The 48111-nt window shown below is 72.2% G+C and carries 42 protein-coding genes and 1 tRNA gene; 24 read left to right on the top strand and 19 right to left on the bottom strand.

Features of this window, described 5'->3' with window-relative positions; all coding sequences use genetic code 11:
* The first annotated feature begins 154 nt into the window (after nt 1–154).
* A complete protein-coding gene (locus ABZY57_RS03755; RefSeq protein ID WP_356507766.1) occupies nt 155–1453 on the top strand; it encodes a haloacid dehalogenase-like hydrolase in 1299 nt (432 codons plus the stop codon).
* A 40-nt stretch (nt 1454–1493) separates the two neighbouring features.
* On the opposite strand, the gene ABZY57_RS03760 is transcribed toward ABZY57_RS03755, so the two are convergent.
* Nucleotides 1494–2696, bottom strand: a complete 1203-nt coding sequence (locus ABZY57_RS03760; RefSeq protein ID WP_356507768.1) for an amino acid deaminase/aldolase — start codon at nt 2694–2696, stop codon at nt 1494–1496.
* A gap of 252 nt (nt 2697–2948) precedes the next feature.
* On the opposite strand from ABZY57_RS03760, the gene ABZY57_RS03765 reads away from it, so the two are divergent.
* From ABZY57_RS03765 to ABZY57_RS03775, 3 genes are read left to right on the top strand one after another with little or no spacing between them, the layout of a single operon-like run.
* The gene (locus tag ABZY57_RS03765; RefSeq protein ID WP_356507770.1) at nt 2949–3800 is read left to right on the top strand and encodes a hypothetical protein; all 852 of its coding nucleotides are present in this window, start codon (nt 2949–2951) and stop codon (nt 3798–3800) included.
* Nucleotides 3797–4981, top strand: a complete 1185-nt coding sequence (mycP, locus tag ABZY57_RS03770; protein ID WP_356507772.1) for a type VII secretion-associated serine protease mycosin — start codon at nt 3797–3799, stop codon at nt 4979–4981. Before ABZY57_RS03765 ends, mycP begins: the two co-directional genes overlap by 4 nt.
* 12 nt (nt 4982–4993) lie before the next feature.
* Nucleotides 4994–5734 carry an SseB family protein gene (locus tag ABZY57_RS03775; protein ID WP_356507774.1) on the top strand — a complete coding sequence of 247 codons (741 nt, stop codon included), beginning with the start codon at nt 4994–4996 and terminating at the stop codon, nt 5732–5734.
* A gap of 93 nt (nt 5735–5827) precedes the next feature.
* On the opposite strand, the gene ABZY57_RS03780 is transcribed toward ABZY57_RS03775, so the two are convergent.
* Complete coding sequence (locus tag ABZY57_RS03780) at nt 5828–6208, bottom strand: DUF1844 domain-containing protein (RefSeq protein WP_356507776.1); 381 nt, start codon at nt 6206–6208, stop codon at nt 5828–5830.
* A gap of 323 nt (nt 6209–6531) precedes the next feature.
* Here ABZY57_RS03780 and infC point away from each other — a divergent pair, with 323 nt between their 5' ends.
* From infC to ABZY57_RS03825, 9 genes are all read left to right on the top strand, one after another.
* The gene (gene infC / locus ABZY57_RS03785) at nt 6532–7311 is read left to right on the top strand and encodes a translation initiation factor IF-3 (protein ID WP_356507778.1); all 780 of its coding nucleotides are present in this window, start codon (nt 6532–6534) and stop codon (nt 7309–7311) included.
* A 105-nt stretch (nt 7312–7416) separates the two neighbouring features.
* Nucleotides 7417–7611: a 50S ribosomal protein L35 gene (gene rpmI, locus ABZY57_RS03790; RefSeq protein ID WP_030157249.1), complete on the top strand. Its 195-nt coding sequence runs from the start codon at nt 7417–7419 to the stop codon at nt 7609–7611.
* A gap of 103 nt (nt 7612–7714) precedes the next feature.
* Entirely contained in the window at nt 7715–8101 is a 387-nt protein-coding gene (gene rplT / locus ABZY57_RS03795; RefSeq protein ID WP_356507780.1) for a 50S ribosomal protein L20, read from the top strand.
* A gap of 117 nt (nt 8102–8218) precedes the next feature.
* Nucleotides 8219–9079, top strand: a complete 861-nt coding sequence (locus tag ABZY57_RS03800) for an RNA methyltransferase (RefSeq protein ID WP_356507782.1) — start codon at nt 8219–8221, stop codon at nt 9077–9079.
* 56 nt (nt 9080–9135) lie between these two features.
* Nucleotides 9136–10425 carry an ATP-binding protein gene (locus tag ABZY57_RS03805; protein WP_356507784.1) on the top strand — a complete coding sequence of 430 codons (1290 nt, stop codon included), beginning with the start codon at nt 9136–9138 and terminating at the stop codon, nt 10423–10425.
* Between the two features lie 151 nt (nt 10426–10576).
* Nucleotides 10577–11704, top strand: a complete 1128-nt coding sequence (pheS, locus tag ABZY57_RS03810; protein WP_356507786.1) for a phenylalanine--tRNA ligase subunit alpha — start codon at nt 10577–10579, stop codon at nt 11702–11704.
* On the top strand, nt 11704–14232 hold the full coding sequence (gene pheT, locus ABZY57_RS03815; RefSeq protein WP_356507788.1) for a phenylalanine--tRNA ligase subunit beta: 2529 nt from the start codon (nt 11704–11706) through the stop codon (nt 14230–14232). The genes pheS and pheT overlap by 1 nt, the downstream gene beginning before the upstream one ends.
* Before the next feature lie 690 nt (nt 14233–14922).
* Nucleotides 14923–16260, top strand: coding sequence for a transcriptional regulator (locus tag ABZY57_RS03820; RefSeq protein WP_356507790.1), 1338 nt, complete (start codon nt 14923–14925; stop codon nt 16258–16260).
* A 101-nt stretch (nt 16261–16361) separates the two neighbouring features.
* On the top strand, nt 16362–16892 hold the full coding sequence (locus ABZY57_RS03825; protein ID WP_356507792.1) for an NUDIX hydrolase: 531 nt from the start codon (nt 16362–16364) through the stop codon (nt 16890–16892).
* A 24-nt stretch (nt 16893–16916) separates the two neighbouring features.
* On the opposite strand, the gene ABZY57_RS03830 is transcribed toward ABZY57_RS03825, so the two are convergent.
* Nucleotides 16917–17810: a 3-hydroxybutyryl-CoA dehydrogenase gene (locus ABZY57_RS03830; RefSeq protein WP_356507794.1), complete on the bottom strand. Its 894-nt coding sequence runs from the start codon at nt 17808–17810 to the stop codon at nt 16917–16919.
* 232 nt (nt 17811–18042) lie between these two features.
* Here ABZY57_RS03830 and ABZY57_RS03835 point away from each other — a divergent pair, with 232 nt between their 5' ends.
* Together ABZY57_RS03835 and ABZY57_RS03840 are read left to right on the top strand one after the other, a co-directional pair.
* Nucleotides 18043–18474 carry a YwqJ-related putative deaminase gene (locus ABZY57_RS03835; protein WP_356507796.1) on the top strand — a complete coding sequence of 144 codons (432 nt, stop codon included), beginning with the start codon at nt 18043–18045 and terminating at the stop codon, nt 18472–18474.
* A gap of 5 nt (nt 18475–18479) precedes the next feature.
* Entirely contained in the window at nt 18480–19013 is a 534-nt protein-coding gene (locus ABZY57_RS03840) for an SUKH-3 domain-containing protein (protein WP_356507798.1), read from the top strand.
* A 67-nt stretch (nt 19014–19080) separates the two neighbouring features.
* Here the strand turns inward: ABZY57_RS03840 and ABZY57_RS03845 are convergent, their stop codons facing one another.
* Both ABZY57_RS03845 and ABZY57_RS03850 read right to left on the bottom strand, forming a co-directional pair.
* Complete coding sequence (locus tag ABZY57_RS03845) at nt 19081–19632, bottom strand: hypothetical protein (protein ID WP_356507800.1); 552 nt, start codon at nt 19630–19632, stop codon at nt 19081–19083.
* Nucleotides 19633–19637: 5 nt separating this feature from the next.
* Nucleotides 19638–20900, bottom strand: a complete 1263-nt coding sequence (locus ABZY57_RS03850; protein WP_356507802.1) for a histidine kinase — start codon at nt 20898–20900, stop codon at nt 19638–19640.
* Between the two features lie 154 nt (nt 20901–21054).
* On the opposite strand from ABZY57_RS03850, the gene ABZY57_RS03855 reads away from it, so the two are divergent.
* The 5 genes from ABZY57_RS03855 to pth all read left to right on the top strand — a co-directional run bounded on the left by ABZY57_RS03855 (nt 21055) and on the right by pth (nt 25250).
* Nucleotides 21055–21126, top strand: a tRNA-Gln gene (locus tag ABZY57_RS03855).
* 109 nt (nt 21127–21235) lie between these two features.
* Nucleotides 21236–22681: a bifunctional UDP-N-acetylglucosamine diphosphorylase/glucosamine-1-phosphate N-acetyltransferase GlmU gene (gene glmU, locus ABZY57_RS03860; protein ID WP_356507804.1), complete on the top strand. Its 1446-nt coding sequence runs from the start codon at nt 21236–21238 to the stop codon at nt 22679–22681.
* 133 nt (nt 22682–22814) lie between these two features.
* Nucleotides 22815–23792: a ribose-phosphate diphosphokinase gene (locus tag ABZY57_RS03865; RefSeq protein ID WP_356507806.1), complete on the top strand. Its 978-nt coding sequence runs from the start codon at nt 22815–22817 to the stop codon at nt 23790–23792.
* 194 nt (nt 23793–23986) lie between these two features.
* On the top strand, nt 23987–24568 hold the full coding sequence (locus tag ABZY57_RS03870; protein WP_356507808.1) for a 50S ribosomal protein L25/general stress protein Ctc: 582 nt from the start codon (nt 23987–23989) through the stop codon (nt 24566–24568).
* Between the two features lie 91 nt (nt 24569–24659).
* Nucleotides 24660–25250, top strand: a complete 591-nt coding sequence (pth, locus tag ABZY57_RS03875) for an aminoacyl-tRNA hydrolase (RefSeq protein ID WP_356507810.1) — start codon at nt 24660–24662, stop codon at nt 25248–25250.
* Between the two features lie 102 nt (nt 25251–25352).
* On the opposite strand, the gene ppc is transcribed toward pth, so the two are convergent.
* Nucleotides 25353–28046 (bottom strand): phosphoenolpyruvate carboxylase, encoded by a 2694-nt coding sequence (ppc, locus tag ABZY57_RS03880; RefSeq protein WP_356507845.1) that lies wholly within the window; start codon nt 28044–28046, stop codon nt 25353–25355.
* Between the two features lie 434 nt (nt 28047–28480).
* Between ppc and ABZY57_RS03885 the strand changes: the two genes are divergently transcribed.
* From ABZY57_RS03885 to ABZY57_RS03895, 3 genes are all read left to right on the top strand, one after another.
* On the top strand, nt 28481–29461 hold the full coding sequence (locus tag ABZY57_RS03885) for a fatty acid desaturase (protein WP_356507812.1): 981 nt from the start codon (nt 28481–28483) through the stop codon (nt 29459–29461).
* Nucleotides 29461–30132 carry a TetR/AcrR family transcriptional regulator gene (locus tag ABZY57_RS03890; RefSeq protein WP_254386077.1) on the top strand — a complete coding sequence of 224 codons (672 nt, stop codon included), beginning with the start codon at nt 29461–29463 and terminating at the stop codon, nt 30130–30132. The genes ABZY57_RS03885 and ABZY57_RS03890 overlap by 1 nt, the downstream gene beginning before the upstream one ends.
* 255 nt (nt 30133–30387) lie before the next feature.
* Complete coding sequence (locus ABZY57_RS03895; RefSeq protein ID WP_356507848.1) at nt 30388–32115, top strand: VCBS repeat-containing protein; 1728 nt, start codon at nt 30388–30390, stop codon at nt 32113–32115.
* Nucleotides 32116–32190: 75 nt separating this feature from the next.
* Here ABZY57_RS03895 and ABZY57_RS03900 read toward each other — a convergent pair whose 3' ends face one another.
* Both ABZY57_RS03900 and ABZY57_RS03905 read right to left on the bottom strand, forming a co-directional pair.
* Nucleotides 32191–32574 (bottom strand): glyoxalase, encoded by a 384-nt coding sequence (locus tag ABZY57_RS03900; protein ID WP_356507850.1) that lies wholly within the window; start codon nt 32572–32574, stop codon nt 32191–32193.
* A 2-nt stretch (nt 32575–32576) separates the two neighbouring features.
* Nucleotides 32577–33446 carry a trans-aconitate 2-methyltransferase gene (locus ABZY57_RS03905; protein WP_356507814.1) on the bottom strand — a complete coding sequence of 290 codons (870 nt, stop codon included), beginning with the start codon at nt 33444–33446 and terminating at the stop codon, nt 32577–32579.
* A 161-nt stretch (nt 33447–33607) separates the two neighbouring features.
* On the opposite strand from ABZY57_RS03905, the gene ABZY57_RS03910 reads away from it, so the two are divergent.
* Nucleotides 33608–34105, top strand: a complete 498-nt coding sequence (locus ABZY57_RS03910; RefSeq protein ID WP_243335294.1) for a MarR family transcriptional regulator — start codon at nt 33608–33610, stop codon at nt 34103–34105.
* On the opposite strand, the gene ABZY57_RS03915 is transcribed toward ABZY57_RS03910, so the two are convergent.
* From ABZY57_RS03915 to ABZY57_RS03965, 11 genes are all read right to left on the bottom strand, one after another.
* Entirely contained in the window at nt 34064–34852 is a 789-nt protein-coding gene (locus tag ABZY57_RS03915; protein WP_356507817.1) for a response regulator transcription factor, read from the bottom strand. The genes ABZY57_RS03910 and ABZY57_RS03915 overlap by 42 nt on opposite strands.
* A gap of 476 nt (nt 34853–35328) precedes the next feature.
* Nucleotides 35329–36303, bottom strand: coding sequence for a UDP-glucose 4-epimerase GalE (gene galE / locus ABZY57_RS03920; protein ID WP_356507819.1), 975 nt, complete (start codon nt 36301–36303; stop codon nt 35329–35331).
* 156 nt (nt 36304–36459) lie between these two features.
* Entirely contained in the window at nt 36460–37149 is a 690-nt protein-coding gene (locus ABZY57_RS03925) for a LuxR C-terminal-related transcriptional regulator (RefSeq protein WP_356507852.1), read from the bottom strand.
* A gap of 147 nt (nt 37150–37296) precedes the next feature.
* Nucleotides 37297–39036, bottom strand: a complete 1740-nt coding sequence (locus ABZY57_RS03930) for a PQQ-binding-like beta-propeller repeat protein (RefSeq protein ID WP_356507820.1) — start codon at nt 39034–39036, stop codon at nt 37297–37299.
* 58 nt (nt 39037–39094) lie between these two features.
* On the bottom strand, nt 39095–40765 hold the full coding sequence (locus ABZY57_RS03935; protein ID WP_356507822.1) for a PQQ-binding-like beta-propeller repeat protein: 1671 nt from the start codon (nt 40763–40765) through the stop codon (nt 39095–39097).
* Between the two features lie 152 nt (nt 40766–40917).
* Complete coding sequence (locus ABZY57_RS03940) at nt 40918–42717, bottom strand: ABC-F family ATP-binding cassette domain-containing protein (RefSeq protein ID WP_356507824.1); 1800 nt, start codon at nt 42715–42717, stop codon at nt 40918–40920.
* 28 nt (nt 42718–42745) lie between these two features.
* Nucleotides 42746–44089: an acyltransferase family protein gene (locus ABZY57_RS03945; protein ID WP_356507826.1), complete on the bottom strand. Its 1344-nt coding sequence runs from the start codon at nt 44087–44089 to the stop codon at nt 42746–42748.
* A gap of 201 nt (nt 44090–44290) precedes the next feature.
* A complete protein-coding gene (locus ABZY57_RS03950) occupies nt 44291–44686 on the bottom strand; it encodes a hypothetical protein (protein ID WP_356507828.1) in 396 nt (131 codons plus the stop codon).
* Nucleotides 44687–44941: 255 nt separating this feature from the next.
* Nucleotides 44942–45844 carry a 4-(cytidine 5'-diphospho)-2-C-methyl-D-erythritol kinase gene (locus ABZY57_RS03955; RefSeq protein WP_356507830.1) on the bottom strand — a complete coding sequence of 301 codons (903 nt, stop codon included), beginning with the start codon at nt 45842–45844 and terminating at the stop codon, nt 44942–44944.
* Nucleotides 45841–46707, bottom strand: coding sequence for a 16S rRNA (adenine(1518)-N(6)/adenine(1519)-N(6))-dimethyltransferase RsmA (rsmA, locus tag ABZY57_RS03960; RefSeq protein WP_356507854.1), 867 nt, complete (start codon nt 46705–46707; stop codon nt 45841–45843). Before rsmA ends, ABZY57_RS03955 begins: the two co-directional genes overlap by 4 nt.
* 83 nt (nt 46708–46790) lie before the next feature.
* On the bottom strand, nt 46791–48111 hold a 1321-nt coding region (locus tag ABZY57_RS03965; protein WP_356507832.1), incomplete at its 5' end, for a ubiquitin-like domain-containing protein.

Consider the following 48111-nt stretch of genomic DNA (forward strand, 5'->3'; position numbering starts at 1 on the left):
GGCGCAATCTCCGCCGCGTACTACACTCCTCTCTACACTACACCCCCCCACCCCCCCCCCGGCCGCCGGGCGACCCACGCCCCCCGGCTGCCGTGCTCCACCGTCCGCGACGATCCCGACCGTGATCGTGAGAGAACCAGGAGAGTCCACCTCAGTGACCCGACTCAGTTCCGTCCGACGGATCCAGGCCGTCGGCGCCGCCGCCGCGATAGCCGCCGGAACCCTCGTGGCCGCCGCACCCGCCGCCCAGGCGGACCGCCCCGGCGCACCCTGCACGACCCCCGAACTCAAGGCGGCCTGGTACGGGGACAACCGGGCCCGGCTCCAGCAGCTCATCGACGACTACGGGACGTGCAACCCGTACCGGCCGAACCGGACCAGGCCCGTCGCCGTCTTCGACTGGGACAACACCGTCGTCAAGAACGACGTGGGCGACGCGCAGATGTTCTGGCTGCTGCGCAACGGCAAGATCCGCCAGCCCGCCGCCGGCGACTGGAGCAGCACCAGCCGCCACCTCACCCCGGCCGCCGCCCAGGCCCTGGCCGAGGCCTGCGGCACCCTCGCGAAGCCCGGCGCCCCGCTGCCCACCGGCACCCCCGAGGGCGCCGGCTGCGCCGACGAGATCAACGCCGTCTACGGCACCGCCGCCACGCGCGCGGCCGCCCCCGCATTCGCAGGCTGGGACCGCCGTACGTTCGAGCCCGCATACGCCTGGCTGCCGCAGCTCATGCAGGGCTGGACCGCGCGCGAGGTCCGCGGCTTCACGGCCGCCGCGCGGGCCGAGAACCTGGCCGCCCCCGTCGGCGCCGGGCAGCAGGTCGGCAGCTCCACCGTCACGGGCTGGGTGCGCTACTACGACCAGCAGAAGGAGCTCATCGGCGCGCTGCGGAAGGCCGGCTTCGACGTCTGGATCAGCTCGGCCTCGCCGCAGCCGGTCGTCGAGGTGTGGGCGGAGGGCGTCGGCATCGACGCCGGGCACGTCATCGGCATCCGCAACACCACTACGTACGGCGGGAAGTTCACCTCCCACCTGCAGGGCTGCGGTTCCGTCGCGGACGGCGCCGACACGATGATCACGTACATCGACGGCAAGCGCTGCTGGATCAACAAGGAGATCTTCGGGGTCCGCGGCGCCGCGGCCGAGAAGGTCCGTCCGGCCGCCCGCCGTCAGGTGTTCGCCGCGGGCGACTCCGACACCGACATCTCGTTCCTGCGGGACGCGACCGCGCTGCGGCTCGTCGTCAACCGCAACAAGAACGAGCTGATGTGCCGCGCCTACGACAACAGCGACGGCAAGTGGATCGTGAACCCGATGTTCATCCAGCCCAAGAAGCAGAAGGCCACGCCGTACCCGTGCGCGACCACCGGCTTCACCGGCCGCGACGGCACCCCGGGGCCCGTGCTCCGGGATGACGCCGGCGTCATCCCGGACCAGACGGACACCGTCTTCTGACCGGCTTCCCGCCGGCCCCGGGGCCGACAGGCCCAGACGCCTACAGGAAGGTGCGGCCCTCGCCCCGGTAGGTCGGGGCGGTGGCCGTCACCCGGTCGCCCTGGACCAGGTGCAACGCGTCGAAGCGCTCGCACAGTTCACCGGCCTTCGCGTGCCGGAACCAGACCCGGTCGCCGATCAGCAGATCGTCGGCCGGGCTGCCGAGCAGCGGGGTCTGCACCTCGCCGGCCCCCTCCTGCGGGTCGTAGCGCAGCCCCTCGGGGAGGTACGGCACCGGCAGCCGGTCCGCGCCGGGCGCGCCGGAAGCCGGGTACCCGCCGCCGAGCACCGTGACGACCCCGACGCCGGGCCGGCGGACCACCGGCTGGGCGAAGAGCGCCGCCGGACGGCCGCTGAACGAGGTGTAGTTGTCGAACAGCCGCGGTACGTACAGCCCCGACCCGGCGGCGATCTCGGTGACGGCGTCCTCGGCGGCGGTCTGCTGGACGCTGCCGGTGCCGCCGCCGTTGACGAACTCGAGGTCCGGGACCACCGCGCGCACGGCCCGTACGGCCTCTGCCCGGCGGCCGGCCAGCTCCTTGCGGGCCGCGCTCTGCATCAGCCGGATGGCGCGCGACCTCAGCGGACGCCCCGCGAGCGCGTCGCCGACCCCGGCCACGTGGCCCTCGTAGCCCATCAGCCCGACCACCCGGAACCCGGGCCGGGCGCTCACCGCGCGGGCCAGCTCGGCGAGCTGGGCGGGCTCGCGCAGCGGGGAGCGGAGGGCGCCGACGCGCATCCTGCCGCCGAAGAGGTGCAGGGCGGTGTCCAGTTCCAGGCACACCCGGATCTCCTGGCCGCCGCCGTCGCGGGCCCGGTCCACGAGTTCCAGTTGTGCGAGGTCGTCGACCATCACGGTGACCGCGCCGGCCAGCTTCGGATCGGCGGCGAGCTCGGCGAAGCCGGCCCGGTCGGCGGACGGGTAGGCGAGCAGCACGTCGTCGAAGCCCGAACGGGCCAGCCAGATCGACTCGGCGAGGGTGTAGGACATGATCCCGGCGAACCCGGGCCGCGCCAGGACCCGTTCGAGCAGCGCACGGCACCGTACGGACTTGCTCGCCACCCGGACCGGCTTCCCGCCGGCGCGACGCACGAGATCGTCGGCGTTGGCGTCGAACGCGTCGAGATCCACGAGGGCGAGCGGAGCGTCGAGATGGGCGGTGGCCCGGTCGTAACGGGCCCGGTCGGCGGCGGGGGAGTTCATGGGCGGCAGCCTGCCAGATGGGTGTACTCGTGGGTAGGGGGTTCACGGAGGCCGGCGGACGCCCTGCCAGGTCAGAGGTCTGGGCGGCCGCTCCGGTCACACCGGGGCCCCGGCCTCCGGATGCCCCATTTGGGCAGGGAGGCGTCAGTTCGCATCGGTTGGGTGCCGCTCCTCCCCGGCCGACGTCCAGGCGCTGGCGGGCGCGTAAAGTAGGGGCAGGCAGCCGACGGGAACGGGGGGCTGAGCCGCCGGATGACTACGTCCACACCGCACGGCGGGGTCCTGACCACGCCCGACCGGGTCCCGGTACCGCCACGGCGACGCCCGGGAACGGTCCTCGCCGCCGCCCTGTGCGGCCTCCTCGGCCTCGGTCTCACCGGCGCGGCCGGCTACCAGGCCGTCTCCGACCACCAGGCCGCGCACCGGCCCGTGGACCCCGCCGAGGCCTACCGCAAGGCCGCCTCCCTCTGGCACAGCACCCCCGTCGACACCCTGTTCCCGCCCGTGCTCGACGGCCAGGACGCCGGGCCGGGCGGCGCCGACCGCACGTGGACCCGCATCACCCCCGCCGCCGACGCCGGCTGCCCGGAGGCGCTCGGCGCCGACTGGCAGACCCTGTTCTCCGCGACCGGGTGCACCCGCGTGCTCCGCGCCACCTACACCGACGCCACCCGCAGTTCCCTGGTCACCGTCGGCATGGTCTTCACCCCCGCCGAGCCCGCGGCCATGGACTCGCTGCGCGGCCGGCTGACCGCCCCGACCGGCTACGGATTCCCCGACAACCGCCGCGGCGCCTGGACCGCCTCCGTGCTGGCCGAAGCCCCGGTCGTCGTCTACACCGTCTCCGCCTTCGCCGACGGCCGCCGCCTCAACGCCCCCAGCCCCGCGGAGGACAAGATGGCCGAGGACGCCCGCGGACGCGTGGCCCAGGCGGGCCTCGGCCACGAGGCCAAGGCCGTCGCCGATCTGGTGGAAGGCACCCTGCGCACCCTCGCGACCTCCCCGCCGGGCAAGCCGGTGCGGCCGGCCGCGGAGCCCTCGCCCACCCCGCCGGCCCCGCAGCCGTCACAGGCCCCGGCCGGGACCCCGGAGGCCGCCCGATGACCCGCCGCGCCCTGTTCCCGGCGGCCCTCGCCCTCGGGGCCCTGTTCGCCGTCACCGCCGCGCCGCCGGCCGCGGCCGACGCCATCCGCGACCGGCAGTGGGGGCTGATGGCCCTGCGCGCCGAGGAGGCCTGGGGCACCACCAAGGGCGACGGGGTCACCGTGGCCGTCCTCGACACCGGGGTCGACCCGACCCACCCCGACCTGACCGGCCAGGTCCTGGAGGGCGTCGACCTCGTCGGCATCGGCGCCGTACGCGGCGACCGCGCCTGGGCCCGCCACGGCACCGCCATGGCCGGGATCATCGCCGGGCACGGCCACGGCTCCCTCGGCCTGGGCGGCGTCCTCGGCATCGCCCCGGAAGCCAAGATCCTCCCGGTCCGGGTGATCCTGGAAGAGGGCGACCCCGGCCGCGACAAGGCCCGCGACACCAAGGGCGGCGCCCTCGCCGAGGGCATCCGCTGGGCCGCCGACCACGGAGCCGACGTGATCAACCTCTCGCTCGGCGACGACAGCAGCTCCGCCCACCACGAGGCCGCCGAGGACGAGGCCGTCCAGTACGCCCTGGCCAAGGGCGTGGTCGTCGTCGCCTCCGCGGGCAACGGCGGCAAGGCGGGGGACCGCATCTCCTACCCGGCCGCCTACCCCGGGGTCATCGCGGTCACGGCCGTCGACCGGAAGAACAAGAAGGCGTCCTTCTCCACCCGCAGCTGGTACGCGACCGTCAGCGCCCCGGGCGTCGGCGTGGTCATCGCCGACCCCGACCGCTCCTACTACGAGGGCTGGGGCACCAGCGCCGCCTCCGCCTTCGTCTCCGGCGCCGTCGCCCTGGTCAAGGCCGCCCACCCCGACCTGTCCCCGGCGCAGATCAAGAACCTGCTGGAGGACACGGCCTCCAGTTCCCCGCCCGGCGGCCGCGACGACTCCCGCGGCTTCGGCCTGGTGGACCCCGTCGCCGCCCTCCAGGCCGCCGACGAGATGTCCCCCGAGCCGGTGCTGCCCGCACCCGTCGCAGCCGCCGACCCCTACTTCGGCCCCGGTCCCGACCCGGCGGCGGGCCCCGGGCTCCGGGCCCGCTTCGGAGCTCCGGCGGGCGTGGCCGCGGGGCTGGCACTGCTCGCCGCGGCCTGCGTACTGGCCCGGCGGGCCCGGACCGGACGGCAGGATCCCGACGCGGGATAGGCTCGGGGAACTGTGGCAGACAAAAACATCCCCGACCCCGGTTTCTCCGACGACGACGGCTCCGCCGACCCCCGGCTGAGCGCGGCCCTGGCCGCCTGGGCCGAGGACAGAGCCGAGGAGCCCCGGGTGCTGGCGGCCCTCAAGGACGCCCGCCTGCTGGTTCCCGTCGTCGCGGTCCTCGGCGAGGTCGAGACCGACCCCGAGACCGGGCTCAAGCGCGAGAAGACCAGCGACATGGCCGTCCCCACCCTGCGGGCGGGGGACCGGCGGGCGCTGCCCGCCTTCACCTCCATCGCCTCGCTGGCCCTGTGGGACCCGGCCGCCCGTCCGGTGGCGGTGCCGCTGCACCAGGCGCTGGCCGCCGCCGCGCACGAGAAGGCCGACACCATCGTGCTGGACCTGTCCGGGCCGGTCCCGTACCAGCTCGCGGGCTCCGCGCTGCTCGCGCTCGCCGAGGGCCGCACGGACGCCGGCCCGCTCGCCGACCCCGCCGTGCGCGAGGCCGTACGGGCCGTCGTGACCGCCGAGCCGGCCGTACTCGGCGCGTACCTGGGCCCGGGCGGCGCGGACGCCGACGGGACCCTGGCGATCGTGCTGGCGGCCGGCCCGCAGGCCGCTGCGGCGGCCCGCCGGGTGGCCGAGGCGCTGGCGGCCGACGAGACCCTGCGCGCACGCCTCGTAGGCGGACTGGACCTGGCGCTGCTCCCGGAGGGGGCCCCGGTCCCGCCGGGCGAACCGCTCTTCACGCGCTGACCCCTGGTACGGCGAAAGGGCGCCTCCCCGGTACCGGGAGGCGCCCTTTCGCGTTCTGTTTCCGACCGTTTCCGGCTGTTTGCGCTTCCGCGCTTACGCGTAGACGGGACCCGTAAACTTCTCGCCCGGACCCTGGCCCGGCTCGTCCTGCACCAGGGAGGCCTCGCGGAAGGCCAGCTGGAGGGACTTCAGGCCGTCGCGCAGCGGGGCGGCGTGGAAGGAGCTGATCTCGGTGGCGCTCGCGGTGACCAGGCCGGCCAGGGCGGTGATCAGCTTGCGGGCCTCGTCGAGGTCCTTGTACTCGGAGTCCGGCTTGTCCAGGCCGAGGTTGACCGCCGCCGCGCTGAGCAGGTGGACGGCCACCGTGGTGATGACCTCGACGGCCGGCACGTCCGCGATGTCGCGGGTCAGGTCGTCGTAGTCGGGAGCGGCCGCGGATGCGGAGGGGGAAGCGGAGGGCGTCGCGTCAGTCATGTGCCCCACGATATGCCGTGCGGCGGGCTTGCAACGCGGGTGCTAGTATGTACTTCGACCGGCCGGACACGTATGTGCCCGGCCCACAAGTGGAGGCTCCGATTCTCCCACCCAGCCACCCTCACGGGAGGCGGGTCACCGGTCAGGTGGTATCCATCGTTCCGTACGGACGATGGAAAGCTGCCCGATTTTGCGCCCCGCGGTTCGCACGCGACGGTGCTCCGGTTGTATTGGAGCCCTCGTCTGTGCCCGGCGGGGCTTTTTGTATTTCCCGCCGCGGTCGGTCTGACGGAAAAACGTCAGCGGCTGTCCTCCAGGCAGCCGTGTGGTGCTACCGAGGAGGATCCATCAGCACCGAGCCCCGCATCAACGACCGGATTCGCGTTCCCGAGGTACGACTCGTCGGCCCGAGTGGCGAGCAGGTCGGCATCGTGCCGCTTGCCAAGGCGCTTGAGCTCGCGCAGGAGTACGACCTCGACCTGGTCGAGGTCGCGGCGTCCGCACGCCCGCCGGTCTGCAAGCTCATGGACTACGGCAAGTTCAAGTACGAATCGGCCATGAAGGCCCGTGAGGCGCGCAAGAACCAGGCGCACACGGTCATCAAGGAAATGAAGCTCCGGCCGAAGATCGACCCGCACGACTATGACACCAAGAAGGGTCACGTCGTTCGGTTCCTCAAGCAGGGCGACAAGGTCAAGATCACGATCATGTTCCGCGGTCGCGAGCAGTCCAGGCCGGAACTCGGCTACCGACTGCTGCAGCGTCTGGCTTCGGACGTCGAGGACCTCGGGTTCATCGAGTCGAACCCGAAGCAGGACGGCCGAAACATGATCATGGTTCTCGGTCCGCACAAGAAGAAGACCGAGGCGATGGCCGAAGCCCGCGAGGCGCAGGCCGCCCGCAAGGCCGAGCGCCAGGGTGTTGCGGTCAGCGACGAGAGCGGTGACGAGGCCCAGGCCGACGATGCCGCGCTCGAGGCGGAGAACGCGGCACTCGAAGCCGATGACGTCGACGCCGAGGACGCCTCCGACGAGGCGACCGACGCAGCCGAGGCAGGCACCGACGAGGCAGCCGCCTCCGACGAGACGTCTGCCCAGGCCTGATTCCGAGGCAGCCCGTCTCGGATCACCGATACAACATGACGCTCCCGTGAGCCGGCCCCCCACCAGGGCCGGTGGGGGCGCCACCGACGAGGAGATAACGGCGCCATGCCGAAGAACAAGACGCACTCCGGTACCAAGAAGCGCTTCAAGATCACCGGCTCCGGCAAGGTGCTCCGCGAGCGCGCCGGCAAGCGCCACCTGCTCGAGCACAAGTCGTCCCGTGTCACCCGCCGCCTGACCGGCACCGCGGAGATGGCCCCCGGCGACGCCGCGAAGATCAAGAAGCTTCTCGGCAAGTGACGTCCTCCGCTCCCCTTCCGGGAGCGGGAGCACGTCAAGACCGGGACCCCATCGAATTCGGGCCGTGTGAAGACTTCCACGGCCCCGCTACAAGGAGTACAAAGTGGCACGCGTCAAGCGGGCAGTAAACGCGCACAAGAAGCGCCGGGCAATCCTCGAGGCGGCCAAGGGCTACCGCGGTCAGCGTTCGCGCCTGTACCGCAAGGCCAAGGAGCAGGTCACCCACTCCCTGGTCTACAACTTCAACGACCGCAAGAAGCGCAAGGGCGACTTCCGTCGGCTGTGGATCCAGCGCATCAACGCCGCTGCCCGTCAGAACGGCATGACGTACAACCGCCTCATCCAGGGTCTGAACGCCGCCAACATCGAGGTGGACCGCAAGATCCTCGCCGAGCTGGCCGTCAACGACGCCAACGCGTTCGCCGCGCTGGTCGAGGTCGCGCAGAAGGCCCTCCCGGCCGACATCAACGCCCCGAAGGTCGCTGCCTAGGCAGCACGCCGTCAAGGCTGCAGTAACTTGCCCGGACCCGCAGGCCTCGCGCCTGCGGGTCCGGTGCGTTGACCCACCAGTTCCACGCGCTGTACGTACGGAAGCGAGCCGACCGCCATGGGCACCCCCGCCGAGCTGATCTCCCCCCGGTCCACCCGGGTGGCCGCCGCCAGGCGACTGGCGCGACGCAATTTCCGTACCAAGGAGCGCCGCTTCATCGCCGAGGGCCCGCAGGCCGTGCGCGAGGCGGCGGAGCACCGCGGCGCCGGCGGCGAGTCCACGCTGATCGAGCTGTTCGCGACCGTGGAGGCCGCCGAGCGCTACGCCGACATCGTCGACGCCGCGCACGCCGCCGGAGCACGCGTCCACTACGCCTCCGACGAAGTGCTCGCGGAGGTCTCCCAGACCGTCACCCCGCAAGGGCTGGTCGGCGTCTGCCACTTCCTCGACTCCCCGTTCGAGGAGATCCTGAAGGCCCGGCCCAAGCTCGTCGCCGTCCTCGCGCACGTCCGCGACCCCGGCAACGCCGGTACGGTGCTGCGCTGCGCGGACGCAGCCGGAGCCGACGCCGTCGTGCTGACCGACGCCTCCGTGGACCTGTACAACCCCAAGTCGGTACGCGCCTCCGTGGGCTCCCTCTTCCACCTCCCGGTGGCCGTCGGCGTGCCCGTGGAGCAGGCCGTCGAGGGGCTGCGCGCGGCCGGCGCGCGGATCCTCGCCGCCGACGGGGCCGGCACCGACGACCTCGACGCCGAGCTCGACGCGGGCACCATGGGCACCCCGTCGGCCTGGATCTTCGGCAACGAGGCCTGGGGCCTGCCCGAGGAGACCAGGGCGCTCGCGGACGCCGTCGTACGGGTCCCGATCCACGGAAAGGCCGAGAGTCTGAACCTCGCCACGGCCGCCGCCGTGTGCCTGTACGCCTCCGCGCGTGCACAGCGGGCGCCCGGAGGGTGCCGCTCCGTGACCCCCAGCTAGTAATGTGGCGGCCCGGGGGGCCCACTGTGGTACTCGGAGATGTGGGGTACGGGGACATGACCGTCGGTACGAACAGCTCGCCAGGTGCCGCCAGGGCGGCCGGCGCACCGGCCCTGGCGACCGTGTCCCAGATGGCCGCCCCCGCCGCCCGGCTGCCCGTGCAGCAGCCCCAGGGAGCCCCGGCCCCGCCCCCGCAGGCCCGGCCCGCGCCCGCGAGCCCCGCAGGCCCCGCCGCAGCGGGTCCGCCGGAGGACCCGGACGGGCCCGACGAGTACGCCGCGCTCGGGATCGACCCCGACGACCTGCCCGACGGGCTGGTCGTCGCCGACGCCACCGGCCGGGTCATCTGCTTCAACTCCGCCGCCGCCCGGATCACCGCCCTCGTGGCGGGCGAGGCCCTGGGCCTGGGGATCGAGCACGCACTCCCGCTGGAGGACCTCGAAGGCCGCCGCTGGTGGACGCTGACCGACCCCTACGGAGGCCTCGCCACCCGGCGCGGACAGCCCGAGCGCAACCTGCTGCTCCCCGGCGGCCGCGAGGTGCTCGTCTCCGCCCGGTACGTGCGCACCCACCCCAAGGGCCCGGTGCGCCGGCTCGTGGTCACCCTGCGCGGCACCGAGGCCAGGCGGCGCACCGAGCGCAGCCACGCCGAACTGATCGCCACCGTCGCGCACGAACTGCGCTCCCCGCTCACCTCCGTGAAGGGGTTCACGGCGACCCTGCTCGCCAAGTGGGAGCGGTTCACCGACGACCAGAAGCGATTGATGCTGGAGACCGTCGACGCCGACGCGAACCGTGTCACCCGGCTCATCGCCGAGCTCCTGGACATCTCACGCATCGACTCCGGCCGCCTGGAGGTGCGCCGCCAGCCGGTCGACATCTCCACGGCCGTGGGCCGCCACGTCCAGGCTCTCACCGCGAACGGGCAGGCCCCGGAGCGGTTCCTGGTCAGTGTGAGCAGGCCACTGCCCGACTTGTGGGCGGACCCGGACAAAATCGACCAGATCCTCGGCAACCTGCTCGAAAATGCGGTGCGGCACGGCGAGGGAACCGTCACCATCGACGTGACGCCGACCAGCTTCGCGAACGCCGCGGGGAAGACCGAGAAGGGAACCGCCGTCACCGTGACCGACGAGGGCCCCGGAATCCCCGAAGAGTCGATGAAGCGCGTCTTCACCCGCTTCTGGCGGGGCAGCAAGCGCGGTGGCACGGGCCTGGGCCTCTACATCGTCAAAGGCATCGTCGAAGCCCACGGCGGCACCATCACGGTCGGCCGCGGCCCCGGCGGCGGCGCCGAGTTCCGATTTATCCTGCCCGTCGGCGCCCCGGCGTACCTCACGCAGTAGACCTGCGGAGCGTCTCGCCAGGCGGCCCACGGGCTCCTTCACCCCCGGCGACCTTTAGACTCGACCTTTGGCACCTTTGTGTCCTAGTGCCGAGCGCGTCCTGCGCGTCGCGCGGGGGACCACCAGCCAGCCATCGGAAGTACGGGAAGAGATGTCGGCACCGAACAAGTCGTACGACCCTGTCGAGGTCGAGGCACTGAAACCGGAAGAGATCGAGCGCATGCGGGACGAGGCGCTCGCCGCCTTCGCCGCCGCCGGTGACCTCGACGAACTTCGGGAGGCGAAGACCGCGCACATGGGCGACCGCTCGCCCCTGGCGCTCGCCAACCGAGAGATCGGCGCGCTGCCCCCGCAGGCCAAGGCCACGGCGGGCAAGCTCGTGGGCCAGGCCCGAGGCGCCGTGAACAAGGCCTTCGGGGCCCGCACGGTCGCGCTCGAAGCCGAGCGCGACGAGCGGGTGCTGGTCGAGGAGGCGGTGGACGTCACGCTGCCCTACGACCGCGTGCCCGCCGGCGCCCGGCACCCCCTGACCACGCTGATGGACCGCATCGCGGACATCTTCGTGGGCATGGGGTACGAGGTCGCGGAGGGCCCCGAGGTCGAGGCGGAGTGGTTCAACTTCGACGCCCTCAACTTCACGCCCGACCACCCGGCGCGCCAGATGCAGGACACCTTCTTCGTCCGGGGGCCGGAAGGCACCGAGGGCGACGAGTCCGGCGTCGTGCTGCGCACCCACACCTCCCCGGTGCAGGCGCGCTCGCTGCTGGAGCGCAAGCCCCCCGTCTACATCGTGTGTCCGGGGCGGGTGTACCGCACCGACGAGCTCGACGCGACGCACACCCCGGTCTTCCACCAGGTCGAGCTGCTCGCCGTGGACGAGGGCCTGACCATGGCGGACCTCAAGGGCACCATGGACCACATGGTCCAGGAGCTGTTCGGCGAGGGCACCACCACGCGCCTGCGCCCGCACTTCTTCCCCTTCACCGAGCCGTCCGCCGAGATGGACATGCAGTGCTACGTGTGCCGCGGCGCGTCGGTGGGCAACCCCGACCGTCCGTGCCGCACCTGCTCCAGCGAGGGCTGGATCGAGCTCGGCGGCTGCGGCATGGTCAACCCGAAGGTGCTCACCGCCTGCGGTGTGGACCCGGAGAAGTACAGCGGGTTCGCCTTCGGCTTCGGCATCGAGCGGATGCTGATGTTCCGCCACAACGTAGAAGACATGCGAGACATGGTCGAGGGTGACATCCGTTTCACCCGGCCGTTCGGGATGGAGATCTGATGCGGGTCCCGCTTTCTTGGCTGCGGGAGTACGTCGACCTCCCCGCGGGTGAAACCGGTCGCGACGTCGCGGCCAAGCTCGTCGACGCCGGCCTCGAGGTCGAGACCGTCGAGCAGCTCGGCGGCGGGCTCAAGGGCCCGCTCGTCGTCGGCCAGGTGCTGACCATCGAGGAGCTCGAAGGCTTCCGCAAGCCGATCCGCTTCTGCACGGTCGACGTCGGCGCCGCCAACGGCACCGGCGAGCCGCAGGAGATCGTCTGCGGCGCCCGGAACTTCTCCGTCGGCGACAAGGTCGTCGTGGTCCTGCCGGGCGCGGTGCTGCCCGGCGACTTCGCGATCGCCGCGCGCGAGACGTACGGCCGCACCTCGCACGGCATGATCTGCTCCGGCGACGAGCTGGGCATGGGCGACGACGGCACGCACGGCATCATCGTGCTGCCGCACGAGCACGAGGTCGGCACCGACGCGATCAAGCTCCTGGAGCTCGTCGACGAGGTCCTCGACATCGACATCACCCCGGACCGCGGGTACTGCATGTCCATGCGCGGTGTGGCCCGCGAGGCCGCCACCGCGTACGGCCTGCCGCTGCGCGACCCGGCGCTGCTCGACGTGCCCGCGCCGAACTCGTACGGCTACGCCGTCAAGATCGACGACCCGCAGGGCTGCGACCGCTTCACCGCGCGCACCGTGACCGGTCTCGACCCCGAGGCGCGCTCCCCGATCTGGCTCACGCGCCGCCTCCAGAAGGCGGGCATGCGCCCGATCTCGCTCGCCGTCGACGTCACCAACTACGTGATGCTGGAACTCGGCCAGCCGCTCCACGCCTACGACCGCTCGCGGATCGACGGCGCCATCGGCGTCCGCCGGGCCGAGCAGGGCGAGAAGTTCACCACCCTGGACGGGGTCAAGCGCACGCTCGACGCCGAGGACCTGGTGATCACGGACAACAGCGGCCCGATCGGGCTCGCCGGTGTCATGGGCGGCGCCAACACCGAGATCGCCGACTCCGTCACGGACCCCGAGACGGGCGCCGTCACCGGCACCACCGACGTGATCGTGGAGGCCGCGCACTTCGACTCCGTGTCGATCTCGCGCACCGCCCGCCGCCTCAAGCTGTCCTCCGAGGCCTCCAAGCGCTTCGAGCGCGGCGTCGACCCGCAGGCCGCCGCCGCTGCCGCGCAGCGCACCGTCGACCTGCTCGTGCTGCTCGCGGGCGGCACGGCCGAGGCCGGCGTCACCGAGCTCACCGCCCCGGGCGCCCCGCGCACCATCGCGATGAGCGCGGACCACCCCGACAAGGTCGCGGGCATGGAGTACGGCCGGGAGACCGTCGTACGCCGCCTGCAGGAGGTCGGCTGCGACGTCTACGGCCAGGACGAGCTCGTCGTCACGGCGCCCTCGTGGCGGCCCGACCTCGCCGAGCCCAACGACCTCGCCGAGGAAGTCATCCGGCTGGAGGGCTACGGGAACCTCCCCTCCACCCTCCCGCAGGTGCCCTCCGGCCGCGGTCTGACCGCCCGGCAGCAGCTGCACCGCCGGGTGGGCCGCGCGCTGGCCGGCGCGGGCTACGTCGAGGCGCTCAGCTACCCGTTCCTGGGCGAGGCCGTCTTCGACCAGCTCCAGCTGCCCGCGCACGACGCCTCCCGCCAGGTCGTCAAGCTGGTCAACCCGATCTCCGACGAGGAGCCGGCGCTGCGCACCACGCTGCTGCCGGGTCTGCTCGGCGCGCTGCGCCGCAACGACAGCCGGGGCAGCCACGACCTCGCCCTCTTCGAGACCGGCTCGGTCTTCCGGGCCGCCGCGCAGCCGGGCGTCGCCGTACGCCTCGGCGTCGACCGGCGTCCCACCGACGAGGAGATCGCCACCCTGAACGCGGCCCTGCCTGCGCAGCCGCGCTACGCCGCGGTCGTGCTGGCCGGGGCCCGCGAGCAGGCCGGCTGGTGGGGCAAGGGCCGTCCGGCCGACTGGGCCGACGCGGTCCAGGCGGCGCGCTCGCTGGCCGTCGAGGCCGGTGCGGAGCTCGTCGTGCGCCAGGGCCAGTACGGTCCCTGGCACCCGGGCCGCTGCGCCGAGCTGCTCGTCACCCTGGACGGGGTGGAGACGGTCATCGGCCACGCCGGCGAACTGCACCCGCGCGTGGTCAAGGCGATGGGCCTGCCGGCCCGCACCAGCGCCATGGAGCTCGACCTGGACCGCCTCGCGGCGGCCGGCGGCGAGGCCCTCCAGGCGCCCCGGATCTCCTCCTTCCCGGTGGCGACCCAGGACGTCGCGCTGATCGTCGACGCGTCGGTGCCGGCTTCGGCCGTCGAGGACGCGCTGCACAAGGGCGCCGGTGAACTGCTGGAGTCCCTGCGGCTGTTCGACGTGTACGAGGGCGAGCAGGTGGGCGAGGGCAAGAAGTCCCTCGCGTACGCGCTGCGCTTCCGTGCGACCGACCGGACGCTGACCGCCGAGGAGTCCACGGCGGCGCGTGACGCGGCGGTCGCGCTGGCGGGCGAGCGGACCGGGGCGGTCCTGCGCGGCGCGTAGCCGCAGCCGTCGCTCCTTGCGGCACCGAGGGGGTGCATCCCGATCACGGGGTGCACCCCCTCACCCGTTCCACCCGGCTGCACGAGGCGCGGGTCCGCCCTGCGGGGGCTGTCCCCTGCCCGCCCGTCGCCCGTTCCCTGGGGCTCCGCCCCCGACCCCGCGCCTCGAACGCGGGCGAGGCTGGATGTGCCGCTGCGCAGCCCACGTGCGGGTCCGGACGGAGCCCGGGGAACGGTGGAAGGGCGGGTAGGGGACTTCACCCCACAGGACCCGGGGCCGAGGGCGCGGACGTCCGGGCGGCTGGGGCGCGGACGTCCGGGCCGGTATCGGCGGCCATGCGGGCCGGTGGCGGGACCACGCGGGCCGGGCCCGGTGGGAGGACCCGGCCCGCGTTCGGTCCGGCCCGGCCGGGACCCGGCGACCAACCAGGACCCGGCGGAGCCGAAGCGCGCCGCCCGCCTGCCGTGGAGTGTCGGGCAGACAACAGGACGGGCGGCGCGGTTGGCGGGTCGTCGCACTGTACGAGGGGGAGCCGACGACCCGGGCTACCTCTTGGCGAGGCCCTTAAGTGAAGCGCTCGGACGGGCCTCCGCGGCAGGGTGCGTATCGCATTTATGCGCGTACGGCATTCACACCCCGTGTGAACCGCGCACCCACTAGCCTGGGTCCGACGAGCCCTTGGAGGGGCCCATGCAGCCCAATGCCCTGCTCGACGCCCTCCTCGCCGAGGCGGGCATGTCCCACGCCGGACTCGCCGCGTACGTGAACCAGGCTGGCCGCTCACGCGGACTGGCCCTGCGCTACGAACACACCGCCGTGGCACGGTGGTTGAAGGGCCAGCGCCCCCGCGGCCAGGTGCCGGACCTGATCTGCGAGGTCATCGGGGGCCGACTGCGGCGCCCGCTCTCCCTCGACGACGTGGGCTTCGGCGTGCCCGGTCAGCCCGCCGACCCCAACGGGTCCCCGCTCAGCGGCTTCGTCGACCGCGCCGCCGCCCTGTGGCGCTCCGACGGCAACGGCCGCCAGCCCCTCGACGCCGGGGCCCTCACCGGTACCCCCGCGGTGATGCCCGTGTGGGAGTGGGAGAACCCGCCGGAGGACGCCGACGTGTCCCGCGAGGGGCCGATCCGCGTCGGACCCGAGCACGTGGAGATCCTGAAGGCAGCCCGCGCGCACTACGAGCTGATGTACCGCCGGGCCGGTGGCGTGGCCACCCGCGACCGGGTCGTCCGCTTCCTCGGTACCGAGACCGCCCCCATGCTGCGCGGCAGCTACTCCGACGGACTCGGCCGCAGCCTGCTCCGGGCCGGTGGTTCCCTCGTGGCCGTGGCGGGGATCTGCGCGTACGACTCGGACGCGCACGGGCTGGCCCAGCGCTACTTCCACCAGGCCCTGCGCCTCGCCAAGGCGAGCGGGGACCGGGGGCTCGGGGCGTACGTGATCGCGCTGATCGTCAACCAGTGCCTGCACCTGCGGGAGTTCCGCCAGGCCGTGGCCTTCGCCGAGGCCGCCCTGCGCGCGGCTGGCCGGCACACCACCCCGGCCCTGGCCGCTGACCTGTACGCCATGCAGGCCAAGGCCTACGCCCAACTGGGCGATACGACGGCCGCGTTGGCCTGCATCCGCAAGGCCGAGGCGGCGGCGGAGCGGATCCGCCCCGGCACGGAGCCGGACGAGACGGGGTACGTACAGCCCGGGCTGGTCAACGTACAGGTGGCGGAGGCGCTGCTCGGTCTGGGGGACCTGCGGGCGGCCCGGGAACAGGCTTCGGCCGCCGTCGGGACCCCCGCGCACGACCGGGGCCGGGTGCACCGGCTCGCGATGCTGTGCGAGATCCAGCTGCGCCAGGGCGAGGCCGATCAGGCGGTCGCCTCGGCGGCCGAAATGGCCGAGCGGGCCAAGGGGATGGAGTCGTTGCGCCTGCGTGACCGGCTGCGCGTCGTCCGGGAGCACCTGCTGACCAGCGGTTGCTCGGGGGCCGAGGAGACGGCCGAGCTCATCGACGGGGCGCTGCGCGTTCCGCTGTGACATCCCCCGTGGCGTTCTCTGCGCCGCCCTTTGCGCGTTCCCCTGGGCGGGGGTGAACTGCTGCCATGTTGCCACCTACTCGATCGGAAGGTGGCAGAACCGTGCAGTGGATGAACCTGAGTGAGCAAACCGTGTACACGAACCGCTGGTTCGACGTGAATCTCGCCGATGTGGAGCTCCCCGACGGCCGGCACCTGGACCACTTCGTCATCCGGCTGCGCCCGGTCGCCGTCGCCACGGCCGTCAACGAGGCCAACGAGGTGCTGCTGCTGTGGCGCCACCGCTTCATCACCGACAGCTGGGGCTGGGAACTGCCCGCCGGGGTCGTCGAGGACGGGGAGTCCGTGGAGCGGGCGGCCGCGCGCGAGATGGAGGAGGAGTCGGGCTGGCGGCCCGGCCCCCTGCACCACCTGATGACCGTCGAACCGTCCAACGGGCTGACCGACGCCCGTCACCACCTCTACTGGGCGGACGGGGCCACGTACACCGGTCACCCCGAGGACGACTTCGAGTCCTCGCGCCGCGAGTGGGTACCGCTCAAGCTGGTCCCGGACATGATCGCGCGCGGCGAGGTCCCGGCCGCCAACATGGCGGCCGGGCTGCTGTTGCTGCACCACTTGCGGCTCGGCTGAGCCGCGGGTGGCGGGCCGTACGGGTCAGCTGTACGGGTAGAAGCCCGAGCCCGTCTTGCGGCCGAGGCGGCCGGCGTCGACCATGCGCTGGAGCAGCGGGGGAGCCGCGTACAGGGGCTCCTTGAACTCCGCGTACATCGAGTCGGCCACCGAGGCCACCGTGTCCAGACCGATGAGGTCCGCGAGCTTCAGCGGGCCCATCGGGTGGGCACAGCCCAGCTCCATGCCGTTGTCGATGTCCTCGCGGCTCGCGATGCCGGACTCGAACATCCGGATCGCGGACAGCAGGTACGGGATGAGGAGCGCGTTGACGACGAAGCCGGAACGGTCCTGGGCGCGGATCGCGTGCTTGCCCAGCGCGCCGCCGACCAGTGCCTCGGCGCGCTTGATCGTCTCGTCGCTCGTGGTCAGCGCCGGGATCAGCTCGACGAGCTGCTGCACGGGGGCCGGGTTGAAGAAGTGGATGCCGATGACCTGGTCGGGACGCGACGTCGCGACGGCCAGCTTGACCAGCGGGATCGAGGAGGTGTTGGAGGCGAGGATCGCGTCCGGACGGGTGACCACCTGGTCGAGGACCTGGAAGATCTCCGTCTTGACCTGCTCGTTCTCGACGACCGCCTCGATGACGAGGTCGCGGTCGGCGAACTCGCCGAGGTCGGTGGTGAACGACAGGCGGGCCAGGGTCGCGTCCCGCTCCTCCTCGCTGATCTTGCCGCGTTCGGCGGCCCTGGTCAGAGAGGTGTGCAGCCGGGTCCGCCCGAGTTCGAGTGCCTCGCCGGTGGTTTCGGCGACCATCACCTCGAGCCCGCTCCGGGCGAACACCTCCGCGATGCCCGCGCCCATCTGGCCACAGCCCACTACGCCGACGCGTGCGATGTCGTCTGGGAGGTCCGTCACATCGTGCCTTTCGCTGCTCATCCATCGCGGGTCCCCCGTACTCGTGCAGTGGTAACTGCGTTCCGGCGCCCGCCACGCCCCCCGACGTTACCCCCGTCGTTGCCCGGCGTGGCGGGCCGGGGCGGGCATGCTGGGCGGACACCAGGCAATGTCACGCAGCGGAACGGAGTCGTCACATGGCGTCCATCGGAAGGCGGGGAATGCTGGCCGCGGCAGCGGGGGTGCGGGCGGCGGCGGCGACGGCCGCCCCACCGTGCCCACCCTCCGCTTCCGCCGCGACGGAATCCTGCCCACCGTGGCCGCCGCCCTGTCCGTGCGCGGCGAAACCCTCACCGGGACCGCCGGCAAGGCCGACCTGCCCCCCGTACTGCACGCCCTCGTACAGGATTTCCTCGACACCCTCACGAGCGGCCAGCGCGAACGTTTCACCGGCCGATGTCCGGAGGCGATCCTGCTCTCCCGCCACCTCACCACCGTGGAGGGCGCCCGCAGCAAACGCGCCTCGCGCAAGCCCCTGACACCCAGCGAGGCACGCCGCTCGCTCAAGCACTCCAAGATCACCGCCCGCCACATCCGCGAGGACGGCGACCCGCTCCACGGCAGCTACGCACCTCCCTGCCGCTCCTGCGAGGCCCTCCTCGCCCACTTCGGCGTCCGCCCCGTCGACCTCACCCACCCCGAGTAGCCGCCATGACCACGACCTCCGCTTCGTACGCCCGCTCCTCGGCGACCCGCTTCCCCGTCGCCGTGGACGCCGCCCTGCGCACCGCCGGCTGGGAGCCCGGCCGCTGGGACATCAAGCAGGCCGAGTACTGGGCCGACGCCCTGCGCGACCACACCACCCCCGCCGGACACCGGCACACCGTGTTCCCCGCCGCCGTCGAAGCCTGGGCGGAGTTCGGGAACCTCACCGTCACCGCCCCGGGCCCCGGCCGCCAGATCGCGCCCGCCGCGATACGCCTGGACCCGCTCACGGGCCTGCACCTCGCCCGTACCTTCGCGGACCTCGGCCGCGCCCTCTCCACCCAGCTCTGCCCGCTCGGCGTCGAGGCCGGCACGGACCCGGCCGGGGGCGGCTCCCACCTCGCCCTCGACCGCGAGGGCCGCGTCTACTGCGTGGACCACACCGGCGACTGGTACCTCGGCGCGAGCCTCGACGAGGCCCTCACCCTCCTCCTCACCGGCCTCCAGCCGACCCGCCTGACGACGGGCCAGACGGGCTGACGGCCTCGGCGGCCCGCAGCGCCCGGACGGCCCGGACACCCCCGGACGGCCCGGGCCACCGCACTCCCTAACCGCCCAGCTCCGGAAGCCGCTCCCCCTCCCCGGGGTAGCGGCCCTCCTCCAGCCGGAAGAGGTACGCCCGCAGATCGGCGGCGAGCCCGCCCTCCAGGTACGCCCGGAACTCCCGCGCCCCCTCGGCGGCGTCCCGGTCCGCGGGATGGACGCTGTCCCCGTACTCGGCCAGCGAGAGCACCAGGTGCTCCACGACCCGGGCCCGCCCGGCCCACCACCGGCGCACCGTCTCCGGGGTCCACCAGCGGTCCCCGTCGTACGCGTACTCCTGGAAGGGCTCCTCGTCCGCCGCGTCCACCACCCGGCGGACCTCGGCCCGGCTCCGGGGCTGCCGGAACACGTACTCGAGGCTGCCCTCGGTGCTCGCCGCGTACATCACGTTGCCGGGCGCGTTCAGCCGCCCGGTCCAGCACGTGTCCGTCTCGCCCGTGTAGAACGGCCCCGGCACGTTCAGCCAGAGCCGCTTCTCCCACCGCCCCTGGAACAGCTTCCGGTCATCCTCCGTCAGCTCCGCCACCGGATCCCAGCCCACCCTCATCCCGGCCATCCCGGCTATCCCCTCTCCCACTCGCTCGGCAGGACCGCCGAGACCTTGAAGCCGCCCACGTCCGTCGGGCCGGACACGAACACCCCGCCCAGTCCGAGCACCCGCTCACGCATCCCGACCAGGCCGTTCCCGCCGCTCGGCAGCCCCGGCTCGGCCGCCTTGCCGTCACAGGGGCCGTTCTCCACCTGCATGGCCACCTCACCCTCCCGGTGCGCCAGCCGTACCACCACCCGTGCGCCCGGAGCATGCTTGTGGCAGTTGGTCAGCGCCTCCTGCACCACCCGGTAGGCGGTCTGCTCCACCTCCGCCACGTACGCCGAGTACTCCCCCCGCACATCCAGGTCCACGACCATCCCGGCCGCCCGCGACTGCCCGACCAGCGCCTCCAGCTCCCCCAGCGTCGGCCCGTCGTCGAAGCTCCCCACCAGCGCCACCGGCGCCGCCACCGCCGCCGGCTTCGGAGCCTGCGCACGCAGCACGCCGAGCATCTCGCGCAGCTCGGTCAGCGCCTGCCGACCCATGTCCCCGACCAGCGCCGCGTTCTTCGCCGCCTTCACCGGGTCCTTGGCGGCGATGGCCTGGAGCGCCGCCGCGTGCACCACCATGAGCGACACCCGGTGCGCCACCACGTCGTGCATCTCCCGCGCGATCCGGGTCCGCTCCTCCGTACGGGCCCACTCGGCCCGCTCCTCCGCCCGGTCCGCGAGCAGCGACAGCTCCCGCTCCAGCGAGTCCGCGCGCTCCTGCAGGCTCTCCATCAGCCGTCGGCGGGCCGCCGTGTACAGCCCGAACAGCACCGGCGGCACGGTCAGCGCCACCGCCACGAAGACGGACAGGGTGATGACGATGGTGAGGGTGACATCGGGGTCTTCCCGGGTCCGCAGGTACATCACCACGAAGGTCGCGGCCAGCGACATCGACGCCAGGGTCGCGGTGATCCGCCGGGGCACCTCGGAGGCGGCCAGCGTGTACAGCCCGACCACGCCGAGCAGGAAGCCCATGGCGGCCGGCGACACCGCGATGCCGACCAGCACCACCACGATCGGCCAGCGCTGCCGCAGGACGAGCACCGACCCCACCAGCAGCCCGAACAGCACTCCGGCGTAGACCGGGATCCCGGCCTCGCGGGCGAACCCGACGCCCTCCACCCCGCACTCGACGGCGGACACCGCGCCGAGTCCCACGTCCAGCACCGCCGACCTGCGCCGCTCCCACCACAGGGGCCCGTCCCGCCCGGCCCCGTCCCACTCTTCCCCCGTACCGGTCATGCCGACCAGCGTACGCAGCCGTCCCTGCACGGCGGCGACCGAAAATCCCGCTGAAGGGCTCGGATTTGAACCGTCGCATTCAGGGCGCCCGGTGCGGCATAGTAGGTCCCGTCGGCGCGACCACTAGGATGCAATGTCCGGTTAAGTCGATTAATCCCCTGTGGTGTAATTGGCAGCACTGAGGCTTTTGGTGCCTTATGTTCGGGTTCGAGTCCTGACAGGGGAGCTTCGCCATCCGGGTCCTGACGTCCGCAGTCGGGACCCGCGCTCGTTTGGCGCCCTAAACCCACCGGTATCCTTCACGGGTCCACCACCCGAAGCCGAAGGGCACACCCGTGAGCGCCAACCGCCCGGCAGCCGTCGTCGTACTCGCAGCGGGTGAAGGCACCCGCATGAAGTCGGCCACACCCAAGGTTCTGCACGAGATCAGCGGGCGCTCGCTCGTCGGTCACGTCGTCGCCGCCTCCCGCGAGCTGGACCCCACCCATCTCGTCGTCGTCGTCGGGCACGCCCGCGAGCAGGTCACCGCGCACCTCGCCGCGATCGACGCCGACGTCCGCACGGCAGTCCAGTACGAGCAGAACGGCACCGGGCACGCCGTCCGGATGGCCCTCGAAGAGCTGGGCGACCGGCCCGCCGGCACCGTGGTCGTCGTCTGCGGCGACACCCCGCTGCTGACCGGCGAGACCCTGGCCGCGCTGACGGCCACGCACGAGGCCGACGGCAACGCCGTCACCGTGCTGACCGCCGAGGTCCCCGACTCCACCGGGTACGGCCGGATCATCCGCGGCGCCGACGGGGCGGTCACCGCCATCGTCGAGCACAAGGACGCCACCGACGCCCAGCGCGCCATCCGCGAGATCAACTCCGGGGTCTTCGCCTTCGACGGGGCCCTCCTCGCGGACGCGCTCGGCAAGGTCCGCACCGACAACAGCCAGGGCGAGGAGTACCTCACCGACGTGCTCGGCATCCTGCGCGAGGCCGGCCACCGCGTCGGCGCGGCCGTGGGCGCGGACCACCGGCAGATCCTCGGGATCAACAACCGGGTCCAGCTCGCCGAGGCCCGCGCACTGCTGAACGCCCGCCTGCTGGAGCGCGCCATGCTCGCCGGTGTGACGATCGTCGACCCGGCGAGCACGCTCGTCGACGTGACGGTGACTTTCGGCCAGGACGCGATCGTGCACCCGGGCACCCAGCTGCTCGGCACCACGCACATCGCCGAGCAGGCCGAGGTCGGCCCCAACACCCGCCTCAAGGACACGCACGTCGGTGCGGGCGCCCGTGTGGACAACACGGTGGCGGACACCGCCGTCGTCGGCCCGTCGGCGAGCGTCGGCCCCTTCGCGTACCTGCGTCCGGGCACGAACCTGGGTGCGAAGGCCAAGGCCGGCACGTACGTGGAGATGAAGAACGCCACGATCGGCGAGGGCACGAAGGTCCCGCACCTGTCCTACGTCGGCGACGCGACGATCGGCGAGTACACGAACATCGGCGCCGCCAGCGTGTTCGTGAACTACGACGGTGAGCACAAGCACCACACGACCGTCGGCTCACACTGCAAGACGGGTTCGGACAACATGTTTGTGGCTCCCGTCACCATCGGGGACGGCGCCTACACGGCCGCCGGCTCGGTGATCACGAAGGACGTGCCGCCCGGCGCCCTGGCCGTGGCCCGTGGCCAGCAGCGGAATATCGAGGGCTGGGTGGCCCGCAAGCGTCCGGGAAGTGCCGCCGCGACGGCGGCTCAGTCGGCGGTCCACGAGGACTCCGACGAACGCTGAGGTGAACTGACCGGAAACGGCTACGCCCGAGACGGCGTACCGTGATAGGTGCACGCAATTCGGCTGGCTCACCGTGTGCGGGACGGACGCACATGGGGGCGAGCAGCTTTCCCACGTCTGAGGAGACAGTGCTGTGACCGGGATCAAGACGACCGGCGAGAAGAAGCTGATGCTCTTCTCCGGCCGCGCCCACCCCGAGCTGGCCGAGGAGGTCGCGCACCAGCTGGGTGTCGGCCTCGTGCCGACCAAGGCTTTCGACTTCGCGAACGGCGAGATCTACGTCCGCTTCCAGGAGTCTGCTCGTGGCGCGGACTGCTTCCTGATCCAGAGCCACACGGCTCCGATCAACAAGTGGATCATGGAGCAGCTGATCATGATCGACGCGCTCAAGCGCGCGTCGGCACGCTCCATCACCGTGATCGTCCCGTCCTACGGGTACGCCCGTCAGGACAAGAAGCACAAGGGCCGCGAGCCGATCTCGGCCCGTCTGGTCGCGGACCTGCTGAAGACCGCGGGTGCGGACCGCATCCTCACGGTCGATCTGCACACCGACCAGATCCAGGGCTTCTTCGACGGCCCGGTCGACCACCTTTCGGCCCTGTCGGTCCTCGCGGACTACGTCGGTGCCAAGGTCGACCGCTCCAAGCTGACGGTCGTCTCCCCGGATGCCGGCCGCGTTCGCGTCGCCGACCGCTGGTGCGACCGTCTGGACGCGCCTCTGGCGATCGTGCACAAGCGCCGTGACAAGGACGTCGCCAACCAGGTGACCGTCCACGAGGTCGTCGGTGAGGTCAAGGGCCGCGTGTGCGTCCTGGTCGACGACATGATCGACACGGGCGGCACCATCTGCGCCGCCGCGGACGCGCTGTTCGCGCACGGCGCGGAGGACGTCATCGTGACGGCCACGCACGGCATCCTGTCGGGCCCGGCCGCCGACCGTCTGAAGAACTCGAAGGTCAGCGAGTTCGTGTTCACGAACACGCTGCCGGACCCGTCCGACCTGGAGCTGGACAAGATCACGGTGCTCTCCATCGCCCCGATGATCGCCCGCGCCGTGCGCGAGGTCTTCGAGGACGGCTCGGTCACCAGCCTGTTCGAAGAGCAGCAGTGAGCACGTCCGCACCGCGCTAGATCCTTTTTGGGTACGGCCTCCCCGCCGGGTACACTCCTCGAGTTGCTCGGCGAGGGAGGCCGTACCTGTTCGCGAACAGGTTCCGGTGCTCCGTTATCGACGCGCTCTTCGTAGCAGGCCGTGTTCCGGCCGGGTGACTGTCGTCCATTTCCGTCACCCCACGAGGAGTGAGCATGTCCGAGATCAAGCTTTCCGCGAAGGTCCGCGAGAACTTCGGCAAGGGTTCCGCCCGTCAGGCGCGTCGTGACGCCCTGACCCCCGCGGTCATCTACGGCCACGGCACCGACCCGAAGCACGTCAACGTGGACGCCCACGCCCTTCAGCTCGCGCTGCGCACCCCGAACGTCCTGATCTCCCTGGACATCGCGGGCGCCGGCACCGAGCTGGTCATCCCGAAGGCCGTTCAGAAGCACCCGCTGAAGCGTTCGATCTCCCACGTCGACTTCCTGATCGTCAAGAAGGGCGAGAAGGTCACCGTCGACGTCGCGATCGTCACCGAGGGCGAGCTGGCCCCGGGCGGCAACATGCTGGAGACCCTCCAGAACACCATCTCCGTCGAGGCCGAGGCCACGCACATCCCGACCGAGGTCACCGTCTCGATCGCGGGCCTGGAGGCCGGTGCGACCATCACCGCCAAGGACCTGGTCCTCCCGGCGGGCACCACCCTGGCCGTCGACGGCGACATCGCCGTCCTGCAGGTCATCGGCGCGCAGGCCGAGGAGCCGGCCGCCGAGGGTGCGGGCACCGAGGCCTGAGCCTCGCCCCTCCCCTTCAGCACTTGCTGAACGACCGCCGTCCGGCTCCACTGGAGCGGGACGGCGGTCGTCTTCGTATAAGGAGCTTTTGATGTCGGACGAAGCGGCGCCCTGGCTGATCGTGGGGCTCGGGAACCCGGGTGCGGAGTACGCGGGCAACCGCCACAACATCGGTTTCATGGTGGCCGACCTGTTGGCGGAGCGGATGCGCGGCAAGTTCAAGGCGCACAAGGCCCGTGCTCAGGTGGTCGAGGGCCGGATGGGTCCGCCGGGACCGGCGAACCGGCGCGTGGTGCTGGCCAAGCCCATGTCGTTCATGAACCTGTCCGGTGGTCCGGTGACGGCGCTGCGGGACTTCTACAAGGTGCCGCTGGAGCGGATCGTCGCGGTCCACGACGAGCTGGACATCGACTATCCGACGTTGCGGCTGAAGCTGGGCGGCGGGGACAACGGGCACAACGGCCTGAAGTCGATGACGAAGTCGATGGGGCCCGACTACCACCGCGTCCGTTGCGGCATCGGACGGCCGCCGGGCCGGATGCAGGTCGCCGACTTCGTGCTGAAGGACTTCTCCTCGACGGAGCGCAAGGAGCTGGACTGGTTCGTCGACCGTTCGGCGGACGCCGTGGAGTGCCTGATCCAGGAGGGCCTGGAGCGCGCGCAGTCCACGTACAACAGTTAGGGGGCCGGCTCCTGACCGCGCGCAGCGGGTGGGAGGAAGCCCTGCACGGGGAAGCCCCCGCACCGTCGTCCGGTGCGGGGGCTTCCTGGCCGTCGGGGGTGGTCAGCCGGTGTTGCGCAGGCCGGCGGCGACGCCGTTGACCGTCAGGAGCAGGGCCCGGGACAGGGTCGGGTCCGCTTCCTCGCCGCGCTCGGCGGCGGCGCGCTGGCGGGCCAGCAGGGAGACCTGGAGGTAGGAGATCGGGTCCAGGTAGGCGTCGCGGACCGAGAAGGTCTGCTGGAGGACCGGGTTGGAGTCGAGGAGCTTCTCGCCTCCGGTGATCCGCAGGACCTCGCGGACGGTGAGTTCGTGCTCGGCTTCGATGCGGGCGAAGACGTGCTTGAGTTCGTCGGGCACCAGGGTGTCGACGTAGTGGCGGGCGATCCGCAGGTCCGTCTTGGCCAGTGTCATCTCGACGTTGGACAGGAAGTTGCGGAAGAAGTGCCAGCGCTCGCCCATCTCGGCCAGTGCGTCGCCCTGGCCGGCTTCGCGCAGGGCCTTGAGGCCCGAGCCGACGCCGTACCAGCCGGGGACGATCTGGCGGGACTGGGTCCAGCCGAAGACCCACGGGATGGCGCGCAGGCCGTCGAGGCCGGCGCCGGAGTCGGGGCGGCGCGAGGGGCGGGAGCCCAGGTGCAGGTCGGCGAGCTGGTCCACGGGGGTGGCGGCGAAGAAGTACGCCGGCAGGTCCGGGTCCTCGACGAGTGCGCGGTACGCGTCGTGGGCGGCGTCGGAGACGGTGTCCATGGCGGCGTCCCAGCGGGCCAGGTCCTCGTCGGACTGGCGCGGGGCGGTGTGCAGGGCCGAGGCCTGGAGGGTGGCCGCGACGGTCAGCTCCAGGTTCTCGCGGGCCAGCGAGGGGACGAGGTACTTGTCGGAGATGACCTCGCCCTGCTCGGTGACCTTGATCTCGCCTTCCAGGGTGCCCCAGGGCTGGGCGAGGATCGCGTCGTGCGAGGGGCCGCCGCCGCGGCCGACGGTGCCGCCGCGGCCGTGGAAGAGGCGCAGGCGGACGCCGTAGCGGTGGGCGACGTCGCGCAGTCGGCGCTGGGCGCGGTGGATCTCCCACTGGGAGGTGGTGATGCCGCCGAACTTCGAGGAGTCGGAGTAGCCGAGCATGACCTCCTGGACGTCGCCGCGGAGCGAGACGAGGCGTCGGTAGGAGGGGTCGGCGAGCATCTCGTCGAGGATGACGTCGGCTGCCTTGAGCTCGTCGGTGGTCTCCAGGAGCGGGACGATGCCGATCTTGGCCCAGCCGCCGTGCAGGTCGATGAGGCCGGCCTCGCGGGCGAGGACGGCGGCGGCGAAGACGTCGTCGGCGCCCTGGCACATCGAGATGATGTAGGACTCGATGACCTCGGGGCCGAACTTCTCGAAGGCGTCCTTGATGGCGCCGAACACGCCGAGCGTCTTCTGTCCGGCGGCGTCGAGCGGGGCCGGGGTGGGTGCCAGGGGGCGGCGGGAGCGCAGCTCCTTGGCCAGGAGGCGGCCGCGGTAGTCGCGGGGCATGTCCGCGTAGCGCCAGGACTCCTCGCCGAGCCGGTCGAAGAGCTGGCCCAGCGCGTGGTGGTGGGCGTCCGCGTGCTCGCGTACGTCCATCGTGGCGAGCTGGAGGCCGAAGGCGGCCAGGGTGCGGATGGTGCGGTCCATGCGGCCGTCGGCGAAGAGGGCGCCGCGGTGCTCGCGCAGGGAGGTCTGGATGAGGGTGAGGTCGGTGAGCAGCTCGGCGGTGCCGAGGTAGTCGCGGCCTTCCTCGTGCGGGATGCCCTTGGCGAGGCGTTCGCGGGTGTTGAGGAGCTTCTGCCGGATGCAGGTGGCCTTGAGGCGGTACGGCTCCTCGGCGTTCAGCCGCTTGTAGCGCGGGCTGATCTCCGGGAGGCGTTCCAGGTCGGCCTGGAGGGAGGTGAGGAGTTCTTCGGTGACACCGGTGTAGCGGATGGAGTTGGACAGCAGTCCGCGCAGGAAGTCGATCAGTTCCAGGGCGTCGGTGATGCCGTGCTCGTGCTGGAGGATCAGCACGTCCCGGGTCACTTCGGGGGTGACGTTGGGGTTGCCGTCGCGGTCGCCGCCGATCCAGGTGCCGAAGGTGAGGGGGCGGGTGCCGGGCGGGATCTCGATGCCGACGCGCTGGAGCTCGGCGGCGAGGTCTTCCAGGACGTCGCCGACGGCGCCGGCGTGCAGTTCGTCGAGGTAGTAGATCGCGTTGCGTGCCTCGTCGGCGGGTTCCGGGCGGACCACGCGCAGTTCGTCGGTCTGCCAGACGAGGTCGATGTTCTCCGCGAGGCGCAGGTCGTGGCGGCGGCGCTCGCCGGCGCCCGCGACGGGCTCTTCGAGGAGGGCCGCGATGCGGCGCAGCTTGTTCAGGACGCTGCGGCGGGCCGCCTCGGTGGGGTGTGCGGTGAAGACGGGGCGGACGTTGAGGTGCTTGACCGTCTCGCGCAGGTGCTCGGGGTCCGCGTCCTTGAGCATGTCGGCGGTGCGGGCCAGCAGGCCGCCCTCGGCGGCGCGGTGGGCGCGCAGTTCCTTGCCGCGGTGCACCTGTTCGGTGACGTTGGCGAGGTGGAAGTAGGTGGAGAAGGCGCGCACCAGCTTGGCGGCGGTCTCCAGGTCGGTGTCGCCGAGCAGCTCGGCGGCCGCGATGCCGTCGGTGCGGGTGAGAGCCCGGACGCGTTCGACCAGGTCGAGGAGGTCCTGGCCCTCCTGGCGTACGAGGGTCTCGCCGAGGAGGTCGCCGAGGCGGCGGATGTCCGCGCGCAGCTCGGCGTTGGCGGCGCCGGCGGGGGACGTCGCGGAGGCGGTGGTCGAGTGGGCCTGGTCGGCACTGCTCACAGGTGCGGCTCCTTGCAGTGTTTCGAGCGCTACTGGGAGGTGGGCCCCGGGTGCGCGCGGTGGTGCCGTCCCGGATCTGGGTCCGGCGGTGCCACCGCTCCTGATGCGCAGCTCGGGCTGCCCGTGCGGACCGCGCTGTCCGACGACACCAGGATAGGTGGCCCGTACCGGTGACCAGCCCCGTGTGTCAGCAGGCGGGACGGCGGCCTTGCGGCTCGGGCCTCTGGGCCCGGTCGCGGGCGCGCTCCTCTTGCCCCGCGGGGGACCTTTGCCATACTTACGTTGCCGTAGGTTACGCACCCGTAGGGATGTGTGGCCGGGCGGCGCGCCTGCCGACTCCCTCACCCTCAGGGGACACATATATGACCATCAGTCCCGACGTGATCGAGGACGCCCCGGCGTCTTCCGGCGCGTCCGTGCCGTCCGCGACCCTCGGCGGTGAGAACAAGCGGTCCGTGGAGCAGGTCGCGCTGCTGCTGTTCATCACCGTCCCCTTCCTCGCCCTGCTGGTGGCGGTTCCGCTCGCCTGGGGCTGGGGGGTGAGCTGGCTGGACGTGGGCCTGATGGTCTTCATGTACTTCCTGGCCTGCCACGGCATCACGATCGGTTTCCACCGGTACTTCACGCACGGTTCCTTCAAGGCGAAGCGGCCGCTGCGCATCGCCTTGGCGATCATGGGCTCGATGGCGGTGGAGGGACCCCTGGTGCGCTGGGTGGCCGACCACCGCAAGCACCACAAGTACTCCGACCACGAGGGCGACCCGCATTCGCCGTGGCGTTTCGGCGAGACGGTGCCGGCGCTGATGAAGGGCCTGTGGTGGGCGCACATCGGGTGGCTCTTCGACGAGGAGCAGACCGACCAGCAGAAGTACGCCCCGGACCTGATCAAGGATCCGGCGATCCGGCGCATCTCGCGCGACTTCGTCTTCTGGACGATGTTCTCGCTGGCGCTGCCGCCTCTGGTGGGCGGCCTGGTGACGATGTCGTGGTGGGGCGCCTTCACGGCGTTCTTCTGGGGCTCCCTGGTCCGGGTCGCGCTGCTGCACCACGTGACGTGGTCGATCAACTCGATCTGCCACGCGGTGGGCAAGCGCCCCTTCAAGTCGCGCGACCGCTCCGGCAACGTGTGGTGGCTGGCGGTGCTGTCCTGTGGTGAGTCCTGGCACAACCTGCACCACGCCGACCCGACCTCCGCCCGGCACGGTGTGCTGCGCGGCCAGGTCGACTCCAGCGCGCGGCTGATCCGGTGGTTCGAACAGCTGGGCTGGGCGTCCGACGTCCGCTGGCCGTCCGAGGCCCGCATCGACGCCCGGCGCAAGGAAGAAGTGTCGAACGCGGCATGATGGGGGGCGTGGGAAACGACGGCAGCAGTTCCAGCAGCGAGAAGCCCAGGCGCAGCCGCCGGGTCCGGATGACGGGCGCCGAGCGGCGTCAGCAACTGCTGGACATCGGCCGCACCCTGTTCGCCGAGAAGGGGTTCGAGGGCACGTCGGTGGAGGAGATCGCGGCGAAGGCCGGAGTCTCCAAGCCGGTGGTGTACGAGCACTTCGGTGGCAAGGAGGGCCTCTACGCGGTCGTCGTGGACCGCGAGATGCGCCAGCTGCTGGACGGGGTGACGGGCGCGCTGACGGCCGGGCACCCGCGGGAGCTGCTGGAGCAGGCGGCGTTCGCGCTGCTGGACTACATCGAGAGCTACACGGACGGTTTCCGGATCCTGGTCCGGGACTCCCCCGTGGCTCAGTCGACGGGTACCTTCGCCTCGCTGATCAGTGATATCGCCACGCAGGTCGAGGACATCCTCGGCCTCGAGTTCAAGGCCCGCGGCTTCGATCCGAAGCTGGCCCCGCTGTACGCGCAGGCGCTGGTGGGGATGGTCGCACTGACCGGCCAGTGGTGGCTGGAGACGCGCCAGCCGAAGAAGGCGGAGGTGGCGGCGCACCTGGTGAACCTGTCCTGGCACGGGCTGGAGAACCTGGAGGCGAAGCCGCGTCTGGTGGGGCACCGCAAGAAGTGAGCGTGCTCCGCGTTCGCGGTGCGTGAGCGGGGCGCTGCGCCCGGTGCCCGGGGTCGGGAGGCCCCGGGCACCACTGCGTTCTGAACGTGATCAAAAAAGCCCACTTAATGTCTGGACAATGCGCGCCACGCAGGTAGTGTTCGGGTACTCCCGGGGGGGAATGCCGTCTCACGTGCAGCGCAGCACTGCCGCGCGCCGTGGACGAGATCGTTCAGCCCGGTTTCGCCTGACTACCAGGGAGACCTCTTGTCTTTCATGCGCTCCACGCGCTCCGGCCGCATCGCGGCCTGCACCGCCCTCGCCCTCGCGGCGGGGATGCTCCTTTCCGGCACGTCGGCCTCGGCCGCCGAGAAGCCGGTCCCCGCACCGAGGGTCGACCGGTCCCAGGCCGACGTGCGCCCCACGGGCACCAAGCCCCAGGCCCCGTCGACGAAGGCCGCGGCCCGTACGACCGCCGCCACCCCGCTCGCGCCGCTGTTCGACGTGAGCGGCGACGGCTGGTCCGACATGGTGTACCGCGGGCTCAGCGGCCGGTCGTACCTGAAGGACTTCACCGGCGACGACCCCGAGTACTTCGTGGACGGCGCCGCTGCGGGCTCCGGCTACGGCGAGGACTTCAAGGACGTCATCACGGCCGGTGACCTCAACCGTGACGGGCAGCCCGAGCTGCTGACGCTCTCCGTCCACGGCAAGCTGTCCCTCCTGGCTGCGAACAGCGCCGGCACCTACCGCACCGGCTGGTCCGGCAACGGCTGGAACATCTACAACAAGGTCGTCGGTGTCGGCGACCTGACCGGCGACGGCAAGGCGGACCTGCTGGCCCGCACGTACGCGGGCGGTCTCTACCTGTACCCGGGCAACGGCACGGCCGACTCGGGCAGCCCGTTCGGTGCCCGGATCTCCCTCGGCGCGGGCTGGAACGCCTTCTCCCAGATCGTCGGCGGCGGTGACTTCAACGCCGACGGCAAGGCCGACCTCCTGGTGGCCACGCCGGGCGGCGTGCTCTACGTCTACCCGGGCAACGGCGCCGGCGGCTTCGGCAACCGGATCAAGAGCGGCACCGGCTGGAACGTGTACAACCAGCTCCAGACGCTGGTCACCAACGCCGACGGCGGCGGCACCTGGGTCGCGGCCCGTGACTCCGCCGGCATCATCTGGAGCTACAAGGCCAACGCCGACGGCAGCCTCGGCGACCGGGTGAAGATGGGCACCAGCTGGGAGTACACCGACCTGTTCGCCGGCCAGGGCGGCGTCCCCGCGCACGGCCGCTCCGAGCTGGTCGGCCGCACTTCCGGCGGCGCCGTCTACTACTACGGCGGCAAGATGAACGGCGGCTTCTACGACCGCCAGGAGGCCCTGGGCAGCGGCGAGGCGCCGATCAACCAGGTCGGCATGACCGTCACCTCCTCGTTCGGCTCGCTGAACCAGGCCGCGTGGCTCTTCTGGGGCGGCGGCAAGCTCTACATCAACGGTGCCTACGCGGGCGCCGGCTGGGACGTCTTCAACTCCCTCTCCGGTGTCGGCGACATCAACGGTGACGGCTTCGGCGACCTGCTGGCCCGCGACAAGTCCAACGTGATGTGGTTCTACCCGGGCAACGGCAGCGGCACCTCGTTCGGCAACCGCGTCCGCCTCGGCGCCGGCTGGGGCATCTACAACAAGCTGTTCGGCGCCGGTGACGTGACCGGTGACGGCCGCGCCGACCTGCTCGCCCGCGGCACCGACGGCTCGCTGTGGGCCTACCCGGGCAACGGCACCACCAGCTTCGGCGACCGCGTCAAGATCGGCGACGCCGGCTGGAACGGCTTCAAGAAGCTGACCGCGGTCGGCGACATCACCGGTGACGGCCGCACCGACCTCGTCGGCGTCAACTCCGCCGGCACCGCGTTCGTCTACAAGGCGTCGGGCCTCAAGGGCCTGAACACCTTCCAAGGCAACACCAACATCGGTGGCGGCTGGAACGCGTACGCCGAACTGCACTGATCGGCCCCGCTCGTACGAAGGCGCCCCGTCACCGGATCTCCGGTGGCGGGGCGCCTTCGCGGGTACCGCGGCGGTTCAGTGGCCGGCGTGCGGCTCCAGGTCGTGCCGTTCCAGGAACTCGAGCCGGTTGCCCACGGGGTCCTCGGAATAGAACCGGTGGTGGCCCGGCAGGTTGTCGTCCCAGACGACGAGGGCGCCGCGCCGCTCCAGGGCGGCCGCGAAGGCCTTGATGCCCTCGACCCTGAGCCCCGGGTGCGCCTTGCGGGCCGGGCGGAAGTCCTCCTCGATGCCGAGGTGGAGCTGGACCGGCCCGGCGGCGAACCAGCATCCGCCGCGCGCCGCGAGCACCGGCGGCTTGGGGATCTCGGTCATGCCGAGCACCTCGGTGTAATAGGTGCGCAGCCGGTCCTCCGAGCCGGGCGGGGCGGCGAGCTGGACGTGGTCGACTCCGGCGAGCACCTTCATGCCTCCTTGCGGGCTACGGCGAAGATCCGGCGGAACGGGAAGGCGGTGCCGCGGGGGCCCGTGGGGTAGGCCGCGCGGAGCAGGGTGCGGTACTCGGCGAGGAAGGACTCGACGGCCTCCTCGTCGTCGGCCAGCGCGGTGAGCACGGGGCGCAGGGCCGTGCCCTTGACCCAGTCCAGTACCGGGTCGGGTCCTTCGAGCAGCTGGTGGTAGGTGGTCTCCCAGACATCGGCGGCGCAGCCCAGTTCGGTGAACCGCTCCAGGTATCCGGAGGGTTCGAGAATGTGGATGTAGCGGGCTCCGTGTCCGGCGAGCCGGGCCCTCCAGCGCGGGGTGTCGCACAGTTCGGCGAGGATCCGGTGGCTGGGGGCGGTGAAGTTCCCGGGGATCTGGAAGGCGAAGGTGCCGCCGGGGCGCAGTCCGTTGATCCAGGGGGCGAAGGATCCGGCGTGGCCGGGGACCCACTGGAAGGCGGCGTTGGAGACGATCAGGTCGTGGGGCTCCTCCGGGAGCCAGTCGGCGAGGTCGCCGTGGCGGAAGTCGAGCTTGCCGCCGCCGCCGGTGGGGCCCGCGTATTCGGCGTCGGCGCGGTGGAGCATCTCCGGGGAGAGGTCGTAGCCGGTGATGTGGGCTTCGGGCCAGCGGTCCGCGATGAGCGCGGTGACGTTGCCGGGGCCGCAGCCGAGGTCGGCGATGCGGGCGGTCCGGGAGGGGAGCTCGGGTATGCGGGCCATGAGGTCGAGGAAGGGCCTGGCCCGGTGGCCGGCGTGCCGGAGGTACTGCTGCGGGTCCCAGGTGGGGGCGGTGGCCGCGGTGGGTGCTGTGTTCGACGCCGGAATCCTGGCCGGCGCGGTATCGGAATGCATGTTCGAGTCTCCCTGCTGGCGGTGCGGTCGGAATCGGAAGCTGCTCCGGCCCCCTCCATGCCCCATGATGGCGAAGAATATATCTCGACGTCAAGATACTTGGAATCGAGATGCTCGATTTAAAGAGACTTCACGTCGACAGACCCTTTACACTGATCGGCATGGAGGACGAGGTCGACCGACTGGTCGCGGCATGGCGGCGGGAGCGCCCTGACCTCGACGTGGAACCACTCGAGGTACTCAGTCGCGTCAGCAGGCTCGCGCGGCACCTCGACCGCGCCCGCCGACTGGCCTTCTCCGAGCACGGCCTGGAGCCCTGGGAGTTCGACGTACTGACCTCGCTGCGGCGGGCCGGCGCGCCGTACCAGCTCTCCCCCGGCCAACTGCTGACGCAGACCCTGGTGACGTCCGGAACCATGACCAACCGCATCGACCGGCTCGCCAAGAAGGGCCTCGTCGAACGGCTGCCGGACCCCAACGACCGCCGCGGGGTCCTGGTGCGCCTCAGCCCCGAGGGCCGCGACCGCGCCGACCAGGCGCTCGCCGGGCTGCTGGCCCAGGAACGGGCGATCCTGGCCCAGCTCTCGCGGACGCAGCGCGGCGATCTCGCGGGCCTGCTACGCCAGTTGACCGCTCCGTTCGACAACATCCCCGGCTAGGGCCTGCCCCGGCAGATTGGGCAGGTCAGCGGGTCGTACGCCGGCCCGCCGGGCCAGGGCGACCGCCGCGAGCGTGGAGTGCACGCCCAGCTTGCCCAGCACGTTCTGCATGTGGGTGCGGACGGTGTGCGGGGAGAGGAACAGCCGCGCGGCCACGTCCTTGCGTCCCAGCCCCGCCACCATGCAGCGCAGCACCTCGTGCTCCCTGGGCGTGAGGGACTCCACCAGCCGTTCGCTGTCGGTACGGTGCTTGCGCGCCGCGGTCAGTTCGCGGAGCACCCCGGTGAGCAGCGCGGGCGGAAGGTGCGTCTCCTCGCGCAGGACTCCGCGGATGACGGCCAGGAGCCGCGAGAGCGAGCAGTCCTTGGCCACCCAGCCCGAGGCTCCCGCCTGGAGCGCGAGGGCGGCCCGGCGTGCGTCGTCGCGCTCGGCGAGCACGACCGTACGGACCTCGGGGTGGGATACCCGTACGCCTGCCACCAGTGCGATCCCGTCGGCGGTGACGGGTGGGGCGGATGCGGGCTCCCGCTGGGCGGGGACGCCCGCGGGGACGGCGGCCAGGTCGGAGTCGACCAGCAGGACGTCGAAGCGGCGGCCTTCGGCCACCGCGCGTTCGAGGCAGCGCAGCGCGGCGGGGCCACTGCCGGCCGCGGAGACGTCCACGTCCGGTTCGGCCGCGAGCGCGGCGGCGAGAGATTCGGCGAAGATGCGGTGATCGTCGACCACGAGTACCCGGATACGGACCATAAAACCCCCAAGGGTCGGGGAACGGACGACTGCGGGTACGACGCCCGGACCGGGTGATCCGCAGGCGCCGCGGCCGCCGCCGTGACATCTCTGCACTACCCCGGACCGGACGTCGTACCCGACTTGTCTCGACCCCTGAATCAACACCGGCCCCCACCGGTGTCACGCATCAGCGTAGGGCCGCGATCGGCTCGCGGTTGGCCGAATTACAGAAGTTTTCCGAGCGATTTTCCGGCGAGGCGCTTCCGGAGGGGCTCCGAGGTGGCTTGAAAACGACCATGTCCCGCCCCTGGTCGTCCCGTTCCGTCCGGTGGTGTGCCATGGGCAGTTGCGCGGCGGGTATTTCACTCGGCGTGCGCACGCCGGGCGCCCGCGCGCAGCGCCCGGCGAGGGCGCACCCGGAATACGCGCGCGCCCCCACCCCGGTGGGGCGGGGGCGCGGGCGCGGCAGGGGTGGGGCAGCGGTGACTGCGGGCTCAGCCGCGCCGGGCGCGGGTGAAGTTCCAGGCGTCCGTCACGATGCCGGTGAGGTCCGAGCGGGTCGGGGTCCAGCCGAGGCGCTCGTGGGCCGTGCGGGCGGAGGCGACGAGGAAGGCCGGGTCGCCGGCCCGGCGGGGGGCCACGCTCTCGGGAATCTCCTTCCCGGTGACCTTGCGGACCGTCTCGATGACCTCGCGGACCGAAAACCCGCTGCCGTTGCCGAGGTTGCACACCAGGTGCTCCCCCTCGGCGGCGACCCGCAGCGCCGACAGGTGGGCCTCGGCCAGGTCGGCGACGTGGATGTAGTCCCGTACGCAGGTGCCGTCCAGGGTCGGGTAGTCCTCGCCGAACACGGAGATCGACTCCCGCTGGCCGAGGGCGACTTGCAGCACCAGCGGGATCAGGTGGGTCTCGGGGTCGTGCAGTTCGCCGAACTGCCCGTACGCCCCTGCCACGTTGAAGTAGCGCAGCGAGACCGCCGCGAGGCCGTGCGCCACGCACTCCCCCGCGATCATGTGGTCGACGGCCAGCTTCGAGGCCCCGTAGGGGTTGGTGGGCGCCGTGGGCGAGGACTCGGTCAACAGGCCGTCGCCGGGCTCCCCGTAGGTGGCCGCGGTGGAGGAGAACACCAGCCGGCGCACGCCCGCCCCGCGCATCGCGGCGAGCAGGGCCAGGGTGCCGCCGACGTTGTTCTCCCAGTACTTGCCGGGGTTCGCCACGGATTCCCCGACCTGTGAGGAGGCCGCGAAGTGCAGGACCCCGTGGTAGGAGGGGTCCAGGTGCTCGGCGGCGTCCTGGATGCGGCCCTCGATGAACGTGGCACCGGCCGGCACCCCCGAACGGAAGCCGGTGGAGAGGTCGTCGAGGACGGTGACCTCGTGGCCCGCCTCCAGGAGGTGGGCCGCGACCACCCCGCCCACGTATCCGGCTCCGCCGGTGACCAGGTATTTGGAAGACGCCGTCTCGCTCACGTGCCTACTGCCTCTCGCCGGGGAAACGCACGCGCCAAGGGCGTGCTGTCACCGGCATACCCGAATCCGCGCCGCCGGGGAAATCCCGGGCCCCGATCAGAATCCGGATCACAGCCCGGATCAGGTCCGGGACCACGGCCCGGATCACGGCCCGGATCAGGGCCGGGCGCCCCCGGCCGGCGGCAGTCCGGCCCGGTCCAGCAGGCCGGTACGGGCGGCCAGCGCGGCCGCCTCCAGCCGCGAGCCCACGCCCAGCTTCATCAGCACCCGCTGGACGTGCGTGCGCGCGGTGCTCGGCGCGATGGCCATGCCGGCGGCGATGAGCCGGGTGTCCTCGCCCTCGGCGACCCGGACCAGCACCTCCACCTCGCGCGGGGTGAGCAGCCGCAGCAGCCGGCTGCCCTCGTCGTCGGGCTGGGCGGCGGGGTTGAGCAGCTCGGCGAAGGCCCCCTGCAGCAGCTGCGGCGCGATGGCGACCTCCCCCGCCCGGGCCTTGGCCAGGGCCCGCTCCACGCCCTCGATGCGCTCGTCGTGACGTACGTACCCGCAGGCCCCGGCGGCGAAGGCGGCGGCGATCCCGCGCGGGCTCGGCACGGGTCCCAGGACGACCACGGCGATCTGCGGACGCTCCCGCTTGATCCGGACGATCGGCTCGAAGACCCCGGGCTCGGCCGGCGTGGCGGTGCCCAGCAGGCAGACCTCCGGGGCGCGGCTGATGACCAGTTCGGCGGCGCCCGACGCCGGGGCGGCGGCGGCCAGCACCCGGTGGCCGCGCAGTTTCAGGGCCGAGGCGAGCGCCTCGGCCAGCAGCCGGTGCTCGTCGACCACCATGACCCGTACGCCCATTGAGGCACCCACCCCCGCCCTTCTGCCCCGGCAAGCTACACGCTTGTTCGACGGCGCGGTGCGGATACCGCGCAGAAGCCCCCGGAAGGACGGACCTTCCGGGGGCTTCGGGGCTTTCCGGGGGTTCTGGGCGGCTGCCGCTGCCGGTCAGCCCGTCGTGAAGGAGACGAAGGTGTAGTACGGGTCGGTGGCCACGGAGGACTTGCTGCTCACGGCGTCACGGGCGATGAAGAGCTTCCCGTTGCCGTAGCGGTACTCGTGGGCGTCCGGCACGTACTGGGTCTCGGCGCGCTGGGATTCCTTGGTCGACGGGTTCTGCATGAGCAGGGTCTCCTTCATCGTCTTGCCGTCGATGGAGACGACCTGGCCGCCGCCGTCGTAGGGCGGGACCTTGTAGGCGATGAGGTTCGAGCCGTCCATGCGCAGCGGGAACACGGTGTAGCGCTCACCGGCGTCGGCGCGGTCGGTGGTCAGCTTGCCGGTCTCCAGGTCGAAGGAGACGATCTCGTTGGTGCGGCCGGAATCGCTCGCGCCCTTGTGCTCCTCGGTCGGCATGTAGATCCTGCCGTTGCCGACGACCATGTGGGTGCAGTCCTCGACCTCGGTGGCTCCGCACTCGGGGTCGTAGTTGCCCGAGGTCAGCGGGATGCGCGTCTTGAGCTGGCCCCCGTCGTCGACGACGAAGAGGTCGCTGACACCCGTGGCGTTCTTGGAGGTGTCGTTGACGTCCACCGCGACGACCAGCGGCTGGCTGGAGACGATCTGGGCGAAGTCGAGACCGGCGGGGAGCTTGTACGAGGACTTCTGCGCGCCGGTGACGGGGTCGAGGCTCTGGGCGGACAGGGCGTAGTTCGGGTGCTGTCCGCACCGGCGGATCACGGCGAGGGCCGGGCCGCCGGCGTAGCCGAGGTCCTCGCACCGGTCCGCGTCGGTCTTGGCGCCCCACAGGACCTTGCCGTCGGCGAGGTTCCAGGCCGCGCCGCCGCTCAGGCCGCCCGCGGCGACGGTCTGGCCGCTGACGGTGATCTCACCGAAGGTGATCGGCTTGTCGCCGCCGGTCTGGGACTTGGCGGTGGCCTTCCACAGGAGCTTGCCGGAGTTCAGGTCGATGACGCCGACCTGGTTGCACGGCTGGTACTTCTTCTCGGGCGTCGGCAGGGCCTCGTCGAAGAGGATCGCCGTCTTGTTGTCCGACACCCAGCGGCTGGCGCCGCAGATGTTGGCTTCGAGCGGGATCTCCCACTTCTTGGCGCCGTCGGTCAGGTTGTAGCCGACGACCTTGCCCATGTCGGACTTGGCGTAGGTGGTGTCGGTGAGCCAGGAGCCGGGGATCTGGACGATCTCGGAGGACTCCGGCATCGGGACGTTGACCAGGGTCTTCGACTTGGTCTTGGCCGGCGCCTTCTCGGTGCCGCCGCCGCCCGGGGCCTTGTCCTCGCCGGGGCTCGCGCTGCCGCCGGCCACGGGCTGGCCGTCGGAGCCCTTGTCCTCGCCGGAGACGTACCAGAAGCCGCCGCCGACGATGAGGACGATGGCCAGGAGGGCCGCGCCGACGATCATCAGCTGGGTACGGACCTCGTTGCCGCCGGCGGCCGGGGCCGCCGGGCTCTGGGCCGCGTACATGGGCGTGGTGACGGGCTGCGGCTGCTGCTGCGGGTAGCCGTAGGACTGCTCCTGCGGGTACCCGTACGAGGCCTGCCCGGCGGGCGGCCCGGCGGGCGGCCCGGCCGGAGCCGTCGGCGGCTGGGCCGGGGGCGGCGGAGGGCCGGCCGGCTTGGCCGGGGGTGCGGGCGGCGGCGGGGGCGCGGCGAAGCCGCCCGGCGGCGGGTCCTGCGGTGCGCCGAAACCGCCGGACGGCGGCTGGCTGGGGGGCGGCGGGGTACTCATCGGTGCTACTGCCTCTCGGTGGGCGGTTCGGCGGACTGCTCGTGCTCGGGGCGGTCGCTCACTTGCCGAAGACCATCAGGAACTTCTCGCTCGTGTTGTCGGCCTGCAGGCGGGAGGCGGAGACGAACAGCCGGCCGTCCACGTAGTCCACGTACGGGGAGAGGAACGAGCTCTCCACCGGTGCGGCCGGGCCGGACGGGTTGCGCAGGACCGCCGTGGGCGTGCCCCCGCCGGCCGGGATCGTGAGGACCTCGCCGCCCTTCTCGGACTCCGCCTCGCGGTAGACGACGACCTGGCCGCCCGCCGCCTTCAGCGGGGTCAGGGTGCGGCCCTCGCCGGCCGGGGTGCGCCACTTCACCTTGCCGGTGCCGAGGTCGAAGGCGACGATCTCGTTCGGCTTGCCGATGTCGGCCTTGGTGGGCAGGTAGAGGGTGTTCGCGTCGACGTAGGAGGAACCGCAGCTCTGGAGCGAGCGGTTGAAGAGGCCGCCGCAGCCGACCGGGAAGCTGCCTTCGCCGGAGACGGTGGTGCGCTGCTTGCCGTCGGGTCCGAGGACCACGATGGAGCGCTCCTTGCCCTCGCTGTTGCCGAGGTCGAGGACGATCGGGTCCAGCGAGTAGACGTTCTTGACCTGGAAGCCCTTGGGGAGCTTGTAGATCCAGGTGTTCTTGCCCGTGGCCGGGTCGGCGTTCATGACCTGGACGGTCTTGTCGACGTCCTGACAGGTCCCGACGGAGAGCATCTTGCCGTTCATGGCGACGAAGTCGCTGGGCGAGCAGCCCTCTTCCCACTTGTTGTCGAAGAGCTTGTCGCCGGTGCTGACCTTGAACGCGCTGCTCGTGCCCATCCGGTTGACGACGAGGGCGTCGCCGGTGAGGGCGAGGTCGGGGGCGGTCATGATGTCGAAGAGGCCTTCCTTCGGGACCTCCTTCGACCATCCCTCCTTGCCGGTCTTGAGGTCGATCAGCCGCATCTGGTTGCAGTGGGCTTCCTTGGACTCGCCGTTCTTGTGCAGGACGACGGTCTTGCCCTCCGCGGTCATGTCGGTGACCGCGCAGATCTCGGCGGGGAGGGTGAGGGTCCACTTCTCCTTGCCGTCCTTGACCCCGTAGCCGGTGACCGACTTCCAGACGGTCTTGACGACGGTGTCGCCGACGATCCACTGCCCCTTGGAGTCGACGCCCGCACCGGGGCCGTCGATCTTGCTGCTCTTGAGCCAGAGGACCTTGCCCTCGCCCTGCTTGCGGCCGGCGTTGAGGTCCTGTTCCTCCTCGCCGCCGTTGCCGCTGCCGTCGCCCTTGTCCACGGAGGCGGAGGGCGAGGCCTTGTCGTCCGCGGGCGGCGTGGTCTCCTGCCCGATGACCTGGTCGGTGCCCTTGTCCTTGCCGGCGAAGAACGCGAAGTAGCCGCCGGTGCCCAGGACGAGCACGCCGGCGACGGCGGCCGCGATCAGCACGGCGAGCTTCTTCTTCGGATTCGGTCCGCCGGGCGGGACCGGCGGCATGCCGGGGGCCATGTGCGGGGGCGGCGGGAAGCCGTAGCCCCCGGGCGGCTGCTGGCCGTACGGGCCCTGCGGCTGCTGGCCGTACGGCCCCTGCTGCTGGGGCTGCTGCGCGTACGGGTTCTCGCCTTGCGGCGGAAAACCGTAACCGGGCTGCGGGGGTCCCGGCAGGTGCCCGTAACCGGAAGGGTTCGGCGGCTGGTTCGGCGGCTGGGGCGGCTCGGTCATCAGCGCATACCTTCGGCTTCGGGTGTGGGAGGAAGCCCTTTCTATCACTGACGGCGAGAACGACGCCGGGCCGGTCCAACCCCTGTTCCCAAGGGAGGACCGGCCCGTGATGCCGCCGTTATCGGCCAGTTGGGTCCTGTGGGCCCCGGAGGCTACGCATCCTCGGCGAGCTCCAGCCAGCGCATCTCCAACTCGTCCCGGTCCGAGATGAGTTCCCGCAGCTCGGCGTCGAGCTTGGCCACCTTGTCGAAATCGGTGGAGTTCTCGGCGATCTGGGCGTGGAGGCTGCTCTCGCGGTCCGTCATCTTGTTGAGCTGCCGCTCGATCTTCTGCAGCTCCTTCTTCGCGGCGCGCGCGTCCCCGGAGGCCGAGGACTTCCCGGCGGAGGACGGGGCCGGGGCCGGGGCGGCCGCGTCGATCATCTTCTGGCGGCGCTCCAGGTACTCGTCGAGGCCGCGCGGCAGCATCCGCAGGCTCGCGTCACCCAGCAGGGCCATGACCGTGTCGGTGGTGCGCTCGATGAAGAACCGGTCGTGCGAGATCACGATCATCGACCCGGGCCAGCCGTCGAGGAGGTCCTCCAGCTGGGTCAGGGTCTCGATGTCGAGGTCGTTGGTGGGCTCGTCGAGGAAGAGGACGTTGGGCTCGTCCATCAGCAGGCGCAGGATCTGCAGCCGGCGCCGCTCACCACCGGAGAGGTCGCCGACGGGCGTCCACTGCTTCTCCTTGGTGAAGCCGAACTGCTCGCACAGCTGGCCGGCCGTCATCTCGCGGCCCTGGCCGAGGTCGACCCGGTCGCGGACGCGCTGGACGGCCTCCAGGACCCGCAGGGACGGGTCGAGTTCGCCGACCTCCTGCGAGAGGTAGGCCAGCTTGACTGTCTTGCCGACGGACACGGACCCGGCGGCCGGCTGGACCTCGCCCTGGGTGCGGGCGGCCTCGGCGAGGGCGCGCAGCAGGGAGGTCTTGCCGGCGCCGTTGACGCCGACGAGACCGACGCGGTCGCCGGGGCCCAGGTGCCAGGTGAGGTGCTTGAGGAGGGTCTTGGGGCCGGCCTGGACGGTGACGTTCTCCAGGTCGAAGACCGTCTTGCCGAGGCGGGCGTTGGCGAACTTCATCAGCTCGGACTTGTCGCGCGGCGGCGGCACGTCGGCGATCAGCTCGTTGGCGGCCTCGATGCGGTAGCGCGGCTTGGAGGTCCGGGCCGGGGCGCCGCGGCGCAGCCAGGCGAGCTCCTTGCGCATCAGGTTCTGCCGCTTGGACTCCTCGGTCGCGGCGATGCGGTCGCGCTCGGCGCGGGCGAAGACGTAGTCGCTGTAGCCGCCCTCGTACTCGTGGACGTCACCGCGCTGCACGTCCCACATGCGGGTGCAGACCTGGTCGAGGAACCACCGGTCGTGGGTGACGCAGACGAGCGCGGAGCGGCGTTCCTGGAGGTGCTTGGCCAGCCAGGAGATGCCCTCGACGTCGAGGTGGTTGGTGGGCTCGTCGAGTACGAGGAGGTCCTGGTCGGCGATGAGCAGCTTGGCGAGCGCGATGCGGCGGCGCTCGCCGCCGGAGAGCGGGCCGATGACCGTGTCGAGGCCCTGCCCGAAGCCGGGCAGGTCGAGGCCGCCGAAGAGGCCGGTCAGCACGTCGCGGATCTTGGCGTTGCCGGCCCACTCGTGGTCGGCCATGTCCCGGATGATCTCGTGCCGGACGGTCGCCTCGGGGTCGAGCGAGTCGTGCTGGGTGAGTACGCCCATCTGCAGGCCGCTGTTCTGGGTGACCCGGCCGGTGTCGGGCTCCTCCAGCTTGGCGAGCATGCGGATGAGGGTGGTCTTGCCGTCGCCATTGCGGCCTACGACACCGATCCGGTCCCCCTCGGATACGCCGAGGGAGATGCCGTCGAGCAGGGTACGAGTGCCGTACACCTTGCTGACTGCCTCGACATTGACCAGGTTGACGGCCATCAGGAGCGCTCCAGGGAAGGGGTGTGGATCAGCCCCTCAGCCTAACCCTCCGCGAAGTGCCGGACCGTTCCACCAGCAGCCAGCCGCCCAGCGCCATGCCGATCGCGGCGGGCGCGGTGACCGGGAGCGCGATCAGGGTGGCGCTGTGGCCCTCCAGCAGCCCGCCGAGGCCGGTCGTGGAGAGCCCGAGGACGCCGAGGAGGCAGAGCGCGGTGCCGAGGGCGGCGCGGGGGCCCGAGCCGGAGCCGGAACCCGTGCGCCCGGTGCTCGCGGCGGGCGCCTCGAAGCGTCGGAAGACCGCGACGAGTACGCAGGTCAGCGCGGCGGCGGCGAGGAACCGGACCGGGACCTGGGCCCACCAGGCCGCCCCGGCGGGCTCGGGCAGGGCGAAGCCGAGGCCGAGCTGGGCGGCGTAGACGGCGAGCATCGCGGTGAGGTGCCAGAGGAAGGCCGTCATGGCGACCCCGTTGGCGGCGACCACCCCGCGCCAGACCCGGGGCCGGGCCAGCCAGGCGCCGGCGGGGCCCCTGAGCAGTTCCACGGCGCCCACGAGCCAGATCCCGTGTGCGAGCAGCGCCAGGGTGGGCGGGGCCATGTTGGAGACCTTCTCGCCGGGCATCCCGACCATGGACAGCGGGTACGGCCCGTACGCCACCAGCAGGACGGCCCCGGCCAGCCCGGCGGCGGCGAGGGCGCCGGGACGGCGGAGCTGCCCACGGCCAGGGCCGGTGGCGCGCAGGAAGCCGAGCTGGTGGACGGCGAGCCAGACGAAGGCGAAGTTCAGGAATTCGGCGTACGGGACACCGCCCGCGAAGCGCAGCAGATCGACGGCGGCGGCAGCCGCGACCAGAGCCCCGAACGCGGCCCAGCCGCAGCGCTCGTGCAGTCTCAGCAGCGGCGGGGTGAGCGCGACCATGGCGAGGTAGATCCCGATGAACCACAGCGGCTGCGTGACCAGCCGGAACGCCGCCCCGGAAAGGCGCCCGCCGCCCCCGCCGAGGAGCTGCGCGGTGAGGGCGGCGGCGGTCCAGACGGCGACGAACACGAGGGTGGGCCGCAGAAGGCGCCGGAGCCGGGCCCGCAGGAAGGCGGCGTAGACCGGGCCCTCGGTCCGCCGTGCGAGGGCCCGGTAGGACAGGGCGTGCGAGAACCCTCCGACGAAGAAGAACACCGGCATGACCTGCAGCGCCCAGGTGAGCACCTGGAGCGGCGGCACGACGGCGAGCAGGTTCCCTATGCCGTCGCCGCTGACGGCGGCCATCAGCCAGTGCCCGGCGATGACCGTCCCGAGCGAGGCGACCCGGAGCAGGTCGACGTACCGGTCCCGCGTGGCGGGGGTGGCGGCGGCGAGCGCGGAGGCGGTGTGTCCCATGCCCCCACGGTCGCGCGGGCGGGGCCGGGGCCGTCAGAGCGCCCGTACTCACGTCGGATCTGAGTACCGGCGAACGGCCGCGCACCGCGGACGCGGCGACGGCCTGTGCACCTCCGGCGGAGTGGCACAGGCCGTCGTCGCACGGGCCCCGGAATCAGCAGCGGTGTCCGATCCCGGACGGGGCCCCCACGTGTTCACCGGTCAGGGGGCGTCCGCCGACACGATCCGCGCGGGAGCGCCCGGCATCACGGGGGCGGCCTGCAGCGTGGCGGTGCGCTTCGGGGCGGCGGGCGCGGCGGGAGCGGCCGCCGGGGCTGCCGGAGCGACCGCCGGGGCGGCGGGCGCGGCCGCGGGAGCGGCGGGCTGCACCAGCAGCGGCTCGGCCGCCTGCTGGAGGGTCGTCGCGCCGCCGTTGGTCAGGACCACCGTCGGGTTGAGGATCCGCGTGAGCGAGAGGTCCGAGACGTCCGCGACGTCCGAGACGTTGAGGTTGTCGAGGATGGAGGCCAGCGGGTCGGCCGCGTGAGCGGGCGCGCCGCCGAAGAGGAGGGCCGAGCCGGCGAGGGCCCCGATCATGGAGAGTCGATTGATCTGCATGCCCGGAAAACGCACGGCCTAGCGCCCGGTCACCGCCCCTTCCCCCGCCATTCCCCCGTTCGGCCCACGACAACCCCCCGTCCGGCCCATGCACCCCCGTCTACGGGATTCCGCAGAACGGCGAGCGGCCCGGGTACGTCCCTGGCCGCGGGCCCCGGACGTCGGGCCTGAGGGCTCGGGCCGCAGGTCCAGCCCTCGGGCCCCAGGTGCAGCCCTCAGGCCGCAGGTCCAGTCCTCGGGCCGCAGGTGCAGCCCTCAGGCCGGCAGGACCGTCGCGCCCTGGGCCGGGCCGGTGGCCGTGTGCGTGCTGCGGCAGGTGCCCGAGGCGTCCAGCGCCGCCGCCACCTTCACCGCGGACTCCGCGTCACGGACCAGGAAGGCCGTCGTAGGACCCGAGCCGGACACCAGCGCGGCCAGGGCTCCGGCCTCCGTACCCGCCGCGAGGGTGTCGGCCAGCGACGGCCGCAGCGAAAGGGCCGCGGGCTGGAGACCGTTGGTCAGGGTGGCGGCCAGCTCGTCCGGGTCGCCCGAGGCCAGGGCCGCGAGGAGCGCCGGGGAGGCCTGCGGAGCGGGGACCTCCGTACCGGCGGTGAGCCGGTCGAACTCGCGGAACACCGCCGGGGTGGAGAGCCCGCCGTCCGCCACGGCGAACACCCAGTGGAAGGTGCCGGCCGGCACCGGGGTCAGGATCTCCCCGCGTCCGGTGCCCAGCGCAGCCCCGCCGACCAGGCTGAAGGGCACGTCACTGCCCAGCTCCGCGCAGAGGGCGAGGAGTTCGCCGACCGGGGTCTGCAGACCCCAGAGGGCGTCGCAGGCGAGCAGGGCGGCCGCCCCGTCGGCGCTGCCGCCGGCCATGCCGCCCGCCACCGGGATCCGCTTCTCGATGTGGAGGTGGACGTCGGGGCTCAGCCCGGCCCGCTCCGCCAGGATCTCCGCGGCCCGGGCCGCGAGGTTGGTCCGGTCGAGCGGCACCTTGCCGGCGTCCGGGCCGGCGCAGGTCACGGTCAGCTCGCCGGCCGCGGTCGCGGTGACCTCGTCGAAGAGGGAGACGGCCAGGAAGACGTTCGCCAGGTCGTGGAAGCCGTCCGGCCGGGCCGCGCCCACCGACAGCTGGACGTTGACCTTCGCGGGGACCCGTACGGTGATCGTCCCGCTCACAGTGCGGGCCTCTCCGCCGGGGGCTTGTGCTCGGCGATCGCCGCGAACTCCTCGACCGTCAGGGATTCGCCGCGGGCCTGCGGGGAGACACCGGCGGCGACCAGCGCCGCCTCGGCGCCCGCCGCGGACCCGGCCCAGCCGGACAGCGCCGCGCGCAGCGTCTTGCGGCGCTGCGCGAAGGCGGCGTCGACGACCGCGAAGACCTCGGCCTTGGAGGCGGTGGTCTTGACCGGCTGCGCCCGGCGGACCAGGGAGACGAGTCCGGAGTCGACGTTCGGCGCGGGCCAGAAGACCTTGCGGCCGATGGCACCGGCCCGCTTGACGTCCGCGTACCAGTTGGCCTTGACGGACGGGACCCCGTACACCTTGTTGCCCGGCTCGGCGGCCAGTCGGTCGGCGACCTCGGCCTGCACCATGACCAGGGTCCGCTCGATGCTCGGGAAGCGGTCGAGCATGGTGAGCAGGACCGGCACGGCCACGTTGTAGGGGAGGTTCGCGACGAGCGCGGTCGGCGGCGGGCCGGGCAGCTCCTTGACCAGCATCGCGTCGGAGTGGACCAGCGCGAAGCGGTCCTTGCGCTCCGGCATCCGCGCCTCGATGGTGGCGGGCAGCGCCGCGGCCAGGATGTCGTCGATCTCGACGGCGACGACCCGGTCGGCGGCCTCGAGCAGCGCGAGCGTCAGCGAGCCCAGCCCGGGCCCGACCTCGACGACCACGTCGTCCGGCCGGACCTCGGCGGTGCGCACGATGCGGCGCACCGTGTTGGCGTCGATGACGAAGTTCTGGCCCTTCTGCTTCGTCGGCCGTACGCCGAGTACGGCGGCCAGCTCACGGATGTCGGCCGCCCCCAGGAGGGCCGACATCTCGGGCGGGGAGGTCTCGGACGGGGAAGTCTCCGGCGTACAAGGTGCCGGTACGGCGGGTTCGGGCTGCTGCTCTGCGGTGCTCACCGATAAAGGGTACGGCCGCAGTGTGGCCAGGGACTCGCCCCCCGCTGCACGTAGAGCTTCTTCGCCCGGTACGTCTGTTCCGGGCCCGGAGCGTCCTGCGGGCGGCCGCTGCCGCCGAGGGCCTGCCAGGTCTGCACGTCGAACTGGTAGAGCCCCCCGTACGTGCCCGAGGGGTCCGTGGCGCCGGGCCGGCCGCCCGACTCGCAGCGGGCCAGCGCGCCCCAGTCGAGGCCGTCGGCGCCCTGGACGGAGGTGGGCAGGGGCTTGGTGCCGACCTTGACGAGCTGGCTGACGGGCTCGCGGACGGTCTCCTCGGCGATCCTGCGGGGCTTCTGCCGGACCCCGTTGACGGTGCGCAGGCTGTACGTGACCCTGCGCGCCCCGGGCCGCCCCGAGCGCTCGACGACTTCGGTGCCGGCGAAGAGGGCGGCGTCCTTGACCCTCTCGGTCGCGTAGGGGATGCGTTCCTCGCGGATCTCGCGCGTGCCGGTGATGCGGAGCACGGTGACGGTCTGGCCGTCGCGCGGGAAGGAGCCGGCGGGCACGGAGGTGGTGTCCTGGCCGTGGAGGGTGATCCCGGCCTCGTCGAGGGCCTCCTGGACGGTGGCGGCGTTCGTGCGGATCGCGCGCTCGCGGCCGTCGGCCATGAAGGTGATGCTGCGTTCGGTGCGGACGGCGAGGGTCAGGCCGGTCCGGGGGACGGGGGCGGTGCGGGGCGCGGAGAGGTAGGCGCCCTCGGCGCGGATCCCGAACTGGCGCAGTGCGCCGTCCACGGTGCGGGCGGTGGTCCACACCTGGCGGCGCTGACCGTCGAGGGTCAGGCTCAGCGGGCGGCCGTAGCGCAGGACGATCTCGTCCCCGTCATCGAGGACCTCCGCCCCGGCCGGGGCGACGAGGTCGTGGGGGCCGACGCCGAGTCCTTCGGCGGCGAGCAGTTCGTCCACGTCGTCGGCGAAGGTGTGCAGGGTCCGCGGGACTCCGTCGACGGTGAGGCGTACCGCCTTGTCGGCGGCGACGAAGGCGGTGGTGCCGCCCGCCAGGAAGGCGACGACCAGGGCCTGCGGCACGATGCGCCGCCAGGTGTCGCGGGGAGCGGGGGCGGCGCTCCGGCGCCGCCGTGCTCCGGCGGCGGGTCCGGGGCCGGGCCCGGCCGGCGCGGGCACCGTGGCGATCCCGCCCGCGGCCCCGCCTCTGCGGCGCCCGGTCCCCGCGGGGGCCGGTCCGGCCGGGGCGGGATCGGTGTCCGGGGACGCCGCCGGCGCGCTGCGACGGCGGCGGCCGGTGGCCGGTGCCTCCGGCTCGGGGGCGAGGTCCGGC

This window comes from Streptomyces sp. NPDC006450 (assembly GCF_040612195.1).
Classification (GTDB): Bacteria; Actinomycetota; Actinomycetes; order Streptomycetales; family Streptomycetaceae; genus Streptomyces.

Coding starts and splice junctions, on each gene's coding strand:
- ABZY57_RS03840 (WP_356507798.1), top strand. CDS start 18,480: ATGACCACGACCTCCGCTTCGTACGCCCGCTCCTCGGCGACCCGCTTC.
- ABZY57_RS03830 (WP_356507794.1), bottom strand. CDS start 17,810: ATGAGCAGCGAAAGGCACGATGTGACGGACCTCCCAGACGACATCGCA.
- pheT (WP_356507788.1), top strand. CDS start 11,704: ATGCGGGTCCCGCTTTCTTGGCTGCGGGAGTACGTCGACCTCCCCGCG.
- rpmI (WP_030157249.1), top strand. CDS start 7,417: ATGCCGAAGAACAAGACGCACTCCGGTACCAAGAAGCGCTTCAAGATC.
- ABZY57_RS03890 (WP_254386077.1), top strand. CDS start 29,461: ATGGGGGGCGTGGGAAACGACGGCAGCAGTTCCAGCAGCGAGAAGCCC.
- ABZY57_RS03905 (WP_356507814.1), bottom strand. CDS start 33,446: ATGCATTCCGATACCGCGCCGGCCAGGATTCCGGCGTCGAACACAGCA.
- ABZY57_RS03930 (WP_356507820.1), bottom strand. CDS start 39,036: ATGAGTACCCCGCCGCCCCCCAGCCAGCCGCCGTCCGGCGGTTTCGGC.
- ABZY57_RS03945 (WP_356507826.1), bottom strand. CDS start 44,089: ATGGGACACACCGCCTCCGCGCTCGCCGCCGCCACCCCCGCCACGCGG.
- ABZY57_RS03915 (WP_356507817.1), bottom strand. CDS start 34,852: ATGGTCCGTATCCGGGTACTCGTGGTCGACGATCACCGCATCTTCGCC.
- ABZY57_RS03925 (WP_356507852.1), bottom strand. CDS start 37,149: ATGGGCGTACGGGTCATGGTGGTCGACGAGCACCGGCTGCTGGCCGAG.
- ABZY57_RS03780 (WP_356507776.1), bottom strand. CDS start 6,208: ATGACTGACGCGACGCCCTCCGCTTCCCCCTCCGCATCCGCGGCCGCT.
- ABZY57_RS03800 (WP_356507782.1), top strand. CDS start 8,219: ATGGGCACCCCCGCCGAGCTGATCTCCCCCCGGTCCACCCGGGTGGCC.
- ABZY57_RS03870 (WP_356507808.1), top strand. CDS start 23,987: ATGTCCGAGATCAAGCTTTCCGCGAAGGTCCGCGAGAACTTCGGCAAG.
- ABZY57_RS03935 (WP_356507822.1), bottom strand. CDS start 40,765: ATGACCGAGCCGCCCCAGCCGCCGAACCAGCCGCCGAACCCTTCCGGT.
- ABZY57_RS03760 (WP_356507768.1), bottom strand. CDS start 2,696: ATGAACTCCCCCGCCGCCGACCGGGCCCGTTACGACCGGGCCACCGCC.
- ABZY57_RS03820 (WP_356507790.1), top strand. CDS start 14,923: ATGCAGCCCAATGCCCTGCTCGACGCCCTCCTCGCCGAGGCGGGCATG.
- ABZY57_RS03950 (WP_356507828.1), bottom strand. CDS start 44,686: ATGCAGATCAATCGACTCTCCATGATCGGGGCCCTCGCCGGCTCGGCC.
- pheS (WP_356507786.1), top strand. CDS start 10,577: ATGTCGGCACCGAACAAGTCGTACGACCCTGTCGAGGTCGAGGCACTG.
- ABZY57_RS03765 (WP_356507770.1), top strand. CDS start 2,949: ATGACTACGTCCACACCGCACGGCGGGGTCCTGACCACGCCCGACCGG.
- rsmA (WP_356507854.1), bottom strand. CDS start 46,707: ATGTCGGCCCTCCTGGGGGCGGCCGACATCCGTGAGCTGGCCGCCGTA.
- ABZY57_RS03845 (WP_356507800.1), bottom strand. CDS start 19,632: ATGGCCGGGATGAGGGTGGGCTGGGATCCGGTGGCGGAGCTGACGGAG.
- ABZY57_RS03885 (WP_356507812.1), top strand. CDS start 28,481: ATGACCATCAGTCCCGACGTGATCGAGGACGCCCCGGCGTCTTCCGGC.
- mycP (WP_356507772.1), top strand. CDS start 3,797: ATGACCCGCCGCGCCCTGTTCCCGGCGGCCCTCGCCCTCGGGGCCCTG.
- ABZY57_RS03940 (WP_356507824.1), bottom strand. CDS start 42,717: ATGGCCGTCAACCTGGTCAATGTCGAGGCAGTCAGCAAGGTGTACGGC.
- pth (WP_356507810.1), top strand. CDS start 24,660: ATGTCGGACGAAGCGGCGCCCTGGCTGATCGTGGGGCTCGGGAACCCG.
- ABZY57_RS03895 (WP_356507848.1), top strand. CDS start 30,388: ATGCGCTCCACGCGCTCCGGCCGCATCGCGGCCTGCACCGCCCTCGCC.
- ABZY57_RS03805 (WP_356507784.1), top strand. CDS start 9,136: ATGACCGTCGGTACGAACAGCTCGCCAGGTGCCGCCAGGGCGGCCGGC.
- ABZY57_RS03850 (WP_356507802.1), bottom strand. CDS start 20,900: ATGACCGGTACGGGGGAAGAGTGGGACGGGGCCGGGCGGGACGGGCCC.
- ABZY57_RS03910 (WP_243335294.1), top strand. CDS start 33,608: ATGGAGGACGAGGTCGACCGACTGGTCGCGGCATGGCGGCGGGAGCGC.